This is a genomic window from Epibacterium sp. Ofav1-8 (assembly GCF_022348185.1).
In the GTDB taxonomy this organism is placed as follows: Bacteria; Pseudomonadota; Alphaproteobacteria; order Rhodobacterales; family Rhodobacteraceae; genus Epibacterium.
Window position 1 is genome coordinate 56,863 of sequence record NZ_JAKRFD010000013.1, and the last position, 57,671, is coordinate 114,533.

44 protein-coding genes and 1 pseudogene (2 of these 45 only partly in view) are annotated in these 57,671 nt (G+C 59.7%); 16 read left to right on the top strand and 29 right to left on the bottom strand.

Annotation, left to right across the window (positions count from 1 at the left end):
- Positions 1-2,146: the 3' portion of a serine/threonine protein kinase gene (locus MHM97_RS18525; RefSeq protein WP_239324385.1), read on the top strand. 14 nt of this gene lie to the left of the window's left edge; the window shows 2,146 of its 2,160 coding nt (coding positions 15-2,160); the start codon falls outside the window, past its left edge; its stop codon occupies positions 2,144-2,146.
- Between the two features lie 45 nt (positions 2,147-2,191).
- On the opposite strand, the gene MHM97_RS18530 is transcribed toward MHM97_RS18525, so the two are convergent.
- The 20 genes and pseudogenes from MHM97_RS18530 to tssA form a co-directional block, all read right to left on the bottom strand.
- A complete protein-coding gene (locus MHM97_RS18530; protein ID WP_239324261.1) occupies positions 2,192-2,914 on the bottom strand; it encodes a PP2C family protein-serine/threonine phosphatase in 723 nt (240 codons plus the stop codon).
- Complete coding sequence (tagF, locus tag MHM97_RS18535; RefSeq protein ID WP_239324263.1) at positions 2,911-3,612, bottom strand: type VI secretion system-associated protein TagF; 702 nt, start codon at positions 3,610-3,612, stop codon at positions 2,911-2,913. Before tagF ends, MHM97_RS18530 begins: the two co-directional genes overlap by 4 nt.
- Positions 3,594-7,169, bottom strand: coding sequence for a type VI secretion system membrane subunit TssM (gene tssM / locus MHM97_RS18540; protein WP_239324265.1), 3,576 nt, complete (start codon positions 7,167-7,169; stop codon positions 3,594-3,596). The genes tagF and tssM overlap by 19 nt, the downstream gene beginning before the upstream one ends.
- A complete protein-coding gene (gene tssL, locus MHM97_RS18545) occupies positions 7,166-8,566 on the bottom strand; it encodes a type VI secretion system protein TssL, long form (RefSeq protein ID WP_239324267.1) in 1,401 nt (466 codons plus the stop codon). Before tssL ends, tssM begins: the two co-directional genes overlap by 4 nt.
- 22 nt (positions 8,567-8,588) lie before the next feature.
- Positions 8,589-9,929, bottom strand: coding sequence for a type VI secretion system baseplate subunit TssK (gene tssK / locus MHM97_RS18550; protein WP_239324269.1), 1,341 nt, complete (start codon positions 9,927-9,929; stop codon positions 8,589-8,591).
- A gap of 28 nt (positions 9,930-9,957) precedes the next feature.
- The gene (gene tagH, locus MHM97_RS18555) at positions 9,958-11,460 is read right to left on the bottom strand and encodes a type VI secretion system-associated FHA domain protein TagH (protein WP_239324271.1); all 1,503 of its coding nucleotides are present in this window, start codon (positions 11,458-11,460) and stop codon (positions 9,958-9,960) included.
- A 99-nt stretch (positions 11,461-11,559) separates the two neighbouring features.
- Positions 11,560-12,192, bottom strand: coding sequence for a DUF6931 family protein (locus tag MHM97_RS18560; RefSeq protein ID WP_239324273.1), 633 nt, complete (start codon positions 12,190-12,192; stop codon positions 11,560-11,562).
- 10 nt (positions 12,193-12,202) lie between these two features.
- Positions 12,203-14,395, bottom strand: a complete 2,193-nt coding sequence (locus MHM97_RS18565) for a type VI secretion system Vgr family protein (protein WP_239324275.1) — start codon at positions 14,393-14,395, stop codon at positions 12,203-12,205.
- Between the two features lie 72 nt (positions 14,396-14,467).
- Positions 14,468-17,200 carry a type VI secretion system contractile sheath domain-containing protein gene (locus MHM97_RS22900; protein ID WP_370645765.1) on the bottom strand — a complete coding sequence of 911 codons (2,733 nt, stop codon included), beginning with the start codon at positions 17,198-17,200 and terminating at the stop codon, positions 14,468-14,470.
- Between the two features lie 813 nt (positions 17,201-18,013).
- Positions 18,014-18,520: pseudogene (gene tssB / locus MHM97_RS18575) on the bottom strand (type VI secretion system contractile sheath small subunit); the annotation flags it as partial.
- Entirely contained in the window at positions 18,513-19,364 is an 852-nt protein-coding gene (locus tag MHM97_RS18580) for an ion transporter (RefSeq protein WP_239324277.1), read from the bottom strand. The gene MHM97_RS18580 and the pseudogene tssB (MHM97_RS18575), both read right to left, overlap by 8 nt.
- Before the next feature lie 220 nt (positions 19,365-19,584).
- Complete coding sequence (gene tssH, locus MHM97_RS18585) at positions 19,585-22,314, bottom strand: type VI secretion system ATPase TssH (protein WP_239324279.1); 2,730 nt, start codon at positions 22,312-22,314, stop codon at positions 19,585-19,587.
- A 1-nt stretch (position 22,315) separates the two neighbouring features.
- The gene (gene tssG, locus MHM97_RS18590; RefSeq protein WP_239324281.1) at positions 22,316-23,389 is read right to left on the bottom strand and encodes a type VI secretion system baseplate subunit TssG; all 1,074 of its coding nucleotides are present in this window, start codon (positions 23,387-23,389) and stop codon (positions 22,316-22,318) included.
- Complete coding sequence (gene tssF / locus MHM97_RS18595; protein ID WP_239324283.1) at positions 23,353-25,230, bottom strand: type VI secretion system baseplate subunit TssF; 1,878 nt, start codon at positions 25,228-25,230, stop codon at positions 23,353-23,355. Before tssF ends, tssG begins: the two co-directional genes overlap by 37 nt.
- A 1-nt stretch (position 25,231) precedes the next feature.
- On the bottom strand, positions 25,232-25,729 hold the full coding sequence (tssE, locus tag MHM97_RS18600; RefSeq protein WP_239324285.1) for a type VI secretion system baseplate subunit TssE: 498 nt from the start codon (positions 25,727-25,729) through the stop codon (positions 25,232-25,234).
- Positions 25,722-26,525, bottom strand: a complete 804-nt coding sequence (locus MHM97_RS18605; protein ID WP_239324389.1) for a type VI secretion system accessory protein TagJ — start codon at positions 26,523-26,525, stop codon at positions 25,722-25,724. The genes tssE and MHM97_RS18605 overlap by 8 nt, the downstream gene beginning before the upstream one ends.
- Before the next feature lie 101 nt (positions 26,526-26,626).
- Positions 26,627-27,127 (bottom strand): Hcp family type VI secretion system effector, encoded by a 501-nt coding sequence (locus tag MHM97_RS18610; protein ID WP_239324287.1) that lies wholly within the window; start codon positions 27,125-27,127, stop codon positions 26,627-26,629.
- Positions 27,128-27,202: 75 nt separating this feature from the next.
- A complete protein-coding gene (gene tssC, locus MHM97_RS18615; protein ID WP_239324289.1) occupies positions 27,203-28,699 on the bottom strand; it encodes a type VI secretion system contractile sheath large subunit in 1,497 nt (498 codons plus the stop codon).
- Positions 28,700-28,718: 19 nt separating this feature from the next.
- Complete coding sequence (tssB, locus tag MHM97_RS18620) at positions 28,719-29,234, bottom strand: type VI secretion system contractile sheath small subunit (protein WP_139663463.1); 516 nt, start codon at positions 29,232-29,234, stop codon at positions 28,719-28,721.
- A 77-nt stretch (positions 29,235-29,311) separates the two neighbouring features.
- The gene (tssA, locus tag MHM97_RS18625) at positions 29,312-30,367 is read right to left on the bottom strand and encodes a type VI secretion system protein TssA (RefSeq protein ID WP_239324291.1); all 1,056 of its coding nucleotides are present in this window, start codon (positions 30,365-30,367) and stop codon (positions 29,312-29,314) included.
- A 113-nt stretch (positions 30,368-30,480) separates the two neighbouring features.
- Between tssA and MHM97_RS18630 the strand changes: the two genes are divergently transcribed.
- From MHM97_RS18630 to MHM97_RS18650, 5 genes are read left to right on the top strand one after another with little or no spacing between them, the layout of a single operon-like run.
- Positions 30,481-31,383, top strand: coding sequence for a hypothetical protein (locus MHM97_RS18630; RefSeq protein WP_239324293.1), 903 nt, complete (start codon positions 30,481-30,483; stop codon positions 31,381-31,383).
- A gap of 52 nt (positions 31,384-31,435) precedes the next feature.
- Positions 31,436-31,858, top strand: coding sequence for a hypothetical protein (locus tag MHM97_RS18635; RefSeq protein ID WP_239324294.1), 423 nt, complete (start codon positions 31,436-31,438; stop codon positions 31,856-31,858).
- 2 nt (positions 31,859-31,860) lie between these two features.
- On the top strand, positions 31,861-32,508 hold the full coding sequence (locus MHM97_RS18640) for a MotA/TolQ/ExbB proton channel family protein (RefSeq protein WP_239324295.1): 648 nt from the start codon (positions 31,861-31,863) through the stop codon (positions 32,506-32,508).
- Positions 32,505-32,915: an ExbD/TolR family protein gene (locus MHM97_RS18645; RefSeq protein WP_239324296.1), complete on the top strand. Its 411-nt coding sequence runs from the start codon at positions 32,505-32,507 to the stop codon at positions 32,913-32,915. Before MHM97_RS18640 ends, MHM97_RS18645 begins: the two co-directional genes overlap by 4 nt.
- Entirely contained in the window at positions 32,912-33,325 is a 414-nt protein-coding gene (locus MHM97_RS18650; protein ID WP_239324297.1) for an ExbD/TolR family protein, read from the top strand. Before MHM97_RS18645 ends, MHM97_RS18650 begins: the two co-directional genes overlap by 4 nt.
- 157 nt (positions 33,326-33,482) lie before the next feature.
- Here the strand turns inward: MHM97_RS18650 and MHM97_RS18655 are convergent, their stop codons facing one another.
- Positions 33,483-33,710 (bottom strand): hypothetical protein, encoded by a 228-nt coding sequence (locus MHM97_RS18655; RefSeq protein ID WP_239324298.1) that lies wholly within the window; start codon positions 33,708-33,710, stop codon positions 33,483-33,485.
- A gap of 46 nt (positions 33,711-33,756) precedes the next feature.
- Between MHM97_RS18655 and MHM97_RS22905 the strand changes: the two genes are divergently transcribed.
- The gene (locus tag MHM97_RS22905; RefSeq protein ID WP_239324299.1) at positions 33,757-34,947 is read left to right on the top strand and encodes a DUF4384 domain-containing protein; all 1,191 of its coding nucleotides are present in this window, start codon (positions 33,757-33,759) and stop codon (positions 34,945-34,947) included.
- A 9-nt stretch (positions 34,948-34,956) separates the two neighbouring features.
- Here the strand turns inward: MHM97_RS22905 and MHM97_RS18665 are convergent, their stop codons facing one another.
- Positions 34,957-36,447, bottom strand: coding sequence for a caspase family protein (locus MHM97_RS18665; protein ID WP_239324300.1), 1,491 nt, complete (start codon positions 36,445-36,447; stop codon positions 34,957-34,959).
- A gap of 217 nt (positions 36,448-36,664) precedes the next feature.
- Between MHM97_RS18665 and MHM97_RS18670 the strand changes: the two genes are divergently transcribed.
- Positions 36,665-37,705 (top strand): OmpA family protein, encoded by a 1,041-nt coding sequence (locus MHM97_RS18670; protein ID WP_239324301.1) that lies wholly within the window; start codon positions 36,665-36,667, stop codon positions 37,703-37,705.
- A gap of 55 nt (positions 37,706-37,760) precedes the next feature.
- Here MHM97_RS18670 and MHM97_RS18675 read toward each other — a convergent pair whose 3' ends face one another.
- Positions 37,761-38,885 carry a ParB/RepB/Spo0J family partition protein gene (locus MHM97_RS18675; protein WP_239324303.1) on the bottom strand — a complete coding sequence of 375 codons (1,125 nt, stop codon included), beginning with the start codon at positions 38,883-38,885 and terminating at the stop codon, positions 37,761-37,763.
- Complete coding sequence (locus MHM97_RS18680; protein WP_239324305.1) at positions 38,882-40,186, bottom strand: AAA family ATPase; 1,305 nt, start codon at positions 40,184-40,186, stop codon at positions 38,882-38,884. The genes MHM97_RS18675 and MHM97_RS18680 overlap by 4 nt, the downstream gene beginning before the upstream one ends.
- Positions 40,187-40,750: 564 nt before the next feature.
- Here MHM97_RS18680 and MHM97_RS18685 point away from each other — a divergent pair.
- From MHM97_RS18685 to MHM97_RS18705, 5 genes are all read left to right on the top strand, one after another.
- Entirely contained in the window at positions 40,751-41,437 is a 687-nt protein-coding gene (locus MHM97_RS18685) for a hypothetical protein (protein WP_239324307.1), read from the top strand.
- A 95-nt stretch (positions 41,438-41,532) separates the two neighbouring features.
- Positions 41,533-42,720 carry a pyridoxal phosphate-dependent aminotransferase gene (locus tag MHM97_RS18690; protein ID WP_239324309.1) on the top strand — a complete coding sequence of 396 codons (1,188 nt, stop codon included), beginning with the start codon at positions 41,533-41,535 and terminating at the stop codon, positions 42,718-42,720.
- 107 nt (positions 42,721-42,827) lie between these two features.
- Positions 42,828-44,111 carry a Vi polysaccharide biosynthesis UDP-N-acetylglucosamine C-6 dehydrogenase TviB gene (gene tviB, locus MHM97_RS18695; protein ID WP_239324311.1) on the top strand — a complete coding sequence of 428 codons (1,284 nt, stop codon included), beginning with the start codon at positions 42,828-42,830 and terminating at the stop codon, positions 44,109-44,111.
- A 19-nt stretch (positions 44,112-44,130) separates the two neighbouring features.
- Positions 44,131-45,081: an asparaginase gene (locus MHM97_RS18700; RefSeq protein WP_239324313.1), complete on the top strand. Its 951-nt coding sequence runs from the start codon at positions 44,131-44,133 to the stop codon at positions 45,079-45,081.
- A 100-nt stretch (positions 45,082-45,181) separates the two neighbouring features.
- Positions 45,182-46,603 (top strand): alanine/glycine:cation symporter family protein, encoded by a 1,422-nt coding sequence (locus MHM97_RS18705; RefSeq protein ID WP_239324315.1) that lies wholly within the window; start codon positions 45,182-45,184, stop codon positions 46,601-46,603.
- A 117-nt stretch (positions 46,604-46,720) separates the two neighbouring features.
- Here the strand turns inward: MHM97_RS18705 and MHM97_RS18710 are convergent, their stop codons facing one another.
- Complete coding sequence (locus MHM97_RS18710) at positions 46,721-50,776, bottom strand: PEP/pyruvate-binding domain-containing protein (protein ID WP_239324317.1); 4,056 nt, start codon at positions 50,774-50,776, stop codon at positions 46,721-46,723.
- A gap of 256 nt (positions 50,777-51,032) precedes the next feature.
- Between MHM97_RS18710 and MHM97_RS18715 the strand changes: the two genes are divergently transcribed.
- Entirely contained in the window at positions 51,033-51,842 is an 810-nt protein-coding gene (locus tag MHM97_RS18715; RefSeq protein ID WP_239324390.1) for a PhnD/SsuA/transferrin family substrate-binding protein, read from the top strand.
- Positions 51,839-54,160: a response regulator gene (locus MHM97_RS18720; protein ID WP_239324319.1), complete on the top strand. Its 2,322-nt coding sequence runs from the start codon at positions 51,839-51,841 to the stop codon at positions 54,158-54,160. The genes MHM97_RS18715 and MHM97_RS18720 overlap by 4 nt, the downstream gene beginning before the upstream one ends.
- A 40-nt stretch (positions 54,161-54,200) precedes the next feature.
- On the opposite strand, the gene MHM97_RS18725 is transcribed toward MHM97_RS18720, so the two are convergent.
- From MHM97_RS18725 to MHM97_RS18735, 3 genes are read right to left on the bottom strand one after another with little or no spacing between them, the layout of a single operon-like run.
- The gene (locus tag MHM97_RS18725; protein ID WP_239324321.1) at positions 54,201-55,007 is read right to left on the bottom strand and encodes a metal ABC transporter permease; all 807 of its coding nucleotides are present in this window, start codon (positions 55,005-55,007) and stop codon (positions 54,201-54,203) included.
- Positions 55,004-55,753, bottom strand: a complete 750-nt coding sequence (locus MHM97_RS18730; protein ID WP_239324323.1) for an ATP-binding cassette domain-containing protein — start codon at positions 55,751-55,753, stop codon at positions 55,004-55,006. Before MHM97_RS18730 ends, MHM97_RS18725 begins: the two co-directional genes overlap by 4 nt.
- Positions 55,754-55,757: 4 nt before the next feature.
- A complete protein-coding gene (locus MHM97_RS18735) occupies positions 55,758-56,228 on the bottom strand; it encodes a transcriptional repressor (protein ID WP_239324325.1) in 471 nt (156 codons plus the stop codon).
- A gap of 103 nt (positions 56,229-56,331) precedes the next feature.
- Between MHM97_RS18735 and MHM97_RS18740 the strand changes: the two genes are divergently transcribed.
- A complete protein-coding gene (locus tag MHM97_RS18740) occupies positions 56,332-57,423 on the top strand; it encodes a zinc ABC transporter substrate-binding protein (protein WP_239324329.1) in 1,092 nt (363 codons plus the stop codon).
- Between the two features lie 205 nt (positions 57,424-57,628).
- On the opposite strand, the gene MHM97_RS18745 is transcribed toward MHM97_RS18740, so the two are convergent.
- Positions 57,629-57,671 carry the 3' portion of a hypothetical protein gene (locus MHM97_RS18745; protein WP_239324332.1) on the bottom strand. Its footprint extends 287 nt past the window's final position, so only the last 43 of its 330 coding nucleotides appear in the window; its start codon lies off the right edge, out of view; its stop codon occupies positions 57,629-57,631.

Sequence of the window (57,671 nt, forward strand, 5' to 3'; positions counted from 1 at the left end):
CGATCTGCTGAACAATACCTATCGCATCGAAGCTCTGCTTGGCCGGGGTGGCACGTCAGAGGTATACAAGGCCCGTTCCGAGATTTCAGGCAATGCGGTTGCCCTGAAAATCCTGAAGCAGGAGTTCTCCGGGAACGAGGATTTCACCGTGCTGATGGCGCGGGAAGAGAACATCCGCGAAATCCGTCATGACGCGGTTGTCCGCTATTCGGAAAACCACCGCACGGCCGACGGGCGAATCTATCTGTTGATGGACTATATAGAAGGTCCCGGGCTTGACCAGAAGCTCAAGCAAGGGCCAATGCCGGTAGAAGACCTGCTGACGATTTGCCAACGGGTGAGCGAAGGGTTGCAGGCCGCCCACAAGCGCAAGATCGTGCATCGCGACTTGAGCCCGGACAATATTATTCTGCGCGGGGGCGATCCTTCTCAGGCGGTCATTATCGACTTTGGCATCGCCAAGGACACCAACCCAGGCGCAGAGACCATTGTCGGCAACGAGTTTGCCGGAAAATACTCCTACGCCGCCCCTGAACAAATGAGCGGCCAGACCGACGCCCGATCCGATATCTACTCTCTGGGCGCATTGCTGCTGGCGAATTATCGCGGGCAGGCGCCATCGTTGGGGGCCAACCCCATGGAAGTGGTGGAAAACAAGCGAAAACCTCTGGTGACCGAGGATCTGCCGCCGCCCTTCAAGACGCTTATCGAACGGATGTGCGCGCCTGATCCGGCGGATCGTTTCCAGTCAGCAGCTGAGGTCCTGGATTTTCTCAAAGCACCGGGCGTAGCGGCCGACGGCGACCAGTCCACGCCGCTCGATGCTCTGGTGGGCTCTCCTGCGGAGGCCGTCGATGATGCCACCATCATCGTGCCGCGTTCCACCGTGCGCCCATCAGGCACCACGCCAGCCGAAGATCCGCTCCCGCCTGCGCGCAAGGGATCCCGCCGCGGCCTGATCGCCTTGGTTGTTACGCTCCTGCTCGTGATCGGCGGTGCGGGCGCATGGCTGTCGGGCAGCCTCGATCCCTTCCTGCGACCATCCTATCCCGTCGCGGATCCGTTTCGCCTGATTGTCGAGCGCAACGAAGGTGGACCGATCCGCGCCTCGGGCAATGTCCCCGGCGAAGAGGCTCACTCAGCTCTGATGAATGTCATCGATGAAGGGGAGCTTGTCCTTGCCAGCGGCGATATCGCGGAGACCTGGGTACGTGATATCCTGTTTACGCTTGATCCGTTATCCGGCCTCCAGGATTGGCGTCTTGTGGTCGAGAACAACAACGCCAAACTGACAGGCAAAACCTCCGATGCGGAGCTCCTGGCCGACCTCGATGGCTTTTTTGGCGGGGATATGCCCGGCGCCCTGATCGGCATCGTTGAAATCGCGTTCGAGTTGCCGCTCCTGGATCGCGACGTCCCGCGGGACATTGTGGATGCGCACGCCGACTGTGGCCCGCTGATCCTTCAGGGCGCGTCAGTTGGCACCGGGTACGCGCCAGATGAGAGCCTGCGTGTCACCGGTCAGGTCGCCAGTACAGAAACCCAGATACGCCTGTTTGACGAACTCACGAACATCGCGGACGGGCGGGCGGTTGATCTGCAGCTGGAGGTCCTCAATCCGGCACTTTGCATCGTGGAACAACGTTTGCCGAAAGCGCCTCCTGGCGGGGTAACTGTGCGGTACTTTGACGGCAGCACCGGGGACCCGAACCCATCGGGGCGGTTCTTTATCGGTGAAAATCCCGTCATCGACGTCGTCCTCCCCCCCGAGCTGACGGACGGATTTCTGACCGTCTCGATCCTTGATGTAACCGGAAATGTTTTTCATCTGCTGCCCAATATCAACCGGCAGGATCATGAAGTCGGTGCGCTGCGCTCCGGACAGTCGGGGGCGCTGCCTCTGCGTGTTGCCTTCAGCCTCGAGGATGCAAGCGCGACAAATGGGATTGCGTTCAAGGTTGATGACAGCACCCTCGGCAAGAGCAAGATCCTTGTCTTGCATTCGGCGGAGCCTCTGTTTGATGGTATGCGCCCAACGGCGGAGAGCGCTGCCAGCTTTGCGGATGCCCTGCAAAAAAGCGCAGCCAACGACGCCGGGCATATCCTTTCACTGGACAGCAGCATTCTCACCACGGCCGAACCTTAGGGCCGCGCGCGTCTTAAGCCTGCACCAATCAGGCGTGTTGCCCGGTCAGAGCACGTCGACGACGATCACCGACACATTGTCCGCGCCACCACCGGCCAACGCCAACTGGATGAGCTTATCACTCAGGTTATCCAATGGTGTGGAGGACAGTATATCCTCCAACATCGAAAACGTGGCGTATTTGGTCAGCCCGTCGGAACACAACAGAAACCGGTCGCCGGGCGCGGTCTCGCCGCGCACCTTGTCAAGCACAAGCTCACCGGGGATGCCGACGGCTCTGGTGATCGCGTTTGCCTGCGGATGCTGGTCCGCCTCATCCCAGTTCATCTTGCCGGCGAGGACGTATTCCGCCACCGCCGAATGATCCGTCGTCAGCAACTCGATCTGCCGATTGCGCAAGCGATAGATGCGGCTGTCTCCCGCCCACAAACACAGAAAATAGCCCTGACTGACGGTGAGCACTGCAACCGTCGCTCCGATCGTCGCGCCGCCCCGAGTGTCGGATTCTGCCTGTATGGCGCGGTGCGCGCCCTGGATCGCATCCCGCAAGGCGTGCATTTTCTCTGCCGGGCCAAGGTCCGGAGGAATGGTTGCAACCATATCCGCGATCAGTCGACTGGCGTAATCTCCGGCATCGTGGCCGCCCATTCCATCCGACACCAGCCAGATTTCATGCTCGGACAGGCTCAAGATCGCATCTTCATTGGTCTTGCGAACCAGTCCCGTATGGGTTTGACCAACAAAGCGGGTGTTACGCATTTCAGTCATATCGGCCTGGCCTCTCTCCAGATACTTGCGCCGAGGTCAAAAAGACCCATGGCCTGAGCTTCCGAGGGAAGCCCCTTGCAGGCCAACATTCGCGGACTGCCGTCCAGAACCGCTGACCAGACGGAGAGATCCCGCCCCTGCTGTTCCAGTAGGCCACCCGCGACGGCCACTGGCAAGCGCGACACCTCCCCAACGCCGGTCAAGACTATGGTCTCCCCGCTTGACCGGACCGGAGCGACCGCACGCATATCCGGCACCTTCACCGTTGCCAACAATTGCGCCAGTCGCTCCTGGTTCATGTTATCTTCAAGACAGTCCAGCGCAATATCTTCCAGACGTTCGAACAGATCCGTATCGCTGAGATGATCGCATCCGACCGGACCCGGCGTTGGCAAAGCACTGACAAGCGTGAGTGGGAAGCGCCGCCCCACCCGATCCACCGAGGGCATGAGGACGCCGGTCAGTTTCTGTCCGCCGGCCAGTCCAGCCGACAGAGTGAACCGCCAGATCGGGGCGGACATGTAGTACTGGTCGAAATGTGGCCCGTACGTGCGCTGCCCAGCGGTCATGATCGACTGAATCCAGGGGTCCCACATCTTTACAAACCCGCTCGGCGGCGACAGTCGAAAGAAGTCGCCGACCGTCGGCATCTTGCCATAGGCTCCGAAACCCGCGGTCATTACATCGACTTCGGGCAAGAGAACTTTGCCATTGCCGGCAGAGCAAACGGGTTCACGGCCGATCCCGCCTGCAATTCAAACAGCGCCAGGCGGCCACCGACGGTAAAGTTCACGCGCCGACGGTCCACCGCATTCGTACGCCGGACTTCGGCTGCGTCGAGCAGTCGGAACCAGGCCCAGGGACCATCCTTGGACAGGATATTCTCGCTGTCACGACGCTGCGGGTTGAGCGTGATCCGCGCCAGCCCCACCGAGCCCGGCCAGGTCACCGCAACGGGCGTCGGCTGACCCATCTTGTGATTGAAAGCAACGGTTGTGCCGTCGATTTCCAAGATCATCTCCTTGGCCTTTGGATCCAACGCCTTGGGCGTGATCTGGAACGGCACCAGCGGCGCTGACCCGGAGGCAAAGAACGCATCACGGATTTCAGTGGCGTATTGCATCTGGTTCAGCACCGCTTGGCTAATCCCGAGATCCGCCCCCGCACCGGTCGATTTGAAGGTCCAGGGTGTGGTCGACGTATCCACATATTGCGCGAGATGCTGGTTAAAGAACCCGTCGATCATACCGCCCGGTGCGAACAGCTTGGCGAAATCGGCCATTGCGACATCGGCGCGGGCCGACCGATTGAACGGGTAACGGTTGGACAACGCCTGCGTACAAAACGGCAGGACATCCGATTGCCAGGCGGCGTTGATGGATGCCCGTGTCCCTTCGGAGGTAATGCCGGAGGACCCGACCGTGATCTGCTTGGCCCAGCGTTGCATCGGCCCCTGATACTGACTCGCCGCTTGCTGAAACTGGAGCAGCGCCTGGCTGCTGGCTCCCCCTGTGGAAATCCCGCTGATCGTCATCTTGTTCAGTTCCTGATAGACGGTCAGCAACAGCCCCATCAGACCATCCAGCTGCGACGGCTGCCCCTCGGGGGCGTCCACCATCTGATGCAACCAGGCGAACCGGTTCTCGACAAATTTCCCTGGTGGAAGCTGCTGTTGCCCGCCTTGCGTAGTTGCGGACTTCATCAGAGCTTCCAACAAGATTTCGCCTTGCAACGACAGGCTGGAGCGCGCTTCGAGGCTCGCGACCTGACCGATGCCATCATTGACGGCAGAGGTGTCGAGCGCAGATTGAGATTGCGTCAGTTGCGTTTCCTTGGCCACCGCGCGCAAGACGTTCTCGATCGGAGAGCTGGCCCCGGACAGGATGCGCGTAACATCCACGGCCTGGTTCAGCGATTGCAACGGGATGACGTCCAGATCCCCCAAGAGATCATCATAGCGCCCGATAAAGTCGTTGTAATAGAGATCCAGCACGTCGCGACTCAAGGACAGCAGCGCCGCCTCGCTCTGTGCCTCCTGGCTGCTGTCACCGAGGACCCACGCTTCACTCTGCAAGCGGTTGGAGACGCTCACGGCCTCGGTCAGAAAGACGTTGTTGAACCCGTTGTAGGTAAAGATCCCCTCGATCCCCTCCGCCATCGGCTTACCCGAATTACGGGTCATGACGCGCGTGACTTCCGGTCCGCCAACATCGGTCAAACGCCACTGCGGCAGCTCGGTTGCGGCACGGGAATTTATGATCCCCGAATAGACCCGCTGGGACATCGGCATTTCGGCCAGAACCCCACGTGCCTGCGCAATCAAGTCACCGTTCAGCGCGATTTCCTCCATTGGCTGGGACAGAAGCGCATCAAGGTGATCGTTCAGATCTGCACGCAATTGCTGTCGAACCACACCGGAATATGTCACCTCGGACCAGTCGTTGTTGAGGAACTCCTTGACCAGATCCGGGTTCATGGGCCCTTGCAACCCAAGCATCAGATAGATCTTCAGCGCTTCATAGAGCGCGTCGACGTCATTGATGTTCCCGGCAATCTGCTCTTCCAGCCGAACCAATAGCCGCGGCAGGAAGCGGCGGTTCAGCGCGGAACGGTAGGTTTGGGCCCCTTGGGTGCCGATCACCTCGCCCTGATACAGGCCGTAGGTTTCGGAAAGCGCCGGTTCCGGCGTGGACAAAACGGGGTTCCCCGGCAGATCCCGCAGATGGTTAAGGGCGGCCACCACAGGAACGAGGTCGGTATCACCAACCGGGCTTTGCGGCAGCGCCGCGGCTGCAGTCTGATACTCATCGACCTGAGCACTGGCCTTTGCAATCAATGCCTTGTTCTTGAGGAACGAATTGACCCACAAGCCCCCCATCGCCACGCTGACCAGAATTGTGGCCGCGACGGCGACACGACGCGCCCAGCGATAACGCCGCTCAATCTTGTCATCCGACGACACCAGCCCTGCTTCCGGGAACATGACGCCCTCGAACAGACGGGTCAGAAAATACGAACGCCCAGTGCCCTTGCCAGACCCGATCGCCTGTCGGCCAATGCCGAAGGTCTGAGCCATGCCGAGCATCAACCGGTCGATGGGGGTGCCTTCCTGAGTGCCCGACGCCAGGTAGACACCACGCAACATCTGCCGCTTTTGGTAGGCATTGTCCTGAAAGACCTCTTTCAGGAACTCGCGCGCCACCCCGCGCACAGAGGCAACTTGCGAGGGGAAACCCGCCACCAGCGCCCGACGCTGCGGATCGGTTTCCGCCTGCATCTTTTCCATAAGCTGAGCGTTCAGCTGCCCGAGCAAACCCGCAAATTCCTCATCAAATCGGGTGATCGGGTCCGCATCGGACTTGGCCTTGGCCAACGGCAGGGTGAAGCCCCAGACCTGCTCGCGCTCTTCCTTGCCAAGCGTGTCGTAATACTCCTGAAAACCTGCGATCAAGTCCGCCTTGGTAAAGACGACATAGACCGGAAAGCGCACGCCGAGACGTTCGCGCAGTTCGGCCAGCCGGTTGCGAATGGCAGTGGCATGGGCCTTTTGCGTCAACTCATCCTGAAGGGAGAGGTCGGAGAGCGAAATCGCAATGATCGCCCCGTTGATCGGCTGACGCTTGCGATATTTCTTCAGAAGGTTGAGAAACCCGAGCCAGGCAGCATTGTCGGTTTCCTGATCGCTTTCCTGCGTCGTATAGCGACCCGCCGTATCGATCAGGACAGCCTTGTTGGTGAACCACCAGTCGCAATTCCGCGTGCCGCCGACACCGCCAATCGCAGCCTTGCCCAGTTTGTCGGCCAATGGGAACTGCAGGCCGGAGTTCACGATTGCGGTGGTCTTGCCCGCGCCGGGCGGACCAATCATGATGTACCAGGGCAGTTGATTGAGGTGCTTGCGCCCGTTCTTGGACTTCCGCAGCTCGGTCAGCGCCGTCTTGAACTTGCCTTTCAGCTCGACAAGTTCCTCACCGATGACATCATCCTCTGCAGTATCGACAGCCTCCGCGATTTCTTCGGTCATCTGACGGTCGCGCCGTGCCCGGATCAGAGCGATCAGCAGCAGCGTCAGCAAGGTCAGCACCCACAGGACGCCGATGGCAATCAGCCGCGACGACATACTGTCAAACGGACGCCAGGTATCAGAGCCGATGAAAGGCGAAAAATACCAGATACAGGCTGACAGCGCCGCTGCCAGCAGTATCAGGATGGTATAAATCGAGCGAAACAACGGCAGGATAAAGCGACGGATCATTCTTGCACCTCCTGCACAAGCAGGACTTCAATTCTTCGGTTCTTGGCACGCCCTTCGCGGGTGGCGTTGTCCGCGATCGGCTCTTTGTCCGCGCGCCCCTCGGCCGACAGCCGTTCCGGAGCGCTCAACTCGTCCGCCATGCGCGCCATAACGGATTTGGCGCGGGCCAAGGACAGGGCCATGTTTGATGGGAACCGTGCAGACCGGATCGGCACATTGTCGGAATGCCCCACAACAATCACCCGGCCCGGTTCATCGTTCAGCGCCTCTGCCACCCGGTCGATCGGATCATCAAAAGCGGCTTTCAGTTGATCCGAGCCAGACCCGAACATGCCGGAGCCCGCCAAACGTATGGTCAGCGTATTGCCCTTGGGAAAGACCTCGACAATGCCATCCTTGATCTCCTGATCCAGGAAACCGGCGACCTTTGCCACCTGCTGCTCGATGGTGGGGACTGGTGGCGGTGGCGGTGGTGGCGGAGCGCGGCGCTCCAATGTGGCGACCTGCCCTGCTTCGACGGTCTGCATCTTGCCAATGACCCGTTCGGTGTTCGATGACAGCGCCCAGCTTAGTCCGACGAACTGTCCCGCCAGCAAAACAGCAGCAACAGCGATAGAGATCCAGACCAACCGCCAGGCGGAACGCACCACAAAGGGTTTTACGACGCCTTTCCAGTTCGGTGACAGTTCCCACTCGACTTGTCCACGCTGGCCGCGGATGATCCGGGCCAGAGCGGCGCGAATTTGCAGGTGTTTCTCGGATCCGCCCGGCTCTACCCGCAAGCGCCCCTCGAACCCCAGCGACATGCACATGTAGAGAAACTCCAGCATGTCGATATTGGTTGCAGGCTCTTTCTCCAAACGCGCAAGCAGATCATAAAAACGGTCACCGCCGACGGTTTCACGGTGGAAGGTGCCGACCATGGACTGCAAGCCCCAGGCAGATTGCCCGCCCCACGGCGTATTCAACACAACATCATCCAATGTCGCGCACAGCGCATAGCGCGCAATTTTTACAGTTTGCGCTGGGATCCCTGCCTGCAGGGCACGATTTTCAAAAGCACGCACCTCGCCAACCACACTCTGGCGCAGCTTGTCGGGGTCCATATGCTGTGCCCGGTTGCGGATCCGGCTGATCAGCGCAAACAGCGCCGTTGCGCAAGCCGTCAGCTGGTTCATGCCGGTCAGCGCGACCGCTGGCGCCTTGGCCCCCGACGTCGAGGCCGCCGGCGCCGATCGCGGCACGCCAAATGCCGCATCACCGCCCGAGGCAACGGGCTGCGGTGCTGGTGCGCTGGGTGCCTGCGGCTGTGCCGCACGCCGGCCACCGGGATTGGGCCGGATCACCGTTTTGTCGGTGTCGCCCGGCTCCGCAAAAGGATCGTCGAAATCGCCCATTGGCATACTCCCTCAGCCGCGCTCACGCATTGCGAATAGCCCAAAGCTCCATGCTGAGCCCCGGGTATTGGCCGGACACATGTACGGCGATACCACCGGACGTGGTCATCTTGCCCCAATAGGGGCTTTCGGCATCCATCTCGAAATACACGACCCCCGAATGATAGGGGATCTGGCGCGGAGCAACCGGCAGTGGCCGCAGAGTGATCCCCGGCAAGGCTGAGTTTACCAGCTGGCGGATTTCCTCAACCGGGCCGATTTTTGCCTGCCCTGCAAAGTGACGCCGCACATCCTCGGCCGGTACATCCGCCTTGACCGCAAGCACAAAGCCCGAATTGCCGATCAGTTTGCGATCCGCAATCACGCCCACGGAGATACCATATTTGCGCGGTTCCAGTTTGATCGGGATCGCCGTCTGCTCAAGAACCGAACTCAGGTATTGCCGCAAGACCCGGATAACCGGCGCGAAACAGGCGCTCAGGTTATCGTGGGTGTAGGGCGGAAACTCCGGTACAACCTTGTCAGTGCTCATAAACGCAGACAGCTCCCCCGCCAGGCCGGTTGCGATGGTGAACAGGCGCTCGGGGTGCAGGTTTTCAATTTCGCGCAGGTGACGCACCATCGGCAAGCTGCGATTGACCAGCGCCAAAAGCATAAAGTCAGACACATCTGCAACGCCGCGCGCGCCGCCTGCTTCGGACAGCCGACCAGAGAGCGCCTCCATCCGATGCGCCAGCAGCCCCTCCAGTTCCCGGAGGAAGTCATTGAGTGGTGCGGCGGCCCGAATGTCCAGAACCGACGGAATAAACGACTGATCGAGAACAATCTCCTTATCCGCCCGCACTTCAATGATACGCGCCACGGGGATCGCCAGAAGATCTGCCATATCGTCCACTTCCAGGGCGAACTGCAGTCGCAGCTTACCCACATCCAGCTCGACAGGCTTGCGATCGACAGAGGTCACATCGGTCACCTCCTGCTTGCCCGGACGCAACCGGCTGGCAGATCGCTCTGCGCCCGTCAGGTCAACCTCTGTTCCGCCCTGACGGCGCTGCGGAACGGTGACATAGACGATGCAGTCCTTGACGGTCTGCGGCACCTCCAGGGCGGGGGGGTGATCATCCGCCATGGGCACCCGGAAAACGGCGCCATCGTGGGTCAGCCCTTCGCAGGACTTCAGGGCAAACTGGCCGATTTTCAATGCTTCGAAATCGATTTCGACCCCCGTCAGCCCCCACGCATAGGGCACCAGTCGCCGTGCAAGGCCAGCGACCTGGGCTTCCATATATCGATCAGCCTGTTGGAAATGATGAGGCTGCAAAAACAACCCCTCGGTCCAAAGCACCTTGCTGTCCCAGGACACTCGGCTCTCCTTTCGTTGTCACCGGCGCCTAGGCGTCGGATTCCTCTTTCAACCGATCCATCTGAGCCTTGTAGGCCCGAGCGAACTCGCGGCTGAACAGATCATGAAACTCGTTTTCCGCCTGATCGGAGATTTCGGCATAATGCTCCTCGTAGACGTCCCAATACTGGGCTTTCCTGTTCCGCAACAGGCCACCCAGACCACCCTTTTTTTCAATCTGGGCTTCCAGCAACTTGGGATCCAACTTGGCAAGCACCCCTTTAAGCGCCGCCTCCATGCCGGTCACCATCGCAATCTCATGCGCCTTGATGTCCCGTAGCGCTTCCTCCGCGGCTGCTTCCGCGTCCAGATAACCACGCGCCTTGGGTTTGACCATCGCCTCGATCGCCTGCTCGGGCGAGATCGAGAACTTCAACGGATTGTTGCCGCCGGCAGAGATCATCGTCTGTTCGATCCGAAACTCCGATTTGATCGACGTCCGCGTCATCAGGATTTCCCGCAGGCCGATGATGAAGGTCTTCATGACCCGGCCCATGCGATCCATCATTGTATCGTATTCATTGGCAGGAACAGAGAGATCGTCCACCGCCAGCGCATCCAGGAAAGCCTGTGCAGCACCGCTCTCGTCGGCCCTCGACCGCGGCGGCTCCGCCGGGGACGCTGTCGTTTTGGCAGGTGCAGCATCCTGCCGCGCCGTGGCTGCCTGCGCTTCTGTCTCTACAACCGAGTCCGCCTCTACTGATGGCGGCGCTGTGGCAGGCTCAGGATTTGGGCGCTTTGTCTCTTGTCTCTCCGGCGGTGCCGCGGGACGCTCCTGGTTCCCGGAGTCCCCTGCAATGCCAGAGAAAAACTCGTCGTCCCAGTCATCCGGAATTACATTCGGTTGCGGGGCGTGTTGCGGCGAGAACCCATCCTGAGCGGCAGGATTATGCGCTGGCAGGCTCGCCCCCTGCCCCTGACGTCCGTCATCGGGTTGCTCGAAGAACGGATCCTCCTCTTCGCCCATCGGCGGCAGAAGGTCATCAATTGGGTCCACCGGGTTGATCTGCGACGGTCCCGTTGGCGCGCTTTCCCCAAGAAGATCATCCAGAAAATCCCCACCGGGTCCGGCATCGTCAAGCAGGGCCAGAGGGTCCGGCGCATTCTCAGCCCGCCCAGGTGACAAAGGATCGGCCGCCGCAGGTTCCATCGCAAGCGGATCCGGAAGCGCCGCGTCCTGTGTGATCTCGACCGCCAACTCGTACGATCCGACGGTCAGCACATCACCGTCATTCAGCGGTGTGGGCGTCGGCCCCAAGGGCATCTTCCCGTAGTTGAGAAAGGTTCCGTTTGAACTCAGATCGACAACAGCCACATGACTGCCGTGATCTTCGATCACACAGTGATTACGCGACAACATCTGGTCCGGATCGGGCAGGACCACATCATTGGTCGCCCCGCGCCCGATCGTCAGGCTGGGTCCGCGCAGCACCAGGGGCGCTGCATCAGACGGCATGGTGCCGGAAGACTGGAAACGCAACCTCACGCCCATAGCGCGCCTGCCTCCCTGCCATGTTGGCACACGGTGTTCCCAGCCCTGTTGTCACCCTCTCGCGCGGGACTGCCCATAGTATCGTTCTCCTGTTCGGGCCTAGGTGGATTCCGAAGCAATTTCCGGGGCCTCGGCAGCACCTGCATCCGCAGTGCCTACACGGCCATTGCCACCTCGAGCAATATCCAGCGCACGCTCGATCAGTATATAGCCATGTTCTTCAAACTTATCAGATAATTGACCCAAGGCCACCATATTCATGGCAAAGGCGGCGGCCTCTGCCGCCCCGGCCGGCGCCGGATATTGACGCAGATCACCCGGACCAAGCGTGCCGTCATGATACGTCACCGCCCAAGCGCAGTTCACCGTGTCATCATCCACATACGCATGGTCGATCGTAATCCGCGCCGCTTGACGGTTGTCTTCCGTCGGGTCCAAAACCCAGGCCTCCGAAGTGGCAAGCGACGGCGGATCTTTGGGACTGCGCGGACCGATATAATCGCGCGCCGCCAAACAGGCCCACCACACCCGCTCACGCGGGGGCAAGAGGATACCCATCAGCCGCAACAGATCGATCATCGCCTTCTTGTCATACAGCTCCTTCAGCACGACGGGCGCGGTGGCGCTGACTTCGCACTCAAGGGGGGTTTTCAACAGAACCTGTTGCCGCGAGAGGATCTTCGCGACAGGTTCTTTTGGCAGTTTCACCAGTTTTTCAAACATCTCAGCCATGTCTTCGCGCCTAGTTGATCATGGTGACGCCGCCCTTAAGGGTCAGCATTCCATCGCCCTTGACGGTGGTCAGGGGAGATTTCGCTTCTAGCATCCCATCGGCCTCGAGTTTGATCATCGGGCCACTAATCGTAACACCCGAGTTGTCGATTTTAATCGACGACCCACCTACGGTCAGCGTGATTTCCATGCCAGCGGAAATTGCGATCTTGCCAGCCGAGGCCTCGGTTGTGATGTTCCCGAGGCTGACGGTTTCCGTGTGATCACCCTGGCTGATGGTCTCGGTCAGATTGCCCTGTCCGATCGTCACTTCGACATTGCCCGTGTCGATATTCTCGGTCAGGTTCCCGGTCTCGATCGTCATCGTTTTGTTACCGGTCTCGATGGTTTCGGTATAGTCGCCCGTCTTTACGGTTTCGACCTTGTTACCTGTCTCCACGATTTCGGTTCGGTCGCCGGACTTCACCGTCTCGTTCATATGCTGTTCGATGGTCAGGTCGTAGGATTTTTCATCGACAGAGGTGACCTCCTTGTCGATCGCATCCAGGCCCACCGTCATCGACAATCGATCCTTCACCAGCGTCTGATGATACTTCTGCGCCTGGATGCGCATCAGTTCGGAGTCTTTCTTGTCGTCGAACATCAACTCGTTGTAGCCACCGCCGCCTTTCGACGAATTCGTCTTGATGCCAAGTTGAGTCTGATCGTCGGGATACTTGTAGGGCGGCTTGGTTTCCGCGTTGTAGAGCATGCCGGTGATGATCGGTCGATCCGGGTTGCCATCCTCGAACTGAACCACCACCTCCTGACCGATCCGGGGCACTGCAACCATCCCCCAATCCTTGCCCGACCAGGGTGTCATCACGCGCACGAAACAACAGGATGTTTCGTTCTTCTTGCCCTCACGGTCCCAGTGGAACTGGATTTTGACCCGGCCGTGTTCATCGGTCAGGATTTCCTCGCCTGACGTCCCCACGACCGTGGCAGTTTGCACACCGGGCACCTCAGGCCAGGGCGTGACGCGCGGCGCTCGATACTGAACCGATTTCTCGATCACCCGGAAGGTGTTGGCGTAGCTGTCCTTTTCTATTTCCTTCGGAAAGTCCAGGTTCTGTGCCTTCAGATCGCGACGCATTTCCTCCGCGTCGCCCTTTCCCTTGGCTCCTCTGTCGCGCTCTCCGAATTCGCTGTCGACCTTGAGGTAGTGAACCGCCTCCACCACAAGGAAATCCTTGTTGCTGTCGCTATCCTCATGCTTCGTCAGCTTGAACGTATAGCCGGCACCAAGGGTGCGCAGCGACGACGCACCGCGCCATTGCTGGTAGGTCAACGCCTCCGCATCCATGCGCGCCCGGGCGAATGTCGTGCCCAGTCCAGTCTCCTTGCGATAATGCGCCTGGTAGTCGTACACCTCAAAGGTCTTGTACTGGTGCTTGCCCTTGGATTGGGCGTCGCTGACCTTGAGATCCGCCTGTGGCGTGTTGAAGTCAAAGTCGTTGAGCGTGACCTTGCCCCTTGTGACCCGTTCGATCTTGCTCAACTCCGCCACATGCTCGCCCCGACGCCGATCCGCATCGTCGCGAATGTGGAATTCGGCGGTGGCGTTCTCACTGATGGGTTTGTGCGCGCTGAGACCGTCTGCCAACACCAGTTTTTCAGCGGTGGACTGGCTGGTGTTGCTGTCAAAGAAGAAGTAGATCCCCTCTTCCTCCATCAGTCGGCAGATGAAGGCATAGTCGCTTTCGCGATACTGCAAGCAGTATTCCCGTTTTTCATAGCTCCCGGACAGGCTGTCCTTGTAGTCCGAAAACCCGTGTTCCGACAGGATCTGCTTGATAATGTCGGGCGCTGACAGGTTCTGAAAGACCCGGCAATCCTCGGTTCGGGTCAACAGCCAGAACCAGGGTCTGACCTCGGCCACGAACTGGGTATACCCATCGCGAAAGCCAAAGTTCTCGACCGAGATGCACAGGCCGGAGAATTTCTGCTCCTTGCCCTCCTCGGTGACCACATGCACATTCATGGTCTGCCCCACCAGATCGTCCAGCGATACGGCAGAGTTGCGAGACTGGAATTCGATCGTCGTCTCGGTAAGTTTGCTCAATCCTTCGCGCACGATGGCGCGGCGCATCATAAGCCCTTTTACCGAATAAGACCCAGACATCCAGACGACGTCATTTTCATGGGCTTTGCTTTCGGTCATGGCTTCTCCTTTCGGTCCCGGGCACCGGCGAGGCGCGCCTCAGCCCTGGGCAAAGAGTTTCGGAATACAAAGTCACAGGTCATTCAAAAGTGCCTCTAGATCGGCGTCTATATCGCCGTCCAAATCAGAATCGTCATCATCACCAAATCCGGCGAGAAGCGCGTCGAGATCATCATCGCCGCGCTCGCCATCGTCGTCAAAATTCAAATCAAGCTCTGAGTCGTCTCCCGCGCTGTCCGGCGCTGGTTCAGGCCGGGGCGGTGTGAGGTCCGCCGGCGACGGCGCAGGGGCAGGCTCGCCCGTCCACGGCCCCAGCAGCGCCTCGCCCCGCAGCGAGTTGAACGACGTCAAACGAATTTCATCCCGCCCCCGCACGGCTGCGATCGGCATGAAGCCTCGCTCCTTTGCGACAGCAATCTTATCAAGATCCACGTTCCGTTCCGTGCAAGGCAGCGCCACCTGATCACCGAAACGGTCCGTCACGTAGTGGTAGGGCATATCCCCCAACGACATGATCGATCCGAGTTGGAGCGATGCACCGTTCTCTTTGAACGATTTTGCCATCAGGATTGCCGCCAGAACCACAGGGTTGCCCCATAGCATGCCGCGCAAGCCCTCGCTCTGGGTGAATTCCTCGAAATCAAACGGATCAACCGGTTCGCCCTTGGCCCCATAGGGTCGGCGCAACAGGAAGCGCGGGGTCAACAGTCCGAGATGGCCGGCCTCGACCATTCCGGCAAGCGTATCCCAGGCATCAGCCACCAGTTTGGGGCGCTCGTCCTTGGGATGATCCCAGAAGGCAGGCGTCACGGATGCCAGAAAGGGGGCATCGACATGCGCCGCGACCCGGGCGAAGCGGCCCAGCAATTCCGCATGCGGCGGTGTTTCCTCAAATGTATAGAGCCCGATCAATGCCGAATAGGCGCCACGTCCATCTTCCGCATCCATCGGCTCTTCTGTCAAAAGCCGCACAAAACCGCTCTCGGACAAGTCTTCCTGGGCGGCGAGATCGGCGGCGATTTCCTCCGCAGATACGTCATAGAGCATCACCTCCAGCGTATCATCCACTTCGACCGACCTCTGGATCAGGTCCAGTGATCGCCATTGCGCCTCGACCGACTGGAATTCCGGGTGATGCAACACCAGTCGCATCGCATCAGACAGCGCCAGATCAACTGCTTCCTGCATGGCCCCGAGATTGGGATCCGGCAGGGCGCGGATATGCGGACCAACAACGCGCGCCAGCATGTCCTCCACCGGAGACGCTTCGCGCAACCTGTTGCCCGTGTCACCGATCAGCTTTTGAAAATCGCTCAGCCGTCTGTCCGCAGGCACAGCATTACCGCCGGACCGCGCTTTGGGCGCACGGATCGGCGTGCCATGCGCCTCTGCCCAAGCCGCCAATGTCTTCATGGCGTGGTCCTTGGTGGTGCCGCTCTGCAGCTGTTTGCGCAGCCCGACAAGCTCCGAGAACAGCGTGACATTGTCATAGAGCTCATCCGGATGCAGGTCGTCGAACTCTCCCAGCTTGACGGAAATCCCCGCGCCGTCCTTGCCGATGGGCAGCACAAGCTCAGTGGCGAAACTCTCGATCACATCCTCAAAGGTATCGGGATCCAGAACCATGGGTTTGCGCTGTGCCAGTGCATCGCCCGTGTCGATCAGGCCCCGGGCGGCGCGGCCTGTGAAATCGCCAAAAACCGCCAACCGAAAGCGTTTGCGGTCCAGTTTTTGCGGCTCGGGACGTTGCGCCGACATTGTTCCATAAGCCAGTTCGGGCTCCGGTTGTTTCGGAGCGGCCTGCTCCTCGCCGGTTTCTGAACCCGCATCGCCCGCCAGCAGAGCGTCCAGGTCGAGGTCGCCCTCGGCATCCTCATCAAGGTCCCCCAACAGCGCATCAAGATCTGCCAGATCGTCTTCTTCCTCTGCGGCTGCCGCGTCCTCCAGATCCCCAAAAAGCGCATCCAGATCATCGTTTTGACTATCGGTTTCCTCCGACATGTCGAGGTCCGCCAAGAGCGCGTCCAGATCAGTTTCGGCTGCCTCGGTGGCGTCGGTCACGGCGACATCCTCCGGTGTGGTCGAAATGTCTTCGGCGTGCGGCGGTTCCGGGTCTCCATCGGGCGCATCATGATCCGGCAGATCGCCCAGCAGATCCTCAAGGATCGGGTCCGATGCGTCCTCATCGGAACTTGGGCCTTCCGACATATCAAGATCATCAAGAAGCGTATCCAGGTCAGCGGAGATCGTGTCCGCATCACCGCCTTCCCTGATGTCGATTTGATCGCCCGCCGCGTCAGGGTCAGCCGCAATCACACCGTCCGAGGGCTCATCCTCGTGGATATCGAGATCAGACAGAAGATCATCAAGGTCCAGATCATCATCTGCGGTTGGGGTTTCGAGATCCTGTTCCGGGGCGTCGGCCTCGATTTCGGACAGGATGTCATCCACTGCTGTGTCGCCCTCGGGAGAAGCATCTCCTACATCGATGTCGGACAGACCAGACAGGATGTCATCCGCAGCAAGAACACTTTCGTTTCCGGTTTCAGGCACTGGCAATTGATCCAATACCGTCTCTAGATCCACGGTTTCCGCATCCGCGGCCTGTTCCGCCGGTTCCAATCCGGCAAGGACATCATCCAGATTATCCTGGGCTTCCTCAGTCGCGGCTGGCACGTCCTCCAGTATCGACGCCAGATCGCTCTCTGCCGTGTCGGATGTGGCCTCCACAGGTTCCAACCCGGCCAAAACCTCTGAGACATCAGTCTCCGGTGTCGTTTCAGTGCCACCGAAGTCATCCAGCATATCGGACAACGCGCGTGCGTCGTCTTCGTCATCAGTCTCAAGGACCGGGTCGAGACCCGACAACACATCATCTACGTCAGTCTCTGCTGTGGTCTCAGCCGTGTCCAGCGCGCCGACAACAGTCTCAAGATCGACGGTATCGCCTTGCGTGGGCGTATTTACGACCTCGATCCCCGACAGCACATCATCAACATCAATGCCATCGTCGTCTGTCTCGGCCACTTCGAGGCTCTGAAGCACCTCCTCTACACCCGCAGCGCGTGGGGGCTCGGGATCCTCAGCATCCGCAAGACTGGCCAGCACCTGCTCTGAAACATCAGTCTCTGGCGCGGCAGAGATGGGTTCTTGTGCAGAAAGTGCGTCAAGGACGGCTTCGGAATCATCCTGATGGTCCGCCTCGAACGGTGTTTGGGCCGCGAGTGTGCCCAGAGCGTCGTCGACGGCTGTGTCCGCGCTGACCTCCTCCGGTGCCTGATCCGAAAGCGATTTTAGAACGGAGCCGCGCTGGTCCTCCTGCTCAGGCAGGGAGGACGCTGCCGCAGCCAGGCGCGACAGGGTTTCGTCATGATCAGACTTAGCCGGAAGCTCATCGGGCGCGGAGGCAGCCAGAGAAGACAGAACGCTGTCGGTGGCATCTGGCACAGGTTCCTCGGCCGGTGCTGCCGCACGCAGATCCGCCAATACATCTGTCGCTGCATCCTCCGTGCCCGCGTCCTCGGGCGCCTGGGCGGCCAACTGCGTCAGAACATCCTCGTGCCCGGGTTCCTCCGGCGCAGAGGCCGGTTGCGCATTGCGCAAGCTTTGAAGGGCTGCATCCGCCTCCGCATCGGGCCCTGCCCCCTGCCCCGCCAATGACGACAACAGACTCGGTGATCGCAGGACCGTTTCGATCAGCTCTTCGGCACCGGCCTTGCCATCCATATACGTCATGAGTTGTTCAAGCTGCTGGCGCGCCTCCAGCAACGGCCGCAAGGCATCTACCTTTGCCGCGACCGCCCCCGGTGTGAAATCGGTCATGCTCTCGAAGGTGAGGTCGACGGCCAGCGTCCCCTCCCCCGTGAGCGTGTTGGGCACGGTGAAAGCGGCGCGCGGCGCCATCGACCGCATGCGTTCATCAAAGTTGTCGGCGTCAATCTCCAGGAATTTCCGATCCGCTATGGCAGGCTGCGGCGTATTCGATTTCCCCACCAGATCTGCCATGACGCCCATCACAAAGGGCAATTGAACCTTTTTCTCGGCGCCATAGAGTTCCACATCGTATTCGATCTGAACCCGGGGGGCCCGGTTGCGGGCGATGAACTTCTGCGCGCTATCAGTCATCTTTGCGCTCCTGCGAGAGTGCCGCAACTTCCGCTCTCAGGGCGCGGATTTCATCGCGAAGTTCCACAACGTGCCCATCGACGACGTCTGTTTCCGACTTAACCAGATCGCGTAGTTTATGAATTTCCGCCTCGGTCTCTTCTTCCACCGCCGATTGCATCGTGTTCACCAGAAGACCGATGAACAAGTTCAGCACGGAAAACGCGGTCACCACAATAAAGGGAACAAAAAACGCCCATGCTGTTGGATACACCTCCATGACCGGTCGGACGATTCCCATCGACCAACTCTCCAGCGTCATGATCTGGAACAGCGAATACAAAGAGCGCCCAAGCGTGCCAAACCACTCCGGAAACGCCGCGCCATACATCAACGTCGCCATGACCGCGAAAATGTAAAAGACGATGGAGATCATCACGATGACGGCACCCATCCCCGGCAACGCGTCCAGCAATGCCTGCACCACCGCTCGCATCTGCGGGATCACCGACAACAGTCGCATCGCACGCAAGACCCGCAACCCACGCAGAGCAGAGAGCCCCTGCCGATCCGGCAACAGACCCAGCGCAACCACCACTAGGTCAAAAACGTTCCACGCCGAGGAAAAGAACCGCAATCCGTAGGCGTAGAGCTTCATGGCGAGTTCGACGATAAAGATCGCCAGCACCACATTGTCGATTATATCAAGCAGCTCGCCCACGTGGGCCTGCACCACCTTTGAGGTGCCAAGGCCCAGGGTTATCGCATTGAAGATGATCACCCCGAGAATGGCATTGGTAACGCTCGGCCGCTCGATCACGACCTGCGCCCAGGCGCGGCTTCCAAATGTCGGATTGGCGGTCATGTCTGACACGGTTCCTGTCTCCCAAGCTCTTCTGCGCACCCGCTCCGGGGGCAACCGCCCGCGCGGTTGTTGCCTTTTCCGGTTTAACCGGAGGGCTCCTTGCCTTGTCGGTATGGAGCCCGTTTAAATCACACCGCCGCAGCCTCCTGGCGGCACGCGGCTTTTATGGTCCCGGCCGTGTGAGGCGGCGTCTGCATCCGCCGCCCCCCGCCGGGTGTCTTCAATCGAAACTGTAGGTGAAGTCTCCGCCCTCCACTTCGATCGCAACCCGCTTTACTTCCTGCCCTTCCATCAGGCGACGTAGAAACTCGTTCGAAATATCCGGCAACATGGAATTGGTCACGATCGCATCGATCATGCGACCACCGCTTTCAAGTTCCTGGCACCGCTCGACAATCGCATCGACGACAGCGTCAGAGTAGCTGAAGGGCACGCCGTGGCTGTCTTCGACCCGCTTTTGAATACGGCCCAACTGAAGTTTGGTGATCTCCGCAATCATGTCGGGCGTCAGCGGATAATAAGGGATTGTCACCATTCGCCCCAGCAGCGCGGGTGGGAAGACCTTCAGCAAGGGATCACGCAGCGCTTTTGCCAGACCTTCCGGATCGGGCAGCAGGTCCGGATCGGAACACATGTCCATCACCATGTCGGACCCGGCGTTGGTCGTCAGCAGGATCAATGTGTTCTTGAAGTCGATGATGCGACCTTCGCCATCTTCCATCACGCCCTTGTCAAAGACCTGAAAGAAGATTTCGTGCACATCGGGGTGCGCTTTCTCGACCTCGTCAAGCAGGACCACGGAATAGGGTTTGCGACGGACAGCCTCGGTCAGCACGCCGCCCTCGCCATAGCCGACATAGCCGGGAGGTGCCCCTTTCAGACTGCTGACGGTATGGGCCTCTTGATATTCGGACATGTTGATGGTGATGACATTCTGTTCGCCCCCGTACATGACTTCGGCCAGCGCCAGCGCGGTCTCCGTCTTACCCACGCCCGACGTCCCGGCAAGCATGAACACACCGATGGGTTTGTTGGGATTGTCCAGCCCGGCGCGGCTGGTCTGGATCCGCTTGGCGATCATTTTCATCGCGTGATCCTGACCGATGACGCGTTTGGCAAGGTGTTCTTCCAAACTGAGAATGGTCTGGATCTCGTCCTTCACCATGCGGCCCACAGGAATGCCGGTCCAGTCACCAACCACCGAGGCCACGGCCTGCTGATCGACGATCGGCAACATCAGCGGGCGGTCGCCTTGCAGGCTGACCAATTCGGCGTTCTTGGCCTTGAGCTCTGCCATCAACCCGGCGCGCGCCTCGTCGCTCAGCGGGCTGTCGCCGGCTTCGGTCGCGCCCGTGTCTCCGTCGTCTCCAGACGCCTGCTCGGTATCGACGGGCGCGGCGCCCTCCCGGAGTTTGGCGCGCAGGTCAAGGATGGCGTCCACGCAGGCTTTCTCCCGGTTCCACTGGGCGGTCAAGTCAGACAGGCGCTCTTCCTCTGCAACCTTGGCGGCAGTCACCGCCTCGCGACGATCCGCAACCTCATAGCCGGCCGTCTCGTCCCGACCGATGATCTCCAGTTCGGTGGTCAGCGCCTCGATCCGGCGCTGGCTGTCATCCACTTCTGCCGGGACCGCATGCTGGCTGACCGCAACCCGGGCACAGGCCGTATCCAGAAGGCTCACCGACTTATCCGGCAACTGGCGGGCCGGGATATAGCGCGCCGACAGAGACACAGCGGCCTCGATCCCCTCGTCCAGAACCTGCACGCGGTGGTGTTTCTCCAGCATCGATGCAATGCCACGCATCATCAGCACCGCCTTTGGGATCGACGGCTCCTCCACCTTGACCACCTGGAAACGGCGGGTGAGCGCCGGATCCTTCTCAATGTACTTCTTGTATTCTGCCCAGGTGGTTGCACCGATCGTCCGCAGGGTGCCGCGGGCCAGAGCAGGTTTCAGCAGGTTCGCCGCATCGCCGGTGCCGGCGGCCCCGCCTGCCCCGACCAGCGTGTGGGTTTCATCTACAAACATCACGATCGGGGTCGGACTGGCCTGAACCTCGTCGATCACCTGGCGCAGTCGGTTTTCAAACTCGCCCTTCATGCTGGCACCGGCCTGCAACAACCCCACATCGAGGACCAGCAAGCGCACGTCCTGCAATGCCGGCGGTACGTCGCCGCGCGCAATTCTGAGCGCAAAGCCCTCGACAACAGCGGTTTTGCCGACGCCGGCCTCCCCGGTGAGGATCGGGTTGTTCTGACGTCGCCGCATCAAAATGTCGACGATCTGACGGATTTCCTCGTCCCGGCCAACGATCGGGTCGATTTCGCCGGCCTTGGCCTGGGCGGTCAGGTCGGTGCAGAATTGCTCCAACGCTTCGCCTTGTCCCATGGCACCCGGCGCCATGGCCGCAGAGGCTTCACCGGGTTCCGCCCCTCCTCCGACGTTGGAGCCGTCTTGCGCGGTCAGCCTCTCCTCGGGCGATCCATCAGTGGCCACCGCAAAATTGTCCGCAAGATCATCTGCTCCGATGCGCGCCAGCTCCGGCGACATGGAACTGAGAATATTGCGCAGCGCTGGCGTCTTGAGCATCCCCAGCAGAAGATGGCCGGAGCGCACCTGGCTCGCCGAGTACAACAGCGATCCCCAGACCCAACCGCGCTCCATCGCATCCATGAGATGATCGGACAGATCGGAAATCGTCGACGCGCCACGCGGCAACTGATCCAGCGCCCGTGTCAATTCTGTCGCGATCTTTCCGGTATCAAGGTCATAATGGGCAATGATACGATGAATATCACTGTCCTGCTGCGCCAACAGCTGATGCAGCCAATGCACCAGCTCCACATAAGGGTTCCCGCGCATCTTGCAGAAGACGGTCGCGCTCTCGACAGCCTGATATCCCAGTTTGTTGAGCTTGCCAAAAAGCGCTACACGGCTGATCTCGGTCATATCAGGTCCTTCCCTCTGTCGAGCTGTCTTGCCCTGCGCCGCCGTGCGCGGGGTACAGGTATAAATCATCTGCATCCGGACGTGTTGCGTCCGGGTCCGGGCGGCTACGCACCCAGCTCGTATGTCCCAGGCGCGTGGTCCCGCCGAGGCTGGCACGCGGCACCTCTTCGCCATCGAGGATAAGGTTCACGTCCCAATCAAGGCAATCACCGACATAGGACCGGACGATGGCGCGCACGCGTTTGAGGCTCTCTCCCCCCGGGAGCAGCCTTTCGTAATCCGGCAACGACAAGGGGCCGATCCGCAGTCTGAACTTCGCTGAACGGCTCCAGACCTTGTCACCGATCGACGTGGTTTTCCCAAGCGCCCCCGAGCCCAGTTGCCAGCGGTCATCGGGTTCCAGTTCGAGCCAGGATCCGACGAACTCCTCCAGCTTCACTTCGACGCCGAGGAAGGAGGACAGGATCGAAACCAACCCTTCGGGGTTGCGCGCCTGTTGACCGAGATGACCGGCATAATGCAGCCGCGCCATGTCCGGCATCGCATCGCGCCCCTGCAGGTGGTCACCATGGTATCCGGCAAGCGCCGCCACCTTGCGCGCGATCGGGTCGTCACCTCTGTCAAAGCTCACTGCGGGCGAACCCTGGGACCAGGCACGATACAACAGGCTCAACAAACGGTGCGTCAGCATATCAGCAAACGCCACCATGGTTGGGTCCCGATGGTTGCGTTTGCGGTCGCGCGCATATTCCGTCAAATGCAGCGGCAAAGGCCCGGAGGGCCCGAACAGGCCGAAGAACCGGTTTGTCAGGCGCGCGGGCCCTGTGGCGCTTCCGGGTTTGAAATCGGCGATCGTCGACGGGGGAAACGCCAGCTCGGCCTCTTGTCCAAGGCGCAGCGCATCATGGCGTGGCCGCCGGCTTTCGCCAAGGCGCGGATGATCCCCGAAATGCGCCTCAAGCACGCGCAACGCCTGGAACAGGTGATGCTCCTGGGGTGAGTCGACAAGCTTGTCGAACAGGGTGTGTTGATCCCGGGTCACAGCGTGCGACCGAGACCTTTCTCTGGTCGCCATCGGGCAATTTCCCCGCGTTTTTCCGTTGTCAGGACGGTTTCGGTAAAGGAGTTGATGCTGGCATAGCCACGAAAGAAGCGCTCCAGCACGGCCCCAAGGGCATAGATATTGGTACCTTCGAAATAGCTTTCGTCAAAGCCCAGCGACACCTCGATGCCCCGCACAGCCGTCGACAGAACTTCGTCACTCATACGCCGGACGATCGGCCGGGTGGACACCGACAAGATACCTTCCAGCTGCTTTTCTGTAACCCGATTGCCCAACGGCGCATAAAGCCCGATCAGTTCGCGCAGGGCGGCGGCCGAATGCCCGGTGTCACTTTCAGCAATCGACAGATAGTTGAGGCTCAGATGCGAGATCAATCGCCAGGCCGTGTCGCCCTGAGCAAGCGTCGGATGCGGACGGGTTGGCGATACCGGCAGGGAGATCTTCTTGACCGGCCCGCCATCCGGCAAATGAAAGACATCCTCGTTCCCTGTCGCCAGCAGCATCGGCAGGTCACGATTGGTACACAGGGCGGTCACCGCCAGCTGTTCCAATCCGGCGCTGTAAGGGGCTTGCGCCCTGTCAACCAATGTCAAATAGGCCTCGGACCCGAGGTAGGAAGATCGCACTCCACGCAGCCGCTCCTTCTCGGAACGCTGCCGCATCTTGCGCTTCAGGGTATAATAGGCCGGATGCCCCTCCCCGGCGGCGGTCAGATCCGTGGCTGAATAGAACGGCCGAAACGTGACATCATCCTCGCCGTCACCGCTGATGCCGGTCACCGATTTCAGCGCGTAAATTTCATAATCGAGCCCGGCGGTGCGGTTCGGGATCACGTGGTGCTCAGTGTCCTTGGACAGGACCCGCACCCGGTCGCACCGTTTCTCGAACAGATTCACCGCAGGAACAGCATGCGGTTCAAAGACATCGGGCATAATGATCTGCTCGATATTCTTCATGCCCTCGCGCAGCAGGATATACACATCCACATCCGCGCCCTTGGCCCGTTGAAGAGCCGGCTTCAACCCGGTCAACTCGACAAAGCGGAACCGTTCAGGAAGCGCAAAATACTCCTGCAACAGGCGATAGCCATCAAACACGCGGCGCGGCACCGGCAGCAGGGCTTCGTCCGGCGAGAACCCAGTTTGCCGGACTGCGCCCTGCCGCAATGGCATTTGCCAATCATCGCGTCGATCCGTGCTGCGCCCCACAAGCCCGGACACTTGCGTGCACAGCAGTTCGAGCAAAGGCCAGCTGTTGCCTGCGGCATTGGTCAGATAGAGGCTGAGATGATCCATATCCAATTCGCGGATCGGTTCACCATCCTTGCGGCGCAACCGCAGCCGAATGCCCGCGCGTGCATCATAGCCCTGCGCGACCCCGGCGGCGACAAGTTCACCACGGCCGTCGATATACTGCGCTTCTGCAATTTCGATGGGCCAGAGTGTCAGATCCGCCGCGGTCCGAAACTCAACCGCAGTCTGGATACCGTCGGTCAAACCGGAGCGCATGGTTGTCCCACGCGACAGCTTGTATCCCGCCTTCACCGCAGAGTTGGAAATATCCGGCTCCAGCCGCGCAATCATCATCGACGGGGTCGGGGCCAGGTAGTGTGGATAGATGATCTCCAGCAGGTTGGACGTGAAATTGGGGTATTGCAGCTGCAACTCCAATTGCACCCGGGCCGACAGGAAGGCAACGCCCTCCAGCAAACGCTCGACATAGGGGTCGAGCACCTCGACCCCTTCCATGCCGAGGCGCGACGCGATCTTTGGATAGGCGGCCGCAAACTCTGCCCCCATGTCGCGCAGGTAATTCAGTTCCGTCTCGTAGTGCTCAAGTAACCGCGTATCCACGTTAACCCCTCCGGTCCATGTGGACTTCGCCTGTTGTGAGATCGACCTTCGAACGCAGATAGAGTTCCAGCGGCATGGGTTGCGCCCACATGTCCGCCCGGATCTCCAAAGCTACGGTCATCTGTGTCGTGTCTTCTGCATCCACCAGCGTGACATCGACCGAGCCATCAATAATTCTGGGTTCATAGGCCTGGATCGCGCTGCGTATGGAATCACGGATTTCCCGCATCTTTTCCTTAGCGGTGAACTCCCCCGTCACCTCATGCAGCCCGTAGTTCAGCACCGAACGTGACACCGACGGGAAACGCTCCTCGTCGATAAAATGGCCACCATTCTGTGTGTTCAACAGCCAGGACAAATCGCGCTGGATGATTTCCCGCAAGCGCACCACGTCAATGACCCGAGAGTCGCGGGTTTCCTTCCGCTCGCTGGGCGCATCATCTGTGAGCCGATCCAATAGGGACGGCTGCAAGCGCTCTGCGAGGGTCTTATCAGCCATCGCCGGACGTGCTCCCGTCCATTTTCAGCAGACGCAGATCCATCAAGGCAACGTCATCCTGGTCTGTGGCAAGAACGCGTTGCCCAAGCCCGCCGAAGGACTCCGCGCCGAGATCAATCCAATCGGTCGACCGCGCAAGCGCCGTCAGCCCCCCCGCCTCGGCAGATCCCGGATACCGGGTCGGCACCAATACCGCCAAGGCCCCGCCATCCTTGGGCGTCAAGGTTCCGGCCATCCAGACCGCATCGCGCAAATCCGCAGGCTCTTCCAGCTCCAGCGTGTCGATCTTGGAAAACGGCATCCAGAAGTAGCGTCCGTTGACGATCACCTCCAGCACCGGCCCCAAGCGCATATCGGCATCCGCAATCCAGTCGAACCGCTTTTCGTTTAACGTGCCACCTATTGCAGGGGCCGCATCAAAGGCTTTGGCACGTGTCTCTGCCGCTTGTTCGGGCTTCCCCGCCGCGAGGGCTTTTTGCGCCTGGATCAGCAAGGCGAGCCATTCCTCCGGCTCACCGAAGATCAGCGGTTCCTTCTCTCCCTTGAAGACCTTATCGCGGTAGACCTCGCAGATGATTGCCTCGCGATAGGCCTGCGCCATGGTGGTCGCTGCACTGTCCATATCGGCTGACAGCTTCAGCTGGGTGACGGCACGCTTCCAGTCCCCAAGCACGCAAAGAAGCTGGAACAGGAAGATGCGCAGCTTGGCGTTGGAAGGATCCTTGCGGACCTCATCCTGCAATGCGGCCAGAGCCGCCGCCGGGTCACCCGCCTTTAGATGCTCTTGTGCTGTCATGGACACGAAGCGCTTCCCCCTGAAATTCTATAAGAAATCTATTACAGTCAGTCCCGGGCACTTCAGCGCCCGGGACTTTGATAACACGCAAGGTGCGGGAATTATTCGACCTGGCCGGTCTGAACGTTCCACTTGAAGGTGTTTTCGGTCTTGAGCTTCGCGGTCTTCTGGTCGGTGGACTTGTACTCATGCTCGATCGCGGCATAGGCCATGGTCCAGGTCTCTTCCGGGATGCCATCCTCGGAGCCGGAGATCGAATAGCTGTCGATCACCACGTCCTTGAGGGTCCAGATCGAGTAGGCTTCGAGACCGGCGGAGGCGCTTTCGCCCGAACGGCACATATGCAGCTTGATTTCCGGACGCACGGTGCCGTTGGCCACGGAGGTCGCCAGCTTGTTGGAGGCGATCCCCATCTGCGAGGTGACTTCGATCTTGCCGAAGTTAGAGTTCGCGTGACCACGCTGGGTGGAGCCAAGGTCGGACATTTCGACGGCGCGCTCGACATTCCAGCTCAGCGACTGGATCACGATCCACTTGTCGTGGCCCTTCTCGGTCGCGTCGCCGGGGATGTCGGAGATATTAACGAACATGTTCGCAGCCATTGTTCATTCCTTTCAGATCAGATGTTTTCGAGTTCGAAGTTATTTTCGAGTGACGTTGAAATCGGAGTTCTAAAATCAGCCACCCTTTTCGGACGGCAGTTTGGAAACCAGTCTCAAAGATACTGACAGGCCTTCCAGTTGGTAGTGAGGACGCAGGAAAAACTTCGAGCTGTAATAGCCCGGGTTGCCTTCGACCTCTTCGACAACCACTTCGGCCGAAGCAAGCGGCTTGCGCGCCTTCTCCGACTCCGAGGAGATGTCGGCATTGAAATCAACGTAATTGTTGATCCAATCCTGTAGCCAGGACTCCATGTCCTGACGGCTCTTGAAAGAGCCAACCTTGTCGCGAACCATGCACTTCAGATAATGCGCAAAGCGGCAGGTTGCGAAAAGATACGGCAGACGCGCCCCGAGGTTCGCGTTGGCGGTGGCATCGGGGTCGTCGTATTCGGCGGGCTTGTGCAGGGACTGCGCGCCGATGAAGGTCGCCACATCGGTGTTCTTGCGGTGGATCAGCGGCATCATGCCGTTCTTGGCCAGTTCCGCTTCGCGGCGGTCATCGATCGCGATTTCGGTCGGGCATTTCTGGTCCACGCCACCATCGGTGGTCGGGAAGGTGTGCGAGGGCAGCCCTTCGAGCGTGCCGCCGCTTTCAACGCCGCGGATGCGCGAACACCAGCCATAGCTCTTGAACGAACGGGTGATGTTGGTCGCCATGCCGTAAGCGGCATTGACCCAGCCGTATTTGTTGCTGTCGGCGCCCTCGGTGTCTTCTTCAAAGGCAAATTCTTCCACCGGATCTGTCTGAGAGCCATAAGGCAGACGTCCAAGGAACCGCGGCATCGCGAGACCGACATATTTGGCATCCTCGCTGTCGCGCAAGCTCCGCCAGGCCGCATATTCCGGGGTCTGGAAGATCTTGGTCAGATCGCGCGGATTGGACAGTTCCGACCAGCTGTCCATCTGGAACAGCGTCGGCTTGGCCCCGGTGATCAGCGGCGCATGGGCGGCCGCAGCGATCTTGGACATCTCACCCAGAAGCTCGATATCGACGGGCGAATGATCGAAGTGGAAATCCGCCACCAGGCTGCCATAGGGCTCACCCCCCAACTGGCTGAATTCCTCGGTGTAGATCTTCTTGAAGATCGGCGACTGGTCCCAGGCGGTGCCCTTGAACTTTTTCAGGGTCTTGGAGAGCTCTTTCTTGGAGACCGGCATCACCCGGATCTTCAGCATCTCGTCGGTCTCGGTGTTGTTCACCAGATAGTGCAGACCGCGCCAGGCGCTTTCAAGCTGCTGGAACTCTTCGTTGTGCAGGATCAGGTTGACCTGCTCGGTGAGCTTTTTGTCAATCTCGGCCACGATGCTCTCGATCGAGCGGAGCGCATCGTCGGACACCAGGTTGGTGTTGGCCAGTGCCTGTTCGGCCAGCGTCTTGACCGCGGATTCCACGGCGGTCTTGGCCTGGTCGGATTTCGGCCGGAACTCCTTTTGCAGGAGGCTGGCGAATTCGCTGGAACCAAAGGCGGAAGCGCCCTCGGCGGCTTCTGTCTGAAGATCTTGTTCAGCCATATCTGTCCCTCCCTAAAATTTATTCGCCAGCGTCGTCAGCGCCACCGGGGGCGGGCTGCGCGGCCAAAGTCTTCAACAGCGACGGGTCCTGAATGATCTTGGAAATCAGATCCTCGGCCCCGGTCTTACCATCCATATATGTCATAAGATTGGAAAGCTGGGTGCGCGCTTCAAGGAGTTCGCGCAAAGGTTCTACTTTTGCAGCGATTGCGGCCGGCTTGAAATCATCCATGCTCTCGAAGGTGATGTCGACCGCCAGGTTGCCTTCGCCCGTCAGGGTGTTGGGCACCGTGAAGGCCGCACGGGGCGCCATCGACTTCATGCGATCGTCGAAATTGTCCACGTCGATTTCGAGGAACTTGCGATCCGCAATTGCCGGCTGTTCGACCTCCGACTTCCCGACCAGATCGCTCATCACACCCATTACGAATGGCAGCTGAACCTTCTTTTCGGCGCCGTAGAGCTCGACGTCATATTCAATCTGAACGCGCGGCGCACGATTGCGCGCGATGAACTTCTGGGAACTGTCTGCCATCTAGGCCTCCTCGATCGTCACTTCTTGTACGGCGCTGGAAAAAGGTTCCGTCGCGCCAATTCGGAAATGGGTTTCTATCAATCGTCTTCGTCTTCGATGCCGCCAACCAGATGAACATTCTCCAAACCGCGTGGCGCCATATCATTTATAATGGTCAGGAAATCGGCCCCCACCAGGCGCTTGGCACGCTCCAGAAGTAGCGGCAGTGGGCTCGAGGGTTCCTCGCGCTTGTAATAGGCGATGATCCGGTCGATCGTGTTTGCCACATCGGTCGGCGAATTGATCGCGCCGGGCGCACCACCACCAACGGGGCGTGATGGGGCCGCAACGACATCCGCGCCGTCCGTCTCATCTTCCGTCGGGGTCGTCTGTTCCGTTTCTCCCATGCTACCATAAGATCGCATCTTTTGCGTCATCTGCCTCAAGAGCTTCAGGAGCGGGTCCAACTCTGGCCCCTGCCCCGGCGTCTGCTCATCGAAAACAGCCGAGATCGCCCGAATATTCGCTTCGATCGTCTCGATTGCGGAAAAACGCGCATTGAGGACATCGTCATCCGAATCCTGGAAGGCCGCACTGATCGTCGCCGTATCCGGGATGTGATCCATATGTGCCGGCGCCGCGATGAGGCCTTCCGCGATTTCGATATCCCGCATCGAGAACCGCCCAAAGCCCCGGCTCTCGGTCAACGCTGCCCGGCGCAGCGAGCGGTAGACCGGCGACGGCCCGCCCATGCCATCAGGTTGCCCGCAGATGTCCTGCACCGCATTCACCCGCATGGTGGGGTCGCCATCGTCCTCATCCAGCATCGGGTGGCAGGTGTCCCAGAACTCTTCGAGCATCCCCCGCATCAGGGTGGTGACATCGGCAAAGCCTTGCACCCCTTCTGATTGAAGAATTGCGTCAGAAAGGAAAACAGCTGCACGCAGGTCGTGGGCCCGCTCCAGAACGGCCAAAGCCTTGTTCTGAACTTCTCGATAGTCGGGGTCGGTCGCCGGCGTGACCTGATCACCAATAACCGTTTCTTCACCCGGTTGGGCCGCAAGTTCCATTTCCGTAAAGTCCGGATCATACTCCGGATCGGATCCGCTGGGGGCATCATCCCCCTTGGATTGCAACAGGATGCTCACATCCATTTTGCACTAACCCCCGTCAGCAAAGCGCTTTTTTGTTCTGTCGGAATTGTGAAGCATTCCCACGCCTGCCGCAACGGATAATACCGCGCAACAAAACAATAACTTGACGCAAAGTGAGCCTTGCCGAATGCTCAATGTCAATTGTTTTGAAAGGTTCAGGAGGGTCAGCCATGCAACCGACGCGTATCGAGGGCGGCGATATGAGGACCCTGGTGCGCGAGGGCGCCAAGCGGCGCACGAGTTTCGCCTTTTGCCTGGATGGCAAGAATGATCCGCTGTTGCTAATCCAGCCAGGCAGCAAACCCGAGAAGCTCCGGCCGCTGCTAAAGAAGGAAGGCGGTGGACCACCAATGACTTGGGGGACATTCGTCGTCCGCTCGGACGAGATGGAAATGATCTGTGAGCAGGCCCCTGCGAAGGCGGTCACAAACCTGAAACGGTTCCTGCGCGCCAATAAACCCAAAGTGAATGTGCTGTTTCGCGATGACGGTGGCAATCTGCTGGATAGCCTCAAACCGGAAAAGAGCAAAAATGACGCTGATGTAACGGCACTTGACGATGTGGACACCCCGGGAATCGACCCCAAGCTGGTCAAACCGCTGCTGGCACGCGCAAAGCGAATCAAACCAAGAATCGTTCAGGCCCCCGGTCCGCTTGAACGCAAACTGAAGCGCGGGCTGTCCAAAGCGCTCAGCCTGATCAACGCAGGCAAGCTGGAAGACGCGCAAACGCTGATCACCATGATCGAACAGGCGGTTGCCCGCATCGGTGCGGATCGCGAAGATGCCGACAGCAGCATGAAACGCGCCGACCGCGAACGTCAAACCCGACCGCTTGGCGCGGACCTGAAGCGTGCGAAGAAGTTGCGCACCTCGATGGGGCAGGTTGCCGGCGGCAAGCGGGAAAAGCTGGATCGAGCGCTCCGCGTTGCCGCCCGGCTCCTGAAGCAGCGGGATCATGACAAGGCGCGGGAGGTCATGGACCGTATCGAAGCCGCGCTCAGTGCCGCGATCTGAACCACCTGCCCTCCCCTTCTGAAAACGCCCAATCCAACGTCGGAGATCCAGAATGCGAAGCCCTCTTCCTGCCCTCCTCGTCGCTATCTCGATTGCGCTTTCGGGACCGGCGCTTGCCGACAGCGGCCGGCTCCTGGTCGAGCTCAACAAGACCGAGAGCATCGACGGCGGCGGTTGCCGTGCCTTTTTCTTGTTCCGCAATGAAACAGGAAAGAGCTTTGCAGGCTTTGAGATGTCCCTGGCTGTCCTGGACGCACGCGGGGTCATTGATCGGTTGCTTTCCATCGACGCTGCGCCATTGCCCGTGGCGCGCACCACGCTCAAGCTGTTCGAAATTCCGGACCTGAGTTGCACCGACATCTCCGAGGTGCTGCTCCATGACATGACCGCCTGCCAGCCTCAAAACGAGGAGGAGATGGATTGTTTCACGATCCTGGATCTGGCCTCCCGCTCAGACACGCGTTTGGTGAAATAGATATGGAGCGCCTGCTGGAAAACGTCGGCACCGGCGCACCAATCCTGTTGGTTCTCGCCATACTGTCTTTGCTGTCACTGACCATCATCATCGCCAAGGGTATCGAATTGCGCTCGGTCCTCTCGGGGGAGGACAAGCGGCGCGACGCGATCTCGCGCTGGCGCAAGAACGAGAAGCCCGATGCGCTCCGAATGATCGGAACTCAAACGCCGGCAGATCGCGTTCTGAACTTTGCGATGTCAGGTACCCTGGAGCGCCTGCGTCCTGCCCTGCTGCAATCGGAGCTTGAGCGCAGAGGCAGCGCCGAGCTTTTGACCCTCGCACACCGTCTCAGGATACTGGAGATTACCGCCATGATCTCCCCCCTGCTTGGGTTACTCGGCACCGTGCTGGGAATGATCCAGAGTTTCCAGGAACTTGAACTCGCAGAGGGCGCAGCCAATGCAGCGCTTCTTGCTGGGGGTATATGGCAGGCGTTGCTGACCACCGCCGCCGGTCTTCTGGTGGCGATCCCCGCCGCCATCGCAGCGGGTTTGTACTCCGCACGCATTGAACGGGTCGCCCAGAGCATCGAGCGCAGCATCGGTCAGTTTCTACTCGCCGAAGAGGCCACCCAGCCCGCAGGAGACGCCACACGCGAAGCCCCATGAAACTGAACCGGCCCGCACGCGCAACCAGCCTGATCTCTCTGGTGCCCATGATCGACGTTCTGTTGATCCTGCTGGTTTTCTTTATGGTGACATCGACGTATCTGAACCTGAACATGTTGCCGGTGCGAAATCCGGCCCCAAAATCAGGCGTTTCGGCCGGCGCTGATCCCGAGGTGATCTTGATCCGGCTGTCTGCCGAAGGCCGCGTCAGGATCGGGAACCGATACGTGGAGATGGGCCAGTTGCAGGAACACCTGCAGGACTTCACCGCGCGGCCGGACACGCTTCGGGTGCTGATCCTGCCCTCCGCCGCTGCAAGCACGCAATCCTTGGTTTCGGTTCTCGAGACGGTCGCCCAAGCAGATGTTCGGCAGGTTCAGATCCTGCGCCTGGAGGTGCAAAAATGAAGCTTGATCGACCCGCAAGCGGCGCCCGTGGCGAGCCCATTACAGCCCTGATCGATGTGGTGTTCTTTCTGTTGGTGTTCTTCATGCTGATCGGGCGTATGGACGCAACCGCGCCCTTTGACGTTGCGCCACCGATGGTCTCCAGCGCCGCCAGCCTACCCTCCGGCGGCGCGACACTCTCGGTTTCGGAACACGGCGCCTTGGCCCTGAATGGTGAGCCGGTCGATCAGGCCGCGGTGGCAAAGGCGCTCGCCACACTGCAGGACACCTCTGACGGCCTGCGACTGCGGATCAATGCCCATCGCGAGGCCAGCTTGCGACATGTCTTGCCCCTCTTATCAGTGGCCGAGGCCCAGGGTTTTGATGACATCGTTCTGATCGTCACGCCAAGCGGCGCGACAGTCAGGTGACTCTCGCCGAACAACATAACCCACCTGGATATACGCCCCTTGTGTGGAGCGTTGGGCTTTTGGGCTCGGTGGCTGCGAACGCAGCGCTGATTGCGCTTGTGTTGCTCAGCCTGCACCCCGCCCCCCCCCGGCATCATTCCGAAACACCGACCGAGCTTCAGGTCACTGCGCACAGCGTGCCACGCAGCAGCGCCTCCCCCTCCGACGCAAGCGGCGCCCCCCTTGACCCGGCAGAACAGAGTTCAAGCCCGGTGGGCGCAGGCCCGCTCCCCAGACGCCGGGCCGAGGCTGTCGAGATCGAGGCGCCTTCCGTGGCCACACCCACGCCGCAGGGCGCGCAATTGCCGGCGAGTGCGCCGCCCAGCTCTTCGCTTGCATCCAGCACCGGTGCTCCGACGAGGCTTTCATCGCAAGATGCCCCCCAAGAGGGAGTGACCTCGGGCTCTTTGCAGGCCACGCCGCTTGATACGGTCGTTCCGCACCGCACCGAAGCCGCGTCTGCAATCCCCTCAGCGGAAGCAGTGCGCGCCACCGAGGATATTGCCACACCTGAACTGTCTGCGGCGCTCCCCGTCAACGCGCAGCCGCTCGCCGACGTTCAAGAGGTGCGGACGGAAAAAACACCGGCGGAGACACCTGCCGCAGTGTCCCTGCACGCATCAGACCAACCGGCTGCCAGGCTGGATGCCACATTGATCCCTGCCCCCGATCTGGAAACTCTTGCTCAATCCGGGCAATCCATCGCGACACTTCCCGCATCCGAGGTGGCATCCTCTCGGCCTGCCGCACAAGCCAACTCCGAGAAGATCACCGCCGCGCTGGCGTTTGTGGGCACCTCCTCTGGTGATGTCGATCCGCAATCCTTGGCCGCATTTCGCGCCTTTCAGGCCCCCGGCCCTGCGGATCAGGTGGTCCGGGACGGTCTGGCCGCGCAACTCGCCGCCCTGCCCTGCGCGCGGGTGCAACTCGCATTCGATCCGGAGACTGCCACCTTGAATGCCACCGGGCACATCCCCGATGGCGCATTGCGTCCCGAGATCCTCAACGCTTTGCAGGCACAAATGGGGAGCGACATCGCGGTATCGGACAGTCTTCGTATCCTGCCACCACCACAATGCGGCGCGCTTTCTGCCATCTCGGACCTTGGCCTGCCGCAAAGCACAGATCAGACAACGGATCCGCGTCTGATTGGGCAGGACACCTATGCACGTGCCCTGACCTTCTCTGGTGGGCAACAGCTCTATTTCAACCTCACCGCACCCGATTATCCGGCCTATGTGTACGTCGACTATTTCGACGCCACCGGAAACGTCATTCATCTAAGGCCAAATGCATACGCCCCGCTGACGTTGATCCCACCTGCCGAACAGCTCCATGTGGGCGCGCGCGCCGCAGCGGACACCGGTTTGCAGATCACGGTTGGGCCACCCTATGGTCAGGAAATCGTCGTCGCCTTTGCCAGCTCACACCCGCTCTACCCGGATACCGCTCTGCGACCGCTCTCCGAACCCGCATCGCCGTATCTATCCGACCTGAAGAGCGCCATTGCCGCCGCCCGCGCACAACATGCTGATTTCAAAGGCGAATGGGTATATTTCCTCGTGGTCACGCAAGCGCCCTGACCACGCGCGTCAGTCGCAGTCGCCCGTCGCCCAGCTCCGCAGTGCCCGCTTCATCACGCCGCCGAAAGGATGCTGCTTTGAAAGGGAGCGCTGAAGGTCGGCCGTCAGATAGGTCCGCGCCTGTGTGCACAGCGCATCGCGCGTCCAGTTGTGGCAATTGCTACAGCTTTGCTCCTTCCAGTATTCCTCGGGCAAACCGGCCACCGGCGGAAAGAGCGGAGATTGTTGCACCAGATGCTCCAGCGTCAGCCCATTGACCTGCTCCAGGTCGCTCTTGAGCGCACTGGTAAAGGAAATAGGACCTGTCTCGATCTGCTCGGACAGTGGCTCATCCATCAGGCTTGTGGTCACCGTTGGAACCCCGCCGAGATCGAGATCGGCACCGGCGCCGGTTTGGCGCGCCGCAAGCTCGACCTCTGCGAGCTCCTGATACCGCCCATCCGGAAAGGCCTGGAGATAAGCTTCGAGGGCGGCTGTACCAGCCTCGTTATGCGCCGCTTCGAACATCGCCGTTTCATCCGTTATCGGATGGCTGCCCTGGGCCGACTCGTCCGTGTTGGACCGATGCGAGATCTCCGCCAGCAAGGCGCGCGCATCGGCCGCATAGGGGCTCTTCCCATAGGACCGCAGGAAGAGCATCAACTGAACCGCATCGCGGCTCTCCCGCGCGAGGTTCCAAAGCTCACGCTCGGCAATCGCCGCATTGGAGCGTGGCTCGGCCACGGATGAAACTTTGTTGAACACAAAATCGCTGACAAGCGAGCTGCTGTCCCAAGGCGTCTGGCGACCGTCGGTCGCCTCCAGAACGGACCGGCGCACCTGCTTCAGCACCTGTTCGATTGGCTGATTGGCGACGGTCATCTCCCGCGCCAGCGCTTCTGTGAAGGGGCTATTGCCCTCGACACCATCAAGCGCCACCGCACCGGGCGCCGTCGCATAGGCAAGAAAGGTCCCGGTTGGGGCCTGCATTTCTGCCAGACCATTGTCATTCAGGTCAGCGACGCTCACAAAAGGGTTGTTGCGGCACGCATCGAGGATCACGATGTTGGTGGCGTTTCGGGCCGATGCCATCTGACGCAGGACGGATTGCGCCTCGACGGCCACGAGATCTAGATCCGCCGCATCACTCAGCGCCACATCCACCGGCAGCAGGTAATTGTTGCCAAAGCTCTGCACCCCATGGCCTGCGTAGTAAAACAGGCCGACGGCGCTTTCATCCTTGGCACGAAGCGCACGCCCGAATTGCGCAATGCCCCGCTTCAACTCCACCTGAGTTGCATCGGTGATCAGCGTCACCTCAAAGCCCAGTTCCTCAAGCGAGTCCGCTATCAGCTCTGCATCGTGGACGGGGTTCTCCAATGCCGTCACCGACCCATAGGCCGAATTCCCGACAACCAGCGCCATACGGTCCGCGGCATGCAAAAGGCCAGCCCAAAGGATGAGCCACAGGGTTGTCGCTGCAAGGAGCCACATCGGCAGGTTCAGACGTCGAGGAATCACGGGTATCTTTCGGTTTGGCCACGGGATCAGTTGCCCACCCCTGAATGCTCGGGACGGTGGGCAAGACCAGTATGGCACGCTTTTCTCAACGTGTAATTTACATGTCTTTGCAATTCGAGACCACACGGCGCGCATTGTGCTGTTAGCTCACTGCGCTGGAAATGCTACACTGGCCATCAGGATGCTCCGCAGCGCCAGACCCAAAGGAACCCCAGGCATGAAAAAACGCCTTTACCTATTGTTTTTATTTACTTTTCTATTCTCTCCCATCCTCGCGACGGCCAATCCCTTTGCCGGCGGGTGGCGACTGCAGACCGATCAGTCCAACATCGGCTTCCTGTCCGTCAAAAAAGGGACAATTGCGGAATACAGTGGTTTTGCGTCGTTCTCCGGAGCAATTGACCCCACGGGGACAGCCAAAATCTCTGTCGCCCTGGATTCGGTGGACACCAAAATCGACCTCCGCAACGTCCGCATGCGGTTTCTGTTCTTTGAAACATTCAAGCATAGCGAGGCCGTGATCGAAACATCGCTTGCACCAGAACAGGTGGCCAATCTTGCAGAGATGCGGAGAAAGACCATCGACTTGTCGGTCGACCTCACGCTGCACGGGGTAGAAGCAAATGTCACGGCTCCTGTTGCGGTGACATTGCTGGACGACAATACAGTGAACGTCGCAACAGTTCAGCCGATCATTCTGTCCCTCGCCGATTTTGATCTGCTGGGCGGGCTGGCGAAACTTGAAGAAGCTGCCAATGTCACCATCACCCCTGTGGGGATCGTCAGCCTCGACCTGACTTTTACCCGCACGGGAACGGACACCGAGGTTGCCGCGATAGACGCACCCTCGGCAGGCAAGAGCGCTGCGCTGGAAACCTCTGGCACCTTCAACCGAGAGGAATGCGTTGGCCGCTTCGAGATTTTGTCGCAAAGCCGCAGCCTGAACTTCCCGCCGAATACGGCGGCCATCACCGACGATGCCAGTGCGTTTCTTGATGTGCTGGCAGATGTGGTGAACCGATGCCCGGACATGAAAGTCGAGGTCGGAGGACATACAGATTCTTGGGGCAAAGCGGCCTGGAACCTCGAGCTGAGCCGACAGAGGGCGGTGGCTGTCGCCAAATACCTGATCTCCAAAGGCGCGGCACAATCCCGGTTGGTCCCCGTTGGATATGGTGAAACCAGCCCGCTTGTCGACAACAATACCCTTGAAAATCGCGCCAAGAACCGTCGCATCGAGTTCAAGGTACTGAATTAAAAAGCGGCGCTGTCCCCGCGGGGACAGCGCCACTCATAGCACGCAAAGCCGGGACCTACTCTTCCAGTTCCGCAAAGAACGCGTGGATCGCCGCTTCCAGCTTGCGTTGATCTACGCCCGAGAAGTCACGCTCCATCGCCATTTCAATTCGACCATTGCGGGCCTGACACCGCACTGTCCCCGCGGGGACAGTGCATCGCAATGTGGTCTTGGCCTGCCCGCCCGGAGCCGCCTTCGCCGCCCCATCAGTGGTTTGCTCTGAACTTGCAGTACGCCCAGCTCCTTGGCCGCGGCCCGCCAACCATGTCTTCAGAACCTCCAGTTCATCGTCGTGGGTTTCAGCGGCAGCGACGCGAAGGCGGCTCCGTAGCTCAGCGCAGGCGGCCTCATCCGCCAACAAGGCGCGCCGCAGATCCAGCCCCAGGTTTCTGGAGATCGCCTCCGGGAAGCGCAGCTCCGCCCCCAACAGATCAAGCAGCTCTGCGAAGTTGCGAATGTAGACCCGTTTCTGGCGCCCGGCCGATGCATAAAGCGTCGCAACCGCAGCATCCAGATCCGGGGCCTCGGTCTCCGGGTCTTCACAGTAGGACACGGCCAACTGCGCCATTTCGGCAAAGGAAATGTCCCGACGCACGAGGTTCTCATCGACCATGCGCCGGTAGAGCCCTTGCAGCGTTTCACCGCGCGCAACCAGGCCAGCCGGGATCGCTGCAAACTCTTCATCACCGGTTTCCTGAAGCAGTTCACGATAGGCCGACATACGGCGAAACCCCTGAACCAGCTGATACCCATCGCCGTCTTCCTCCACCCGGATCGGGTTCGAAAGCCCGATGGTACGAATGGACTCCTTCAGCTCTGCCAGTTCAGGATCGATTTTGGCCGACCTGTCCCGCGTCAGCTTGGTGACTTTGATTTGATCGAGCGGGATCCGATCAACCACGAGCCCCAGCTTCTTCAGGCGCACAAACTCATGTGCGAGCCTGTCGTTCTCGGCGCGAATGGTCTGCTCGACCTCAGCACGCGCGCGCAAGGCTTCGGCGTTTTCGGAAATCGCTTTGGCCATCGGACCGCGTCGGTGTTCCGGGGAAGCGACCGCATCCTCGGCATCAGCCTTCTCCGTCCCCGCGGGGACAGCCGGTTCATCCGGGAAATCGATATCAAAGACTCTGCGCTTACTCATGCCTCATCCTCCAATTTCTCCCAGGCCTCGAGGACATTGCCACGAAATTCTTCATAGGCTTTGTCAAAGGAGACACGCGCGCGGCGCCACGTTTCCCGCGTCATATCCCGATAGTCGATCTCATAGATCGAACTGAGGAACCGTCCGGATTGCTCTACCGCACGGGTCATCTCGATCGGGTGTTCGGTCATGCGATCTCCGAACACTTTCATGAATGCGGACCGCATGGCACGATGAAGATCATTCCCGGATTCATACCGCGTCAACAGGAAGCGCACATCCTGGAACACCTTCGGCAGATTGAACGTCCCTGTGGGGACAACGCCATTGAAGGCCGAAAGGTCTTCCAGCGCTTCGGAAAGCTGACCGATGAAAGACGTCGTGGAATCATATTCCCAGTACCCGGGGCCGGAGGGGACATAGAGCATATCGGCAGCAAAAACCGCGTTCATCGACTGGTAACCGATAGCCGGTGGGCAATCGAAAATCATCATGTCGTAGTCATCACTCGGAAGCTGATCGAGATACCGCGACACGGCCGCAAAGAAAGACCACTCCGGATTGAGATGGCGGTATTGCGCGGATGCAAATTCGACAAAGGCGGCGTTCGCGCAGGACGGGATCACATCGATCGTTGGCCAGCTGGTCGGTTTGACAAAGTCGGAAATCCTCAGATCCTGCAGCCCCATGCCGGTGATGGAGGAAGGCAGTCGCCGCTCGGGCAGGGCAGATCCACTCTCAGCCCCGCGCACAGAGGCATTCATGCGTTCCGTCTCGCGCACCAGGTCCCGCGCCATGATCCCCCAGACCGTGTAATCCTCTGCCACGTCCGACAACCCCATGGAGTGCGACAGCGTCGCCTGCGGATCAAAGTCCACACAGAGCACACGATAGCCATCCAGCGCGGCGGCATGGGCAAAGTGCAAAGCAACCGTCGATTTTCCGGCTCCGCCCTTGAAGTTCGAAATGGCGACGCGGATTGCGCGCTTGCCCGCAGGCCGGCCCGGCATCAGCGATTTCCTGTTGATCTTGATGCGGCGGCGCAGCTCGTTGATTTCATCCAATGAGTACCATCGCTGGCGCCCGTCTTCCTCCACATGCCCTTGAGGCAGGCTCGGATCAGCGGCCAGTCGTCCACGTAGGGTGGACTGGTTCACCTTGAATATCAGCTCGGCAACTTCCCAACTGGAGAACCGTCGAAGGGTCTTTTCCATCTCTGGTGAAAAGGTCTGCTGCCGGATCCAGCTCTGCATCTTCAAAGATTGCGCCTGAAGCGCCGCAAGGTCTTCATGGGTGTACATTCACTGCTCCTCGAATGGCGAGCGCCCCGATTTGGACGCTTTTTCTACCTCGACTTCCATTTACGCCGGATTTGCAAAAAACGCAAAAACAAATATCATCGGTTTTAGCGTCCTGTCCCCGTGGGGACATCCTTGCGCCAAAGCAGGGAAAGACTCTGATTTTGACCGCGAAACGCGCGAGCACAGGCTCTGTGTGCCCTTCGCACCGATTCGCTGTTGCGTGCTGTCGGCCGCTGCGACTCTTGGTGCACTTAGGTGTGAATTAGGGGGACAGATATTCCGCTACCCCGCCTGAATAGGGGACATAAGGGACGCACTAGGGGACGTATGGAATGTCCCCCAATACCATTGATACCTAATTTTCTTTTCGAAAATGGTATGTGCTCAGCTCACCACTTAGAGACAGGCTTGACAGAATCGTCGAACTGGACGCAAATCTGTACCCATCAACAAATAACGCTGAGTTGCGGTGCAGGCCTCAACTCGCAACCCGGACGCAAAGCTCGGGATACAGGCAGACACACCGTTCTCTGAAATGAGAACGCCGGACAGTGAGAGCAGCCAATGCTGGTCAGGCAACCTTCGGGTCGTGGAGCATCCGCGATCAAGTATGACATCCTTACTGCGATGGGCGCCTATGCCTTGTCACAGAGCAAGGCCCGACAGGTACTGGTTCTTCGATTTCTCACTTTGGTGACTGCCCGCTACAACTGGCAACGAGACCAACTCGCCGTTGGTCAGCGAGAGATTGCCAGACTATGGAATGTTGATGAACGTACAGTCAAACGGGATCTCGCCAAGCTAAGGTCAATGGGGTGGATCGTGGTAACCCGGCAAGGGGCCCGGGGCCGGGTCTCGGAATATGCTCTGGACTTTGATCGCATCCTTGGCGATTCGGAACCTCGATGGCAGGCCGTAGGCCCCGATTATGCGCATCGTATGAAAGGGCAGGGCGGAGACGTTGACCCCAAAGTCATTCCTCTGAAGACGACTAGTGTCGTTGCAGCGCCGAACACAGAGGATGGCTGTGAATGGTCATTGGCGCAAGCGATCCTGCATCGTGATGACCCGGCCACTTATGCCTCTTGGCTGCAAAAACTGCAGCGTGAGGGCAGGGCAGGGGACCGCTTGATCCTCCGCGCACCGAGCCGGTTCCACGCGTCCTACGTCATGTCACATTTGCAAACCAAGGTGGTCGCCGCCTGTCGCGAAGTCGACGATACCATTTCAGCCGTCGTGATCGATGTGTGAGTGCGCTTCCCTTTTGTCGCACACTTGTATAACAAGAAGGTGCGGAAACCAGGCGACACTGGGCCATGTCTGTGTTTGCAGTAGGGAATGGGCAGATGAGAACAACATCGATCACGCAGCGTTTGGCTGGCCTCGGCGGGGCCAAATGGGATTTGCACCTCGCAGCGCGAGAGCGTGCTGAACGCGGCGAGCAGATCATCGAAATGACGATCGGTGAACCGGATGTTCCGTTGCCGGATGTGCTCGCGGATGCGGCGATCAGCGCCTTGCGGGCTGGCCGTACTCAGTACTCCAATGGACGCGGTGAAAACGGGTTGCGCGATGCCCTCGCCGAGGTCTACTCGGCCCGCCGCGGACAGCTTTTTGACCGAGACCACGTGTTGTGCTTCCCCGGGACGCAAACCGCGCTTTACGCGGTTTTTCAGGGCGTTGCAGAAGCCGGAGACGAGGTTCTTGTGGGGGATCCGCTTTATGCCACCTATGAGGGCGTGATCAGAGCAACCGGCGCCGAGATGGTATCCGTTCCCTTGCGCCCGGAGCATGGTTTCCGGATGCAGGCAGACGATGTCGCAAGCCGAATTACCGACAGGACCCGTGCCATCCTCCTCAACACCCCGCATAATCCGACCGGGGCGATCCTGCGCCGCGAGGACTTGGAAGCATTGGCTGATTTGGCACGGGCGCACGATCTCTGGCTGATCTCCGACGAAGTCTACGAGGATCTGGTCTTTGAGGGCAGTTCCTTTCTGTCCCCCCTTTCATTGCCCGAAGTCGCTGATCGGGTGATTGCTGTGTCGTCGATTTCCAAGTCACATGCTGCTCCCGGGTTGCGCAGCGGCTGGGCGATCGGACCAAAGCCCTTCATGACCGCGCTGCTCCCCGTGTCCGAAACCATGCTGTTCGGCAATCAACCCTTTATCGCGGATATGACAGAGCAGGCGGTTCGGAACGGGTCGCCGGTCGCTGAGGGAATGCGTCAACGGTTCGCCAGACGTGCGACCTATCTGGCTGACCGTCTGGAAACCGAAACCCGCTTGCGTGTGCACCGGCCGGAAGCGGGCATGTTTGCCTTGGTGAATGTACGCCCCTTGGGTATGGATTGTGATCGCTTTGCCTGGGCACTTCTGGAACAGGCCGGGGTGGCGGTGATGCCGGGATCCTCCTTTGGCGAACACATGCAAGATTGGGTTCGCTTGGCGCTCACCATAGATGATGCCACGTTGACCCAGGCCGTGGACCGGATTTCCGAGTTTGCCACAGCCGTGTCTGCCGCAGCCGAATAGGGCAGGGGGCCACAAATCGAAACCAGCCAGTTGAAACACGGGCGCGCAGCGTTTTATGAGGAGTGACTTCGGGCCATCAGCGCCCGATACCCTCAGGAGCGCCTGCAATGACCGACAGTTCCCCGCCTGGTGAGAAGATTTGTGTAATCGGCTTGGGCTATGTCGGGCTGCCTCTGGCTGTCGAATTTGGTCGCAGTCGTCCGGTTGTCGGATTTGACATCGACGAAGGGCGGATCGAGGAACTGCGCCGGGGCGTTGATCGCACCTGCGAACTCGACCAGAGCGCCTTGACTCAGGCGTGCCATCTTACGCTGAGTGCATCGGAAGCGCATATTGCTGACGCCAAGGTGTTTATCGTGACGGTGCCAACGCCGATCGATACCACGCGTCGCCCCGACCTTGGACCGCTCCTCGCGGCGAGCAGAACCGTCGGACGGGCGCTGAAGCCCGGGGATACGGTCATTTTTGAATCGACGGTGTATCCCGGCGCAACCGAGGAAGACTGCGTGCCGATACTGGAAGAGATGTCTGGCCTGACATTCAATCAAGACTTCGGCGTGGGCTATAGCCCCGAACGCATCAACCCGGGAGATAAGACCCGGCGTTTGCCGGATATTGTCAAAGTCACTTCCGGATCCTCTGCGGCGACCGCGGAGAAAGTTGATGCGCTTTACGCCAGCATTATCACGGCCGGAACCCATCGTGCGGAGAGCATCCGTGTCGCAGAGGCAGCCAAGGTGATTGAAAACAGCCAGCGCGACATCAACATTGCCTTGATCAACGAACTGGCGATGATTTTCAACCGAATGGAGATCGATACCGAAGCGGTGTTGCGCGCGGCGGCGACCAAGTGGAATTTTCTCAATTTCCGGCCGGGGCTTGTTGGCGGGCACTGTATCGGCGTTGATCCATACTATCTGACCCACAAGGCGCAGGAGGTGGGGTATCATCCGGAAATTCTGCTGTCGGGGCGGCGGCTGAACGATGGCATGGGCGCCTATGTTGCCCAGCAGATGATCAAGGCGATGTTGCAGCGACGCGTGCATGTGGTGGATGCGCGAGTGCTGGTCATGGGCTTGGCGTTCAAGGAAAACTGCCCGGATCTGCGCAATACCCGCGTTGTCGATGTGATTTCCGGGTTGCAGGAGTTCGGCGTTGCGGTGGACGTGTTTGATCCGCATGTGGATCCGGCTGAAGCGCGCGATGAGTATGGTCTCGAACTTCTGTCGGCGCTGCCTCGCGACACATATGATGGGGTTGTCCTCGCAGTTGCTCATGAGGAATTTCGGCAGATGGGCAGCGCGGAGATCCGGGCGCTCGGGAAACCGGGTGCGGTTCTCTACGACTTGAAATACCTGTTGGCTGCGGACGAAACAGACTTGCGGCTGTAGTCGCCAGAAGGAGTGTAGCATGGTGATTTGCGTGATCCACACCGGGGGAACGATCGGCATGATCGCCACCGAATCCGGGTATGCCCCGCAAAACGGTGTTGTTGAGACGGAACTCAAGCGCATGCGTGCCTCCGGCGACATACGGACTGATTTTTGGGTGGTTACCGCAGCCCCCTTGATCGACAGCGCCAATGCCACGCCCGCAGATTGGGACTGGATCATGTCGCAAATCGTGGCACATCACGATGTTTGCGACGGGTTTGTTGTCACCCATGGCACCGATACTCTTGCATTTACCGCAGCGGCGCTGAGTTTCGGGCTGCAAGGGCTGTCCAAGCCGGTGGTCCTGACCGGTGCGATGCTGGCGTTGACCGAAGATGGAAGTGACGGGTGCCGGAACCTGAAAGACGCCTTTGCCGCGGTCGAGACCGCGCCGCCTGGGGTTTTTGTACAATTTGCGGGGGGGCTTTTGCATGGCGCGCGGGTGCGCAAGTCCCACTCGACTGATTTCGACGCCTTCAAGGCCTCGCCCACGGATCGACCACCGCATCGCCAGTCCCCGCGGCTCTCCGCGCAGTATTACGGTGAGGTGTCGGCCATCATCGCGGCTGTCGCGCCGGGGATGAATGCGGATCTCGTGTCGCTGGCTGCGGAGCGGGCGCAGGGTATCGTCCTGCGGTGTTATGGGTCCGGCACTGTCCCCGAGGGGCTTGGACTGCGGTCCGCAATGCAGCGGGCGCAGGCACAGGGCGTCCCTGTCCTCGCTGTCAGCCAATGTGCCGAAGGCGGTATTTCACTTGGTACCTATGCGGCGGGGTCGATGCTGGAGGATACCGGTGCCATCGACGGGCGGGACATGACCGTGGAAGCCGCCTACGCGAAATTGCTTCACGCGCTTGCGGTCACCGACGATCCGCAGGCACGACGCGCGATCCTGCAGGAAAACCTCTGCGGAGAATGGGCGACCTGATCGAGCGGCTCCGCAGCCGGCACGTCAATTGTGCCGTTGCATCCCGGCAGTGACCCACGTATGCCGCTCGCGGTTTTAATCGTGAGTGGAGAGAGACGCGATGCAAGCGCTTGAACAGGTTTTCGGGGTCATCGGAGACCTGACTTGGGGGTGGTCCCTTGTTCCGATCCTGGTAATTTTTGGTACCTTTATCACCGTGGCGACCGGGTTCGTCCAATTTCGGTTTTTTGGGCGGATGTTCCGGGTTCTGACCCGGGGCGGAACGGATTCCGGGCGGATCTCAGCCCGCGAAGCGCTGCTCGTCTCGGTCGGTGGGCGTGTCGGCGGCGGCAATATCGCCGGCGTGGCTGTGGCAATCACCCTCGGTGGCCCCGGGGCGGTGTTCTGGATGTGGGCGATCGCGATTGTCGGAATGGCAACCAGCCTTGTGGAATGCTCTCTGGCGCAGCTGTTCAAACGGGCGGACCCTCTGACAGGGCAGTACCGTGGCGGTCCGGCGCGGGCCATCCTTCACGGGTTGGGCCAGAACTATCGCTGGCTGGCCGTATTGTACGCCATTTGCCTGATTGCTGCGTTTGCGTTGGGCTTCAATGCGTTCCAGGGGAATACGGTTGCTGGCGCGGCCGAAGCCTCGCTGGGCATTGACCGTCTGTGGACCGGCCTGTTTCTGGCCTTGGTCACCGGCTTCATCGTGTTTGGCGGCATCCGGCGTATCGCGAAGGCCTCCGAAGTCGTGGTGCCGATCATGGCGCTTGGCTACATCCTGATGGCATTGGCGGTCATCGTGATGAACCTGGGCGATGTTCCGGCCGTTCTGGGCACCATTGTTGCCAATGCGTTTGGCTTCGAAGAAGCGGTCAGCGGTGGCATGGGGGCTGCAATCGCCCAAGGTCTGCGCCGGGGTCTCTTCTCGAACGAGGCGGGTTTGGGGTCTGCACCCAACGTGGCCGCAACCGCAGAGGTCAATCACCCGATCAGCCAGGGCATCACCCAAGCTTTCTCGGTGTTCATCGATACCATCGTGATCTGTAGCTGTACTGCGTTTGTGATTTTGCTCAGCGATGTCTACGTTCCGGGCGCGAGCGAAATTGACGGTGTCGAACTGACCCAGAATGCAATGGTTTCGCATCTTGGTGCCTGGACGCAGTATTTCATGACTGCAGCCATCCTGCTGTTTGCCTTCTCGTCGGTGATCTACAACTATTACCTCGGTGAGAATGCGATCACGGTTCTGACCAAGACACCCGCCGCGACATTGGTGCTGAAGATTGTTGTGGTCGGGATTGTCTTTGTGGGTGCGGTGGCGCCGAATGCGACCTCGGTGTTCTTCTTCTCCGACCCGATGATGGGTGTGCTGGCGCTGGTCAATTTGCTCGCACTGATGATGCTGTTTCCGATCGCCCTGCGTATCCTGCAAGATTTCCGCAAACAACTGCGGGCCGGGGTGGCGCGACCGGTGCTGCACATCGAAGAGTTCTCGGATCTTGATCTGGATCCGAATGCCTGGCCCAAACGAAGCTGACGCCTCGTGAAACACTGCATAGGCCACCCGATTGGGTGGCCTATTTTCATGGCGGGACTCAATTTATGCGCCGGCTGAGTGGTGGGGGGCGCCCCCCATCCCTCAGCTGTTTCTCGCTCACGCACTCAAGGCATCATAGGCCTCAGCCGCTTCGATGTCGCCGCTATCGTGCACGGTGATCTTCTGACCCTGGATGAGGCTGTCGGTCCCTTTCGCGCCAACCACCATGAGGATATTTTTCTCGCGCGCGACGATCGCCATATGGCTCAGCCAGCCACCGACCACGCTCACGACGGCACCGGCCTTCTGTACCTGGGGCAACCATGCAGGGTTGACCATGTGGCAGACAATAATGTCTCCGGGCAGGAACCCTGCAAAGGCTTCGGAGCCATGCGCCATCTCGTCGTGAACGCGGAACACGCGCCCGGTCACATCACCTGATCCAGCGACGCAGGTTCCGCCGAGCTTGCCCGGATCCGGCAGGGCCAGCGTGCCAGCAGAGAGCTGCTCACAGTCCTTCAGGGTCAGCTGTGCCTGCGTTGGCGCGTTGTCCTGACAAAGTTTGTCGTGCTCCGAGCGAGCTTGGGCCAGGGCGCGCAAGGCGTCGATTTCCTCCCAGTCGGCATGCACAAGCTCTGGCAGGGTCAGATGGAATACAAGCGCACCAAGCCCGCTCTGCTCTGCCAGCGCCAGAAGCGCCCGCCGAAGTTCCGACAGCACCCGCAAGGCCTCGTGCTTGGCACGCTCCTTCAAGTCCTGAAAGGCGATGGCCAGTTCGATCTGTTGTTGAAGATCGGCTGGTAGACCGGACGGCGCCTGCGTCGGGGGCAGGGGGGCGACAGATGGTTCGAGCAATGTGTACAACAAGCTCGGCGCTTCGTGATACCGGGGGCTGGAAAGCTCATAATCGAACATCGCCCGGTGCCCCATCAAGGCAAGCGCTTTTTCTCGGGCTTCCTGTTCCGGTCCATCGCATTGTGCCAGGAGGCTGGCAGGAGAGTATTCCAGGTCTGCCTGCATCAGATAGCTTCGCAGGGCTGGGTCGCCTTGCGCGGCTTGGCTCGCGTCCTGCATGGCCAAGGCCGCGAGAATATTGATTTTCTCGGCCTCAACATAGATTTCGGTCACGAAGTAGCGTTGCAAGTCTGTGATCGCCTTGAGCAACTTTGCCCTTGGCAGGGCTTCAAACCGAATGGCACGCCAGTCGTCGACGCGGTCCCTGAGCTTGGGCAGCACCTCCCGTTCGAACCCCTCACGGACCGGAGCCAACTGCTTGCGCAGCGCCACCGCGCGTCGCCCTGACAAATCCAGTGCCAGGTGCTGCTTGAGGTGTGTATCAACGTAGGTTTTGCCGAAGAGGCGTACCAAATGGGCGTCTTGGCCCTCTGGTAGTGCGTAAGGCAAGCCCAACGCGCGGCAGGCCAGATCGAGGCTGCCCCCGGGTGACCAGAGCTGCGCCATGAGTGCAAATGACAATGGGCTGGGGCGTGGCAGCACTTCGCTCATTTCATCCTGCTCGATCAGATTTTCGTCCGGATCGCGATCTTTGAACCGGTTGAAAAAGGATCGCCATTCCGAAGCCGTCGCCTGCTCGGTGCTGCTGCCCACGGCCATGGTGGTCACATCCCGCGATTGCAGTATCCAGAACTCTCCGTCCACCCAGGCCCACTCGATGTCCTGCGGTGATCCAAACAGATTTTCGATCGTCAGGCCCAACTCGATCAGCGCCTCCGGGGCAAACGGGGGGAGGTCCTGATCTGGGGCAGGGGACTTGCTGTAGCGCCCGGCCCGAAGGGTGCCCGGTGTTTTCCTGCCAGAGACGAGGTCATCGCCACAGCCCTCGACCCACTCCAGCAGCATCATGCCCGGTGCTTGTGGATCCTGTGTGAACAGGACACCTGCAAACGTCGCATCGATCATGTGTTGCACCAGAATATTTCCGTGTCCCGCATCTTTGATCTGGTAGCTTCGGGCACGCTCGTCGGAAAAGGAGGCGTGCACGGTTTCGATGGCAGAGCACATTTGGTCGCCCCGCACATCCAGGACGGATTCAAATACGCCGGCAAAGCTATGGTCAGCGCCATCTTCCTGGCTGGCAGAGGAGCGCACAGCGCAGGGTGTGGGCCCCATGATCCGCCAGATTTTATGCGCCATGCGCGTGCGATCCGTAGCGGTGGCCGCCTGGAACCGGGTTAGGAACCTTTCGGTGAGCACCACCGCGGGCGGTACCGGAAAGCCGGCATTGGCCAATTGTGAAAGCCGTAGCGCCTTGTTTCCCGCATGAGTCAATCGGCGGGTTTCCTTTATCGCGACCGTTCCTTTTGGCAATCGCTGCAAGGGTGGCAAGGCGCGGCACAGGCGCGACACGCTCCCTGAGACATACGCGTATTGGATCAGCAAACCCGTCAGGCTCATGAAAAGGTAGAAATTTCCCGCCGCCGAGAGGTTCATGACGAGGGCAAACAGGAGCGGCAGCCCCAGTCCACACCAAAGCACCGCCGCCCGCGCGGATTTGGCGACCGAAACCAACAGATAGACAGCGGCAAGCGCACAGGTGAGGCCCGCCGCAAGATAATAGGGGTCCGGCGCTCCCAGGTTCGAAACCCACAGGAACGCTTCGCCAACCTCCGCGGAAGCCAGCTCTACCGCCTGTAGCCCCAGCATCATCACAGGGAGAAAGAGGAGCGCCGCCAAATTGCGCATAGGCGTCAATCCAAGTCGATTATGAACCTCCCGGATTGCCCTGGATTTTCGGATCGGGTCGTCGGCAAGATCCGCCTTTAGACGGTCCAGTTCGACTTTGTGCGCACGAAGCGTGATCTGATCGCGTTCTGATTTCAGCGCGAGCGGCAGCACCAGCAATCGCGAGGTCACCGCCAGAGCCAGAAGCCCGAGTATCAGGTGAGAGTGTTCATGCGCCCAGAGCAAGACGCGGCTCAGAAGGTCAACGGATGTGTCCCACAGGCCGGTTTCCTGGCTGGCCAGCCAATCGACAACATGAGGTTTGGGGGCAGGAGGGATGAAATACTCCCACGGCAGGGTGTAGCGCCCTTCGAAGGGGATTCCCGCCTCAGTCAGCTCCAGTCCGAGCACCTGGCTCATGAAACAGCTACGGCGATCATAGCACGCAGCGACCGTGGGGACCTTGCGCAGGGAGGAGATCGACTCTTGCAGCTGCGTGGTGGTCAGCGCGCGCACAGGAATGTTGATCGCCCCGGGCAGGTGCCCGGCGGCAAAATCACCGGGATAGCGCGTATCCACGATCTGTACCTCGCTCGACGCCACAAGTTGGCTGAACTCTTCGGTACCGATCAGGCGCGATTTGTTTGGATACGTGGGGATGGCGCGCAGGTCTGACAGCTCTTGCACGCGGCTGTCGGAAAACGGTCTGGATTCCACAATCCACTTTTCGATACCGCCGGCAATAAAGCGGCAATCGATACCGAGTTTTGCGAGCGCCGCGCAGGTTTCGGAACTGCGGTTCCCGTTATGGCAGAACAGCACCACCGTTTCACCCGCCGAAACGGGCGGCGATTGGAGGAAGTCGGGAAACCGGATGTGGGTGGAGCCGGGCAGGGTCCCCATGGCGTTTTCGGCGGTTTCACGAATGTCGAAGAAATTGACCTGTCCGGCAGACAAAAGGTTGGCAGCTTCGGCCGTCGTGATCCCCTGTGGGTGGGTTTCTTGGCTGTTGTAGCTGGTTTCTTTCAGCGCCGCGTCCTTGATGGTGGTCCCGTCAAACTGTGCGGGACGGGTCAGTGTGGCTTGCAGCCGTTGCAACTCGGCGCTCTGGTGGGTCTGCCATTGCCAGTGATTTGCAAATGCAAGGAGGACGGCAAGCAGTACAAGGCCGGTGATCAGGCGCACGGGATAGCGGCGCGAAGAGGCCTGTGTCCTGATCCCGAGGCGGGCGGCGATCACCGCACCAAAACCGGACAGGGTGGCTGCAACCACCGCGAGAATTTGAGATAGCGAAGAGACCGATCCAAGCACCAGTTCCGGGGATGGAATTGCGTGTCCCATCGTGGGGGTGGCGATAAGAATGGTCGCATTTACAAATAAACAAAAACAAATTTTAACTGACCGGGCGATACATGGCAGCAAGTTTGGTGTAATCACGAGTCGTCCTTCTGAACGGAAAGGGAACCTGGCGGCAGACGCAGAATGCGTCAAAGAAACGTCATAATCCTTTCCAGATGGTTAATATGTGCTTTTCGAGTGAATCTCGGTTAGTTTTCAATGTGTTTTGATCCTATCTTGGATTGAGGCATGGCCAGGGACGGGCGCGCCCCGGTCGGACAGCGATTCTGCATCGTCTGCTAAGGAGAGTTCGATGGCACTGATGAACTCATTTGGTACAGCTACCCCGCGCAAGACCCCGATGCGTTACGGTCTTGTGAAACTGATGCTGGTGACTGCGGTCCTGTCGATGGTGGGGATCTCCGCAGCCTCGCCCCTACGCGCAGAGATTGAGCTGGTGTTTGGCACCTATGCCGCGGACAAGCCGTCGGCGACGGTGCGGAAGTACCGACCATTTCTGACGTTTCTGGAAAATCGGATGGAAGTCCTCCTGGACGAAGACGTCACGATCCGGCTGCGTATCTCCAAGGACTACGAAACAAGCATTGTGGATCTGGCGGAAGGGCGCGTTGACTTTGCGCGCTTTGGGCCCGCGTCCTATGTCCATGCGATGGAGCGCAACCCGGGGATTTTGATCGTGGCAATGGAGTCCAAGCAGGGGGAAAAACGGTTCAAGGGCGTCATTGCGGTTCATCGCGATAGTACGATTTCCGGGCTGTCTGATCTCGCGGGGCTGTCCTTTGCCTTTGGTGATGAACTGTCCACGATCGGGCGGTATCTGGCGCAGGCGCATCTGCTGGATGTGGGTATCTCGTCGCAGGATCTGCACGGGTATGCCTATCTCGGGCGACATGATCTGGTCGGCGAAGCTGTCGGTGCCGGCAAGTTCAGCGCAGGCGCGCTCAAGGAAAGCACGTTCAAGGAGCTGGTCGCAAAAGGTGTGCCGATCAGGGCCCTGGTCTCCTTTGACAACGTGACCAAGCCCTGGTTGGCGCGCTCCGGACTGGAAAGCCATATCCTGGACGCGATGCGCCAAGTCATGCTTTCTGCTCAGAACGAAGAGATGGTGAAGCGCGTGTCGAAGAACGGGTTCCTGGCCGGGAGCGACGCGGATTACGACTTCGTGCGCCGTGCGATGCAGCGGAGCCGTGACTTTTGAAAACACCGCTTCGTAGCCTGCTTCAGCGCCGGGGCATTCTGTCCCAGATCATCGTGTCGATGTCCCTCGCGGCCTTGCTGGTTGTCGTGACCGTTGGCGGTGTTGCGCGGCGCTACGAAGTACAGCGTGTCAGCGATCAGTTGGGCGAACAGGCCAATCTGACGGTCTCGTTGTTGAGCGGCTTGATGCTGGAGGCGATCATCGTCGAAGATGTCCCGGTTCTGGAAACGGGGCTGGTTGAGGCGATAACCCGCTATCCGAAAATTCTGTCGATCCACATTGAGAACAGCGAAGGCGAGATCATCGCTGAGGCGTCGAATACCGCGTCGCAGCTTGCAGACGACTATGTCATGTACGACAGGCCGGTGGCGTTTGAGGGGTTCGTCTTTGGCAGGATGGTGGTGAAGTGGTCGACCGAAGAGGGGCAGGCACTGGTTCTGGACAAGGTCCGGCAGACCATCACCTGGACGATCCTGGCTGTTGTGTCGATGTCGCTGCTGATGCTTTATCTTGTCTACAGGCTCGCATTGAACCCGTTGCAGGTTGTGCATGCCCGGATGTCGAATGCTGTTGCCGGGGCCAAGACCGGGCATTTCCAGTTGCCGTGGTACGCCAGTCGTGAGTTTCAGGCGCTGAACGTTTCGGTTGGCGTGCTCGAGGACAGTTTTGCAGAGCGCGACGAGCGGGAGCTCGCGCTTGAACGGGCCAGGGAGCAGGCCGAGATTGCCAGCCGCGCCAAATCGGAATTCCTTGCCAACATGAGCCATGAAATCCGCACACCGATGAATGGTGTGATTGGCATGGCCGAGGTGTTGCAGGAAACGGACCTGACGCCCGATCAGGAGATGTATACCGAGACGATCGTGAAATCGGGCAATGCGTTGCTGACGATCATAAACGATATCCTCAATTTTTCTAAAATTGAGGCGGGCAAGCTGGAACTGAACCAGGCAACGTTCAATCTGCGAACGGTCCTTGAGGATGTGGTGACGCTCCTCGCCCCGAAGGCCGCGGAGAAGTGGGTTCAGCTGACGTTGCGCTATGATCCGGACCTTCCAGAATACTATGAGGGGGATGCCGGGCGTATCCGGCAGATCGTGACAAATGTTGTCGGAAACGCGGTCAAGTTCACCTCCCAGGGCTCCGTGCACATTGATGTCACAGGGGCGACCCTTGGGGAGCTGACGCAGCTGCGGATGGCCGTGAGCGACACAGGCATTGGCATCCCCGCGGACAAGCTGGATCGCATTTTCCACGCGTTTGAGCAGGCGGATGGGGCGGCGACCCGAAGCTTCGAGGGCACCGGCCTCGGGCTGGCGATTTCGACGCGCTTGTTGCAACTGATGAAGGGCCGCATTCACGTCACCTCGACCGAAGGCAAAGGATCCGTCTTCAGTATCGACCTGACGTTGCCGACCAGTGATCGTGCGCCGATCACGTTTCAGCCGGATCAACCGGTATCCGGTTTGCATGCGCTGGTGGTCGATGATCTGGAACTGAATCGCCGAATTCTTGGTGAGCGGTTGCGGGCTTGGGGGGTGCGGGTCAGTGAAGCGGATTCAGCTGTCGAAACCATGCTGCGCTTGGATGAGATGCGGGACGTCTCCGATCTCTGCGATCTCATCTTCCTCGATTTCAACATGCCGGATTGCGACGGGTACGAACTGGCGCGGCGTATTCGCTCCGTGCCAAATCTCGGGCGGTTGCCGATCATCATGCTCTCCTCTGTCGATCCGGCGCTGTCGCCGCAGATGCTTGCGGAGATAGGGAACTGTCAGCAGGTTCTGAAACCTGTCCGCGCCGATCAGTTGCGAAAGGTCGTGAGCCGCGCGCTTGGGGAAACTGAACCCACTGCCAGCGCTTCCGTCGCGCCATTGACGGGGGCTCCGGTTCTGCCTGCCCCCATTCGGGTTTTGATGGCCGAGGACAACCGCACCAACCAGGTGGTCGTCACGCGGATGCTGAAGAATGTGGACGTGGACGTCAGAATTGCCACCAATGGGTTGGAGGCGGTCACCATGTACCGCGACGCGCAGCCAGATCTCGTGCTGATGGATATGATGATGCCGATAAAGGACGGTCTGGAGGCGACCGAGGAAATCCGTACGATCGAGCAGGAGGCGTCCCTGCGGCGCGTGCCGATTATCGCGCTGACTGCCAATGCGTTGCAAAGCCACGAAGCGGCCTGCCGTGCGGTCGGAATGGATGACTTTCTGAGCAAGCCCATTCGCAAGCAGGCTTTGCTTGACACGCTGCACAAATGGACGGTCACGCCAGGTGTGCCCGCGCAAACTGGCAGCGCTGAGCAGGAAACCTAGGGCTTGGACAGCCTGGGGGCATCACCCCGCAACACCATGTTCAGCGTCGTGGCCAGAACGGCAGGAGCCGCAGCACGCTGACACCAACGAACAAGCCGGTTCCACAGCTGACGATGGTTGGGCCGGTTGGTGTATCCAGGCCGAAAGAAAGGTAAAGCCCCCCCAACACCGACATCACGCCGATCAGGGTTGCGAGCAGGGCCATACGCTCCGGCGTGTTTGCAAAGGGGCGTGCTGTTGCTGCTGGAATCAGAAGCATGGCGGCGATCAGCAGAACCCCCACGACCTTGATGGCCACTGCAACGACAACGGCAAGAGACAAGGTCAATATGAGCTGTTCCCGCTGTGGCAAAATGCCGGACGCGCGGGCCAGCTCGGGGTTCAGCGTGGCGGTCAAAAGGGACGACCAACGCCACCACAGGAGCACCAGAACGAGACAGGCCCCCAGCCAGACGACGGCAATATCGATCCGCGACACCGCCAGAATATCGCCGAACAGATATGCCATGAGATCAACGCGCACCCCGTGCAGAAATGACACCGCAACCAGACCGAGCGCGAGTGCGCTATGTGCCATGACACCGAGCAGTGTATCCATCGCATAGCCGCGCCCGCTGAGCAGTGTGATGCTGCCTGCCATCAGCAGCGCTGTCGCCATCACGCCGCCAAAGATGGACACATCAAATGCCAACGCCAATGCCACACCAAGTATCGACGCGTGGGCGGTTGCATCTCCAAAATAGGCCATCTTGCGCCAAACGACGAAGCAGCCAAGCGGGGCGGCCGCAAGCGCGACACCAATGCCGGCCAAGGCGGCACGGATGATAAAGTCATCGAGAAAACTCATGCAGAACTCTGTCCATCGGAGCTGTGGTCCTGGACGCAATCGTGGCTATGATCGTGCTCGTGACGATAAAGCGCCAGGGTACCTTGGGTATCGGTTCCAAAGAGGGCGCGATACTCCGGTGCGCTTGCCACTTGGGCGGGCGCACCTTCGCAACATACGTGTCCATTCAGACAAATGACACGATCCGACGCCGCCATGACCACATGCAACTCATGGCTGACCATCAGGATCGCACATCCGAGTTCGGTGCGGACCTCTTCGATTTTCTGGTAGAAACTGGCCGATCCTTGTTGATCCAGCCCTTGTGTTGCTTCGTCCAGGATCAACAAATCCGGACGGGACAAGAGGGCGCGCGCCAGGAGAACGCGCTGGGTCTGGCCGCCGGACAATCCGGTCATCTGGCGATCATAAAGCCCCGGCACTCCCGCTTCGGCAAGTGCGCTGTGGGCTTCGGCGTCATCGACACGCCGAGGAAGGCTGAGAAACCGGCGTACCGTCAACGGCAGGGTCGGGTCGATGTGCAGTTTTTGCGGCACATAGCCGATGCGCAGATCCGGTGCTTTTTCAATGGCACCGCCGCTCAGCCCCAACGCGCCGATAATCGTGCGGAGCAGGGTTGATTTCCCTGACCCGTTCGGCCCCAGAACGGTGACAATTTCGCCCTTGTTGATATGAAAATCTATGTTGCGCAGTACCGGTGCTCCGCTGTGCCGGATTGTCGCATTCGTAATCGTGACGAGACGCATTTACTCAGTCCTGGCAGCGCGGGCAAAGGCCTTCGGCCTCCACCACAGTGCGTTCTATCAAGAAACCGGCTGCACGGGCAGCATCTCCCAATTGCCCTTGCATCGGTTGCCGCTGCGCCTCGGCGACGCTGTCGCATTTGCGGCAAATCATGAACACCGGGGTATGGGTCTCGCCGGGGTGCATACAGGCAATGAACGCGTTCAGGCGTTCAATCTTGTGCACAAACCCATGTTTGACCAGGAACTCCAGAGCGCGATAGGCCACCGGGGGCTGAGATCCCAGCCCTTCGTCGCGCAAATATTCTAGAATTTCATAAGCGCCGAGGGCGCGGTGCTGTTGCAGGAGGATCTCCAGGGTGCGGCGGCGCACAGGCGTGAATTGCAGCCGTTTTTCCCGGCAGTAGGTTTCGACTGCGGAAAGGCCGCCCGTGATACAGCGGGAATGGTCATGCGAAACAAAGCCAACGCTGTCCATGGAGCCTCCGTTACGTTGCTGCGGATTTGGGATTGATATGTTACAACATGACGTTTATCAAGTCGTGTGTTGGTTATGATATAACAGTCGCTTAGGAGCCGCTATGCTGCCCAAATCTCTGACATCCGCTGTGGCACTTTCCATATTGGCATTTCCGGTCGCAGCCGACGCGCCGAAGGTGGTGACCGATATCGCTCCGATCCAGGGTCTTGTCGCCCGAGTGATGGCCGGAGTGGGGGAGCCTGCGGTTCTTGTGCCCCCGGGAGCATCGCCCCATGGCTACAGCCTGCGCCCGTCAAATGCGCGAGATCTGTCGAACGCGGACGCGGTGTTCTGGGTTGGTGAGGCGCTTGCGCCCTGGTTGGAGGAGCCGATCACCCAATTGACTGATGGCGTCAATGTGGTCTCTCTTCTGGACGCCCCGGGCACCATGCGTCTCGACTTTCGGCAGGGGGCGGTGTTCGCTCCCGCGGTGATGGAAGGGTCGCATGAACATGACGAAGAGCATCACGACCATGATCACGAGGCTGGTCACGATGGGCACGATCATAGCGAGCATGCACATGGTGATCACGATGACCACGATCACGGTGACCACGGGCACGACCATGATGATCATGGGGATCACGACCATGATGCGCATGCCGAGCATGATCATTCGCATCATGACCATGCACATGACGGAGTCGATCCCCATGCCTGGCTGTCACCTGAAAATGGCAAGCACTGGCTGGCGCTGATCGCAGAGGAACTCTCACAGGTTGATCCCGAGAATGCGTCCATTTACGAGACGAATGCACTCGAAGGGCAGGCAGAGATCGATCAGATTGTCGCTGATCTGAATGGACAATTGGCCGGTCAGAACGGTCAGTTTGTCGTCTTTCATGATGCATTTCAGTACTTCGAGCAAGGATTTGGGCTGAAGTCCCTGGGCGCGATTTCACTCGGTGATGCGTCTGATCCCAGCGTCTCGCGTATCGCTGAAATCCGCAACGCTGTCGATGAGGCCGGGGTGACCTGTGTCTTCTCGGAGCCTCAGTTCAATCCTGGGCTTGTACGGACCGTGACCGAAGGAACCGATGTGTCCTCCTATGTCATCGATCCATTGGGAATGGATATCGAAACGGGAAAGACCTTTTACGCGGATCTTCTCAAGCAGACCGGCGCGGCGTTCGTGGCCTGTCTCGGCGACTGAGCGGTATCAAATCAAATCGCCGGCAATTGCCGCGGAGCTCTACGCGTCGTTGCCCGACTTCGCTGTGTCGGCCGCTTAGGCGCCGCGCGAGCGAGGTACTGATTTGCGGATCGGAGCGGCAGAAAAATCTGCCACTCCGATCCTTTTTGGTGTTTTCAGCGTTCGAACTCTTGGGCAACGCCAAGAGCAATGCGCTGTCGCAGCCTCAGATCTCAAAAAGCTCCTGCTTTTCGCGCAACCTGTCCCGT

What these genes read in the sequence shown, in the direction of transcription:
- tviB (WP_239324311.1), top strand. Translation starts at nt 42,828, where the DNA reads ATGACCGACAGTTCCCCGCCTGGTGAGAAGATTTGTGTAATCGGCTTG.
- MHM97_RS18730 (WP_239324323.1), bottom strand. Translation starts at nt 55,753, where the DNA reads ATGCGTCTCGTCACGATTACGAATGCGACAATCCGGCACAGCGGAGCA.
- MHM97_RS22900 (WP_370645765.1), bottom strand. Translation starts at nt 17,200, where the DNA reads ATGCTGGATGACTTCGGTGGCACTGAAACGACACCGGAGACTGATGTC.
- MHM97_RS18605 (WP_239324389.1), bottom strand. Translation starts at nt 26,525, where the DNA reads ATGACAGCACAAGAGCATCTAAAGGCGGGTGACCCGGCGGCGGCTCTG.
- MHM97_RS18640 (WP_239324295.1), top strand. Translation starts at nt 31,861, where the DNA reads ATGGAGCGCCTGCTGGAAAACGTCGGCACCGGCGCACCAATCCTGTTG.
- tssB (WP_139663463.1), bottom strand. Translation starts at nt 29,234, where the DNA reads ATGGCAGACAGTTCCCAGAAGTTCATCGCGCGCAATCGTGCGCCGCGC.
- MHM97_RS18680 (WP_239324305.1), bottom strand. Translation starts at nt 40,186, where the DNA reads ATGTACACCCATGAAGACCTTGCGGCGCTTCAGGCGCAATCTTTGAAG.
- tssL (WP_239324267.1), bottom strand. Translation starts at nt 8,566, where the DNA reads ATGGGCGATTTCGACGATCCTTTTGCGGAGCCGGGCGACACCGACAAA.
- tssE (WP_239324285.1), bottom strand. Translation starts at nt 25,729, where the DNA reads ATGGCTGATAAGACCCTCGCAGAGCGCTTGCAGCCGTCCCTATTGGAT.
- tagH (WP_239324271.1), bottom strand. Translation starts at nt 11,460, where the DNA reads ATGGGCGTGAGGTTGCGTTTCCAGTCTTCCGGCACCATGCCGTCTGAT.
- tssC (WP_239324289.1), bottom strand. Translation starts at nt 28,699, where the DNA reads ATGGCTGAACAAGATCTTCAGACAGAAGCCGCCGAGGGCGCTTCCGCC.
- MHM97_RS18715 (WP_239324390.1), top strand. Translation starts at nt 51,033, where the DNA reads ATGGTGGGGATCTCCGCAGCCTCGCCCCTACGCGCAGAGATTGAGCTG.
- MHM97_RS18690 (WP_239324309.1), top strand. Translation starts at nt 41,533, where the DNA reads ATGAGAACAACATCGATCACGCAGCGTTTGGCTGGCCTCGGCGGGGCC.
- tssA (WP_239324291.1), bottom strand. Translation starts at nt 30,367, where the DNA reads ATGGATGTGAGCATCCTGTTGCAATCCAAGGGGGATGATGCCCCCAGC.
- MHM97_RS18610 (WP_239324287.1), bottom strand. Translation starts at nt 27,127, where the DNA reads ATGGCTGCGAACATGTTCGTTAATATCTCCGACATCCCCGGCGACGCG.
- MHM97_RS18560 (WP_239324273.1), bottom strand. Translation starts at nt 12,192, where the DNA reads ATGGCTGAGATGTTTGAAAAACTGGTGAAACTGCCAAAAGAACCTGTC.
- MHM97_RS18670 (WP_239324301.1), top strand. Translation starts at nt 36,665, where the DNA reads ATGAAAAAACGCCTTTACCTATTGTTTTTATTTACTTTTCTATTCTCT.
- MHM97_RS18725 (WP_239324321.1), bottom strand. Translation starts at nt 55,007, where the DNA reads ATGAGTTTTCTCGATGACTTTATCATCCGTGCCGCCTTGGCCGGCATT.
- MHM97_RS18735 (WP_239324325.1), bottom strand. Translation starts at nt 56,228, where the DNA reads ATGGACAGCGTTGGCTTTGTTTCGCATGACCATTCCCGCTGTATCACG.
- tssM (WP_239324265.1), bottom strand. Translation starts at nt 7,169, where the DNA reads ATGATCCGTCGCTTTATCCTGCCGTTGTTTCGCTCGATTTATACCATC.
- MHM97_RS18645 (WP_239324296.1), top strand. Translation starts at nt 32,505, where the DNA reads ATGAAACTGAACCGGCCCGCACGCGCAACCAGCCTGATCTCTCTGGTG.
- MHM97_RS18705 (WP_239324315.1), top strand. Translation starts at nt 45,182, where the DNA reads ATGCAAGCGCTTGAACAGGTTTTCGGGGTCATCGGAGACCTGACTTGG.
- MHM97_RS18685 (WP_239324307.1), top strand. Translation starts at nt 40,751, where the DNA reads ATGCTGGTCAGGCAACCTTCGGGTCGTGGAGCATCCGCGATCAAGTAT.
- MHM97_RS18635 (WP_239324294.1), top strand. Translation starts at nt 31,436, where the DNA reads ATGCGAAGCCCTCTTCCTGCCCTCCTCGTCGCTATCTCGATTGCGCTT.
- MHM97_RS18580 (WP_239324277.1), bottom strand. Translation starts at nt 19,364, where the DNA reads ATGACCGCCAATCCGACATTTGGAAGCCGCGCCTGGGCGCAGGTCGTG.
- tssH (WP_239324279.1), bottom strand. Translation starts at nt 22,314, where the DNA reads ATGACCGAGATCAGCCGTGTAGCGCTTTTTGGCAAGCTCAACAAACTG.
- MHM97_RS18740 (WP_239324329.1), top strand. Translation starts at nt 56,332, where the DNA reads ATGCTGCCCAAATCTCTGACATCCGCTGTGGCACTTTCCATATTGGCA.
- tssG (WP_239324281.1), bottom strand. Translation starts at nt 23,389, where the DNA reads ATGGCGACCAGAGAAAGGTCTCGGTCGCACGCTGTGACCCGGGATCAA.
- MHM97_RS18650 (WP_239324297.1), top strand. Translation starts at nt 32,912, where the DNA reads ATGAAGCTTGATCGACCCGCAAGCGGCGCCCGTGGCGAGCCCATTACA.
- MHM97_RS18675 (WP_239324303.1), bottom strand. Translation starts at nt 38,885, where the DNA reads ATGAGTAAGCGCAGAGTCTTTGATATCGATTTCCCGGATGAACCGGCT.
- MHM97_RS18700 (WP_239324313.1), top strand. Translation starts at nt 44,131, where the DNA reads ATGGTGATTTGCGTGATCCACACCGGGGGAACGATCGGCATGATCGCC.
- MHM97_RS18530 (WP_239324261.1), bottom strand. Translation starts at nt 2,914, where the DNA reads ATGACTGAAATGCGTAACACCCGCTTTGTTGGTCAAACCCATACGGGA.
- MHM97_RS18565 (WP_239324275.1), bottom strand. Translation starts at nt 14,395, where the DNA reads ATGACCGAAAGCAAAGCCCATGAAAATGACGTCGTCTGGATGTCTGGG.